The sequence below is a fragment of the uncultured Chitinibacter sp. genome (assembly GCF_945957625.1).
Classification (GTDB): Bacteria; Pseudomonadota; Gammaproteobacteria; order Burkholderiales; family Chitinibacteraceae; genus Chitinibacter; species Chitinibacter tainanensis.
Window position 1 is genome coordinate 114,933 of sequence record NZ_CAMFLP010000008.1, and the last position, 44,328, is coordinate 159,260.

Genomic DNA, 44,328 nt, shown 5'->3' on the forward strand with positions numbered 1-44,328 from the left:
CCGGGCCGCCGACATCAATGCTATTGAGGTCAACGATGATCTGCGCTTTGGCCGCTTCCGGTTTGGCCGGGTCAAAATCTACGGTGGCGGTGTAAGCCTTAAACAGGCCTTCGGTGGGCGTGTTCATCTGGCTAAAGGTAAAGCCTAGGCGGCTTTTGGCCGGCACCAAGGTTTGTGCGGCGTGGGCGCCGAGAGTGGTCATCAGCAGGGTGGCTAACAGGGTAGCGCGTACAAGCATGGGTTTTCTCCAGTGGGGCTGGGGTAGGCCAGCCAATCAAGTTAAATCCGGTCGCTGAGTCTGGCCGAATTGAGTCTAAATCTCGTTTAAAGTTCAGTTTCTGGCCATGGGCCAGCTCACACTGCCTGCACCGTGCAGGTGTGGTGAGGTTTATTTCCGACGCAGGAAGGGCAACATCCGCGCCAAAGTGCCGTCTTTCTCGATCACGTGGTGTTTGATGGCGCCTGCGGCATGCAGACCGATCAACACCAGTAAACCGTTGGCCAGTAATTCGTGGATCTCCCGCAGGGTGTGGCCCAGCTCTTCATTTTTGCCCACCAGATCGGGCAATTGCACTACGCCAAACAACAACACCGGGTAGCCTTTGGCCGAGCTAAGCATCCAGCCTAGTAGCGGAATCGCCGCCATCAACAGATACAGCAGGTGATGCACGCCGATGGCGATCTTGCGTTGCAGCGGGTCGGTGGCTGGATCAATTTCGGGTGCACCGCGCACCAGTTTGACGATCAGACGCACCACAAATAGCGCCAGTACGGTAATACCCACCCATTTATGCCAGGCAATCAGCTGTAATTTCAGCTTGAAGGTATCGGGCGCCAGCGGGGTATTGCCAAATTGCCAGATCAGAATAAATGCGGCCAGAATCAGGGCCGCCACCAGCCAGTGCAGGCCGATTTGCAGGGCGCTGTATTGGGCGGGAGCAGGTTTTTTCATGACAAGTCCTTGTTCAGTTATTCTGAATACGCATTGCATCATAGTGGGCGTGCTAAGTGATTGATAGCGAAATTACTTGTATTGACTATTCAAAAAAATTGAACGTCTTTTGTGCTTCTACAGGATGTACTGTATTTGTCCGCCCAGTGCACAGTGAAAACCAGTAGAATTACGCCCGGATGAAACATCTAGCCTTGGGGAGAAAGATGGAAGATATAGAAAAATTCATCGGCGGTTTCCGCCGCTTCCAGCATAAGTACTTTGGCGAACACCAGACCTTATTTGATGAGCTAAAGCAGGGCCAAAACCCAAAGACACTGCTGATCGGTTGCTCTGATTCGCGGGTCGATCCGGCGCTGTTGATGGATTGTGATCCGGGCGATCTATTTGTGGTGCGCAATGTGGCCAATCTGGTGCCACCGTATGAAGTTGATGGCGCGTTTCACGGGGTATCGTCGGCGATTGAATATGCGGTCGAGCATCTGGAAGTCAGCAAGATTATTATCTTGGGGCATTCGGCCTGCGGCGGGATTCGCGCGCTGATGCAAGAGCCCGAATCGAAAACCGAAGCCAATTTTGTCGGCCGCTGGGTGCAAATCGCCGAGCAGGCGCGCGAACACGTGCGCCGCGAGTTGGCGCATAAAGATGAAGAGCGGCAGATTAGGGCCTGTGAAATGGCGGCGATTATTGTTTCGCTGGATAATCTGATGACGTTCCCGTTTATTGCCAAACGGGTTGAGGCGGGCAAGCTGAGCTTGCTGGGCTGGTACTTCGATATTCAGCAAGGCGCGCTGTTTGATTTCAACCAAGAAACCAATGCCTTTGGCCCGCTGGTAACGTCGTTATCGCCGGCCCTTTAAAGTGGCCTTTTAAAGCAATAGCACACAAAAAAACCTGCCGAGAAGCAGGTTTTTTTGTGCTTATTTTTTACCGAGCCAGCCCTCGATCTTGCCAACGATCTCGGGGTCATCTGGTTCGGTCATCGAGCTAAAAGCGGTCACGGTTTTGCCATCGGGGGCGATCAGGTATTTGTAGAAATTCCATTTCGGCGTAGTGCCCGAGGTTTTGCTGAGCTGCTGATACAGCGGATTGGCGCTTTTGCCCCAGACGCTGGTTTTCTCCATCATCGGAAACTCGACCAGATAGGTGAGTTTGCAAAAATCGCCAATTTCCGCGTTGGTTTCTAGTTCTTGCTTAAAGTCATTGGAGGGAAAACCGATCACCAGCAAACCACGGCCTTTGTATTGGTCGTAGAGCTTTTCCAGCTTGGTGAACTGTTTGGTAAAACCGCATTTACTGGCCGTATTCACGACCAGAATGGGCTTGCCAGCATAGGCACACAAATCAAACGGCTGGCCTTGCAGGGTTTTAAACTGGTGATTGAGCAATGGGCTGCAGGCAGCCCAAGCTGAGCTGGTCATCACACTGAAACTAACAGCAAGCAATAAGCGGCGCATCGGTCGTTCTCCATGGCGGTGGCCTAGAGATTAAACATCTTCCGCAGCTGGCTGGCAACGCCATGTTGTTCATTGCTGCCGATCACGGGCAGGTTCGGATGGGCGGCTTTGAGTTTGGGGCTGGCGTTGGCCATTACAAAGCCCTGGCCGGCGACGGCCAGCATTTCAATATCGTTTTGCCCGTCGCCGAAAGCGCAGCAATGTTCGGCATCAATGCCTAGGCGGGCCAGCACGGCGGTGAGGGCATGGCCTTTGGATACAGTCGGGGCCATGACTTCGAGGCAATCGTGCGCCGAAAAGGTGATATATACCTCATCGCCATAGCGCGCCAGAATGCGGCTTTCGATCTCGGTGAGCGCCTGATGTTCGCCAATGTAGAGAATCTTGGCGATGCCTTCGCCGCTGTGCGCCGCCAGATTGCAGACCTGATAGCCAAAGCCCGAATCTTTGTAATACACCCCAACCAGCTCTTCACACTCGCGCTCAACCAGCCAGCCCTCATCCACATAGGCATTGAGCAAAGAGCCACTGGAAACATCGGGCTGCATCAGTGCGCGCGCCAGCTCAGGCTCGATGTTTTCGGCGTAAATTTCACGATCTTCCGGATCATGCACCCGTGCGCCATTTGAGGTGATCAAATGGGCCGGTACGCCCAGCGCAGCGCGAATGCCGCGCACATCGAGAAAATGGCGGCCAGTAGCAATCGTAATGGCGTAACCCTGTGCAGCCAGCGTTTGCAGGGTCTCGGCGGTAAAGGCATCCACTTTGTGCTCTTTATCGAGCAAAGTGCCATCAAGATCACTCACTATCATCGTCCGCATTGCCAGCTCCGTCGGTGGGGAAATCAAGCCGTTATTTTACGCTAGGCTATGGGGGCTTGGCCTTCGTAATAATGCCAATCGGGTTTTGCTGTATAGACCGGTAAGCTGCCGGCCGCAGAGCCGCTGCGGTTTCACGGTACAATGCCGCGCAACAAGGAGTGGCAAATGCAACGATGTGATGTGGTGGTTTTGGGGGCCGGGGCGGCTGGAATGATGTGTGCGGCAACGGCTGGGCAGCGTGGGCGCAGCGTGGTGCTGATTGATCATAGCCTCAAGCTGGCCGAAAAAATCCGCATCTCGGGTGGTGGGCGCTGTAATTTTACCAATCTCAATATCAGCCCTGAATGCTATCTCTCGAATAACCCGCATTTTGTGAAGTCGGCCCTGAAGCAATTTACCCAGCATGATTTCATTGCGCTGATGTACAAACACGGGCTGAGTTTTCAAGAGAAAACCCTAGGCCAGCTCTTTTGTGATCAGCACTCGCAAGGGGTGATTGATTTACTGAAAGTCGAAGTCGATGCCGGTGGCGCCCAGTGGCGGCAGGGTAGCCGGATTGTGGCTGTGGCAGCGCATCCTGACGGTGGTTTTGTGGTGCATACAGAGCGCGATGACCAGCCGGAAAGCTGGCAGTGTGAATCCCTCGTGGTGGCGACCGGTGGTTTATCGATCCCGCAAATCGGCGCCACCCCGATTGGCTACGAGATTGCCAAGCAATTTGGTCTGCGCATCGTGCCGCAGGCGGCTGCACTGGTGCCGCTGACTTTTCAGGCCGAAGATTTATGGACTGAGCTGGCTGGCGTGGCGATTGAAGACGCGATTGTGGCGTGCGGCCGACAGCAGTTTCGCGAGGCGATTTTGTTTACGCATAAAGGCGTCTCCGGCCCGGCGATTTTGCAAATTTCCAGCTATTGGCAGCCCGGCGAGAGCCTGGTGATCGATCTCTTGCCGAGCGTGCAGTTGGCCGATATTTGGCCGATGGCCAATCGTGAGGCTTTGCTGAGCAAGATCTTGGCAGAATGGCTGCCGAAGCGTTTCTTGCAGGTATGGCTTCAAAGGTATGGTGAAATAAAGCCTCTAAAGCAATACTCACCCAAGGTATTGCAGCAAATAGCTGATGATCTGCACCGCTGGGAAGTCAAACCCTCAGGTACACAAGGCTATAAAAAAGCCGAGGTGACGCGGGGTGGGGTGGATACTGATGAGCTGCAATCCAAAACCATGATGGCGCGCCAAGTGCCGGGCTTATTTTTCATTGGCGAGGTGGTGGATGTAACCGGCTGGCTGGGCGGATACAATTTTCAGTGGGCCTGGTCATCAGGATATGTTGCAGGACTGCACGTTTAGGTCTAAATTAATACTACGGCAACAAAAGAGGAGTTCGTGGTTTTCCGCAAGGACGTTATTGTTGACTGCAGTACTTACAGAGGAGATGAATTTGCAGATCTGTAATCGCAGTTTAGGTAGCTCGCCTCTAGGCAAATCCTGATCATCCGTGATCTCGTTCTACCGGCAACGGCCCGCAGGCTGACATGATTCAAGCCTGAAGCAATGAATGCCGACCGGTAACGAAACGAAACCCGTTTCGTTGTTCTTTATGTGCTCTTTAGCTGGCCCGATTGTTTAGGCAACATCGTGTTGTCAGGCTAGGTGGCTGCAATCCATGTGGGCAATGCGCCCCGCAGCCCGTGCCAAGGGTAGTGAGTTGTAAGATAGGAAGCAGGCAGTACGTAGATAGTAGGTGTCGTACGCAGTTGAAGTTTCCGATCGGGCAGACCACCTTGGCTGGTGGATTGGGATAGGGGTATCCCCTCACCAACCTGCAGAGTACAAAAAAGCGAGGCTTTGGCCTCGCTTTTTTCATATCTACCTCTCTGCTGAGGTGGCTTATTTCAGCCCTAATACATCCTGCATATCATAATGACCGCTGGTTTTGCTGGCCAAAAAACGCGCCGCGCGCAAGCTGCCTTGCGCATAGATGGTGCGGTTGCTGGCTTTGTGAGTGATTTCTACGCGCTCACCGGCGCCGGCAAAGACCACCGTGTGGTCGCCAATCACATCGCCGCCGCGTAAGGTGGCAAAGCCGATGGTGCCATCTTGGCGCTCGCCGGTAATCCCTTCGCGTGACCACACGGCAATGTCTTTCAGGGCTTTATCCCAAGCGCGAGTCACCGCCTCACCCATGGCAATCGCGGTGCCGGATGGGGCGTCAACTTTGTGTTTGTGGTGCATTTCCACGATTTCGACGTCATAGCCCTGGTTCAATACCCCTGCCGCAACTTCGAGGAGCTTGAAGACCAGATTAACCCCCACGCTCATATTGTAAGCCGACACAATCGCGATCTGGCTCGCCGCGGCAGCGATAGCACCACGGCCTGCTTCGTCAAAACCGGTGGTGCCAATAATCATGTTCACGCCGTATTGCTGACAAGCCGCGAGATGCGCCAAGGTGGCTTCCGGGCGGGTGAAATCAATGATTACATCCGCACCTTGCAGGGCGGCCAGGTCGGCGGTAATGGTGATGCCGCTGGTTTGGCCCAGAAAGGCGGTGGCGTCTTGGCCGATGCTTTCGCTGCCCGCGCGATCTAGGGCGGTATGTAATTGGGCATCAGGTGCATTCACGACGGCTTCGATCAGCATGCGGCCCATGCGGCCAGAAGCACCGGCAATGGCGATTTTCATCGTCATTTAGAATCCTTTATCAATCAGAGGTTTGACTTCGACTTGCTTGCTGTCTGGCGCGCCGGGATTCACCTTGCTACGCATCAGCTGCTCATCGCTGACTACGGCGCTGGCTCGCACGCGCGCTTCTTTGCGGGCGGCCGGCTCAGGCAGTACTTCACCTTCCCAACGGGCCACCATATTATTTTCAAAGATGATCGAGAAACGCTTGTTCACTTTCACATCACCGCTTTTTTCATCGCGATAGATGTATTCCCAGCGGTCTTGATGGAAAGGATCGACCAGTAGCGGGGTGCCGAGCAGGAAGCGAACCTGACTTTGCGTCATGCCGACTTTCAGATTTTCCAGCTGATCCATGGTGATCTGATTGCCTTGCGGAATATCCAGCTTGTAGGGCGTGAGAAAATTGACCACGCTGCAGCCGCCTAGGAAGAGGCTGCTCAGGAGGAGTGCAGTAGAAATTCTAGCCTTCATGCGTTTGCGCTTCACTGTATGGATCGGTGCGCGGCACCGCGAAACGCTATATGATAACCCTATTGCGCCAACACCGCACAGTGACACACGGGAAAAAATAACCATGAGCAAAGCCGCAGAATTGAAAGGGATGGGGCTGAAAGCCACCGGTCCGCGCCTGAAAATCCTGAATTTGTTTGAAACCAGTACCGAACGCCATCTGACGGCCGAAGATGTCTATCGCATGCTGATCGCCGAAGAAATCGATGTCGGTCTTGCCACCGTGTATCGTGTGCTGACGCAATTCGAACAAGCCGGCATACTGGTGCGTCATCATTTCGAAACCGGCAAATCGGTGTTTGAATTAAACCACGGCGAACACCATGACCATCTGGTGTGTGTGAAATGCGGCAAGGTTGAAGAATTTTACGATCCGGAAATCGAAGCACGGCAAGATGCAATTGCCGAAAAACATGGCTTCCAGATTCAGGAACACGAGATGTATCTGTACGGCACCTGCGCCGATTGCCAGAGCAAGAGTAAAAAATAAACGATGATTCCGTGGCTGGATCATCGGCTGGAATTTCCGCCCCTGACTCAGGCCTTGTCTGAGCCCAATGGGCTACTGGCTGCCGGTGGCGATTTAAGCCCGAACCGTATACTTGCCGCGTACCAACGCGGCATTTTTCCTTGGTTTATGCCGGGCGAGCCGATCTTGTGGTGGTCGCCAGACCCGCGCATGGTGCTGTATCCGGCCGAGCTGCATGTGCATCGCTCGCTTGATAAAGTGATTCGGAATAAAGCCTATCGGGTTACCTTTGATACGGCCTTTCATGCGGTGATGTCGGCGTGTGCCGAGCCGCGCGCGGGTCAGCCGGGCACGTGGATTTCGGCCGAAATGCTGGCGGCCTACACCGCCTTGCATGAGGCCGGTTTTGCCCACAGCATCGAATGCTGGATCGATGGTGAGCTGGCTGGCGGCCTGTATGGCATGGCCATCGGCAAAATGTTCTATGGTGAATCCATGTTCGCCCGCCGGCCCGATGCTTCAAAAATCGCCTTTGTGCATCTGGTACGCTGGCTGGACGCACAAGGCTACGGCCTGATCGACTGTCAGATGTATACCGACCATTTGGCCCGTTTTGGCGCCCGCGAAATCCCCCGTGCGCAGTTTATGGCCAGTCTGGAGCGCCTGACCGCCCAGTATGTCGATCCCGGACCGTGGTCGTACGATTACCAGGCCAGCGGCGCTGGCCCCGCGTAGGAAGCCACCATGAACGACACCTTTCGCAAGCACACGGTGCAGCTGCAGTTTTACGCTACGGCGCCGTACCCCTGTAGCTATTTACCCAATGAGTTGGCACGCTCGCAGGTGGCGGTGCCCTCCGACCTGATCGATAGCGGTGTGTATAGCCAGCTGGTGGAGCAGGGCTTTCGCCGTAGTGGGCAATTTGTCTATCGCCCCTGGTGTGATACCTGCAGCGCCTGTGTGCCGGTGCGATTACCGGTGGCAGATTTTCAACCTAGCCGCACTCAGCGGCGAGTGGCGCAGCGCAATCAGTTGCTGAAAGTGCGGCTGATTGAGCTTACTTTTCGCGAAGAGCATTTTCAGCTGTACCAGCGCTATCAGCGTCAGCGTCATCCGGGCGGGGGGATGGATCAGGACAACCGCGAGCAGTATGAAAGCTTTCTGCTGCGCAGCAATGTTTCAAGCGTACTGGCCGAGTTTTTGCAGGATGGCGAAGTCTGTATGGTGAGCTTGATCGACCAGCTCGATGATGGGCTGTCCTCGGTGTACACCTTTTTCGAGCCTGATTGGCCGCAGCGCAGCTTAGGGGTGTACAACATTCTGTGGCAGATTGGCCTAGCGAAGCAATTAGGGCTGCCCTATGTGTATCTGGGCTACTGGATCGATGGCTGTCGCAAGATGACTTACAAAACCCAATACCAGCCGATTGAAGGGCGGGTGAATGGGGTATGGCAACGTCTTGAGGGTATTGCCAGCTAGGCCTTGATTTAAAATAGCCTGCTGGCAATACATGGTGGGGTATGGCTTAGGCTTTCAGCTTATTCGCCCACGCCGCTAGCGCGACCAATTGCTGGCGGATATTTTCCTGCACTTTCTCATCCAGCACATTGCCATCAGCATCAAAGCCACCGGCAAAGGCATTGGCAAACACTTCCGGTTTATTCAGCGGATGCAAATCCACAAACACGCACACTTGGCGCAGATGATATTGCATGCGCGAGGTACCCATGCCGCCGCCCGCGCCCATCAAGGCCACGGCTTTGCCGCCCAAAATGGCATTGCCTTCGGCGCGCGAGGCCCAGTCAATGGCGTTTTTCAGCGCTGGCGCGAGTGAATAGTTGTATTCGGGGCCAGCAAAAATATACGCGTCCGCCGCCTGCATTTGCTGCATTAATTGCTGTACAGCGGCTGGCATTGGCGTGAGATCGGCGTTGTAAAACGGAATGGCCGACAGATCCGCGATTTCGATCTCCATGCCGGCTGGCGCATGGGCTTGGGCATAACGCAGCATGCCTTTATTGGCCGATTTTTCACGCAAACTACCGCAGATGGCGAGCACTTTCATGGTGGATATCCTGCTGTGAGGGGAAAAGCTTAGCTTAGCCAATTCGGGTGACAGTACCAAGTCGGCTGCGCCTAGGCTGGCGCTGCGCCGAGCTGCGCGAGTAACCATTCCGGCGCGTCCAGCGGCAGATCGTGTCCAGCAGTGGGGTGGCTGCGCAGTGGGCAGCCCCACGCCTGCGCCAGCACACTGGCGCAGCGTGGATCAACCAGCTGATCGGCCAGCCCCTGAATAATCTGTAGTGGCACCGCTGGCGCCTGGGGGGCCGGGCGAAACCGGGCGGCGGCCCAGAGCTGGCGCAGGGCATTGGCCCGGCTCACCGGCGCTTCGCGCGCCCATGCTTGCCAAGCGGCCAGTACGGCGGGCTCGGCAAGCTGGCTGGTCAGGGCGAGGATGGTGGCTTCGCGCGCTGCCGGGCTTTGCCCCAGCAGGCCAAGCAGACGCGGCCAGTTAGCCAGTCGCAGGCGTTGCCATGGCGGGCTGTGGCCGCGCAAGCTGGGGTTGATCAAGGTGCAATCGATAAAATCCGCCGGCCGCTGTTGAGCCCAGGCGCAGGCCACCATGGCGCCCAGCGAAATCGCCACTACCCGGTATGGCCCGCTAGCCTCTTGCTGGATCAGCGTTTGCTGCAGATACCCTGCCATATCTTCAATGCGCAGCAAGCTGCGCTGCTGGTAATGCTGGCCACAGCCGGGCCAATCGGGGCAGATGATGCGATCGTGTGGGTAGCGCGCTTGCAGGCGCGCCGGCCAATCGCCCCAGTGGCGCGCTTCGCGCATCAGGCCGCGCAATAACACCCAGGTGTGGCTCATGGCCGGTAATCCCAATATTGATAAGCGCGGGCCGCCAGCTCATGGCGCTGCTCACCGCGTGGCAGCCAATACGCATGATCATGCACGGCGCGAATTAAAAACTCGAATAAAACCAGATGCTTGCGCAAAACGCGCTGCTGCCGGTGCGGCACAATCGGGTTGAATAAACCCAGCAGCGATAACAGCTGGCGAGGATTTTTTTTGATCCATAACCAAGAGCCCAGTTCCAGCGTGAGCGGTAAAAACTGGCGCTGCCCGTGGCTGGCGTGTTGCAAATACAGGTAGTCCCAGATGTCGCCATGGGTGGTGTATTGGCGCGCCTGTGGCTCTATAAGATAGGGGTGATAGGGGTAGCTGTGCTGAAATAGCTCGGCCAGCGCATACACCTCGGGCAGCGCTGGCCAGGGCTGGCGGGTGTGGGCGTAGGGAAACCACAGCCGGTCGCGCAGGCCAAAGCCCGAATGGCAATCCAGCGCTAGGCTAAACGGGCTACAGAGTAATTCTCGCTCCACCAGTTGGCACAATGCTTGGTTTTCTGCCGCCAGCGCGGCACCGGCCGGGCCGCGATACCAGGGCAGATGGCGGCTTAGGCGCTGGCCGCCCACCAGCCAGGCCGGGCGTTGCGCGGCATCAAGTGGCGCATTACGCATCAGATCGATTCCGGCGGGATTACACCGCCAGCCGCGCAGCATGCCGCCGGGATTAATCAGCGGCATAAACACCAAGCGCATGCGTTCCAATTTATGCTGCAGGCTGCTATCCCAATGCAGGCGAACCAGAATGCTGCGCAGCAGCGCCAGCACAATCTGGCAGCCAATGCGCTCCAGCCCATGCACGCCGCCAAAAAAGCCCAGCACTGGTGCTTCGGGGGCCGGATTGCCCAGCACCAGCGCATACAAAGGCCAATTTTCCTCGCCCACCGTGGCCAGCGTGTGCACACGGGCGCTGGCGGGCGCTTGGTCGAGCAAGTCTTCCAGAGTTTCCAGTTCGGGTAGGCGGGGCATGGTCGGGGTCGTGGATGCAATCGCTCCACTATAGGCAGCGCTGGCCCTGCTTATGTTACAAGCCGCGCTATAAAGGAAATGACTGATTGAGCTGCCGAGAAGGCTACGGCTCAATCCAGGTTCGCTGACAAACGGAAGGATGGCATGACGGTACATGTTTCGGTATTGCAGGGGGCCAATGGCATGGCGCTGGGGTGTTTGGCGCTGAGCGCACCCGAGCGGATCAACGCCCAGAATCTGGCCATGGTGCGGCAAATGGCGGCGGCACTCAGTGCTTGGCAAGATGCTGCCGACATCGCGGCGATTGTCATCATTGGCGCTGGTGAACGCGGTTTTTGCGCCGGTGGCGATCTCAAAGCCCTGTATCAGGCCATGACCGAGCCAGGCCAGCTGGCGGCAGGCGATGATTTTTTCCGCGAAGAATATCAGCTGTGCCACAGCCTGCGGCATTACCCCAAGCCGGTATTGGCCTGGGGGCATGGCATTATCATGGGCGGCGGCTGGGGCGTGTTTGCTGCGACCAGCCACCGCGTGGTCACACCGGGCACGCGCCTAGCTATGCCGGAAACCGGGATTGGCCTGTTTCCGGATGTCTCGGCCAGCTGGTGGCTACCCCGTCTGGGCGACGGGCCGAGCTTGGGGCGCGTCTTGGGGCTGACAGGCGTACCGATTCAGGCTGCTGATGCGCTGGCTGTAGGCGCGGCACAATATCTGTTGCCGGCGGCAGATCGTCATGCCGTGCTCACGGCGCTGGCAACCCTGCCGTGGCAAGCGGCGGCGGAGGAAAATCATGCGCTACTGAGCGATTTTTTGCAGCGCTGGCCGCAGGCAGAAGGCGCGCAGGCCTTGGATGCCGTCACTAGGGCGGCGCTACATAGCGCAACAGCGGCCGATGAACTTAGTGCCGTGCTGGCCGCCATTGCCACGTGGGTGGCCAGCGATAGCCCCTGGTGCCGGCATGCGGCGCAGCGGCTGGCGCACGCTTCGCCCACCTCGGTATGGCTGAGCTGGACTTTGCAGCAACGCGCCGCGCAGCAAACTTTGGTGCAAACCGTGGCGCTGGAAACTGCGCTCGCGGCGGCGGCGCTGCGCTATGGTGATTTTCAGGCGGGGATTTATAGCACCCTGTATGCCCGGGGCGAGGCCCCGCGCTGGCAGGTGGCCGCGCCTTTTAGCGAGCCGGATGCCACGACTGCGGCGCAGTTTGCCGCATTGTGGGCAGAAAATACTTGCATGGCTTGAAACTTTTTCGCCTTTGCCGCATCTTAGCTGCAACGCGGCAAACCGCGAATAATTTATGGAGAGTTATCATGCACTACAATCCGGCCACTTACGGTAGCACGACCAGTGTTGCCGAGCGCAATCAAGTCTTGCGCAATACCTATTTCCTGTTGGCGCTGTCGATGCTGCCCACCGCCGCGGGCGCGATTTTCGGGATCTCGATCAAATTCGCGATGAGCCCGATGTTTGGCCTTTTGCTGTTTTTGGGTGTGAGCTTCGGCGCGTTCTACGCGATTGAAAAAACCAAACATTCCGCTGCTGGCGTCGGCATTTTGCTGGCCTGGACTGGCTTTATGGGTCTGTGGCTAAGCCAAATCCTGCAAGTGGCGCTGAAATTTAGCAATGGCGCCGAGATGATTGGTCTGGCCGCAGTCGGCACGGGTGCAATCTTCTTCACCTTGGCATCAATTGCGACCGTAACCAAAAAGGATTTCTCTTTCATGGGTAAATTCCTGCTGGTGGGCGCGGTAGTGCTGATGCTGGCGGCGATTGCCAATGTGTTCTTCGCGATCCCAGCCCTGTCGCTGACGATCTCTGCGGTGGCTGTGCTGCTGTTCTCGGCCTTCATCCTGTATGACGTAAGCCGCATTGTGAACGGTGGTGAAACCAACTACATCACCGCCACACTGAGCCTGTATCTGAACATTTACAATGTGTTCGTGAGCTTGCTGAATCTGCTGATGGCCTTCACCGGCAGCAGCCGCGACTAAGCACAGTTAGCCCAAAAAAGCCGCCCGCTGGGCGGCTTTTTTATTGGGTATTGCCATGAAGTCTTTTAATTGATTGGCTTGCAAGGTGATACTAGCTGTAGGTATCTTGCCGATTGGTCTTGATTAGGCAGCCGTCACGGTAGGCCCTGCGGTACTGCTGGTGGCCTGACTGAATCCGTTGAGTCTTGAAACTGCACCCCGGTTGCGCTGGCGATTTTTGTCTTTCTAGAGCAGGGTAAACGTAAAAAAGCCCCCGCAAGCGGGGGCTAGCTGATGTTTAATCGGATGCACTGTCTTGTGCGCTTAGGCCTTGCTCAGTTGCATCACACCATCGCGCGCGCTAACAGCAATCGTGTCTTTCGGGCCAAATTCGCCGGCCAAAATCCGTTTTGCCAGCACGTTTTCCAGCTCGCTCTGAATCGCCCGTTTCAGTGGTCGCGCGCCGTACACCGGGTCAAACCCAGCCTCGGCGATCAAGTCCAGCGCACTGTCGGCAACCTCCAGGCCGATTTCCAGCTGCGCCAGCCGGCCCAGCAGTTTTTGTAGCTGAATCTGCGCAATATGGCGAATATGCGCTTGCTGCAAGCCATGGAACACCACCACCTCGTCAATCCGGTTGACAAATTCGGGCCGGAAATGGGTTTTTACTTCGGCCATGACCGCCAGCTTGATCACCTGATAATCCGAATCGGCCAGGCGCTGAATATGCTCGCTGCCAAGGTTGGAAGTCATCACGACCACGGTGTTTCTAAAGTCGACCGTGCGGCCTTGGCCATCGGTGAGGCGGCCGTCATCCAGTACTTGCAACAGGATATTAAATACATCCGGATGAGCTTTTTCGACTTCATCTAGCAAGATCACACTATACGGTTTGCGGCGCACCAGCTCGGTTAAATAGCCGCCTTCTTCATAGCCCACGTAGCCCGGAGGCGCCCCGATCAGGCGGGCCACCGAGTGTTTTTCCATAAATTCGCTCATATCCACGCGAATCAGGTGCTCTTCCGAATCAAACAAAAATTCGGCCAGCGTTTTGCATAGCTCGGTTTTACCCACCCCGGTCGGGCCAAGGAACAGGAAAGAGCCATACGGCCGGTTCGGGTCACCCAGCCCCGCGCGTGAGCGGCGAATGGCATCGGCCACCAGTCGCACCGCTTCATCTTGGCCAACCACGCGCTGATGCAGGACATCTTCCATTTGCAGCAGTTTTTCGCGTTCACCTTGCAGCATTTTGCTGACCGGAATACCGGTGGCGCGGCTGACCACTTCGGCGATTTCTTCGGCGCCCACCTGGGTGCGCAAGAGCTTATTGCTGCTGCCGTTGGTTTCCGAGGCTTCGGCGGCTTTGAGCTTGGCTTCCAGCTGCGGCAGCTGGCCGTATTGCAATTCGGACACGCGCTGCCATTCGCCGGCGCGTTTCAGGCTGTCCATCTGGTTTTTCAGGCGCTCGATTTCTTCGCGAATGGCCTGACTGCCCAGCACGCTGGCTTTTTCGGCTTTCCAGATTTCTTCCAGATCGGAATACTCCACCTCCAGCTTGCTGATTTCGTCTTCGATCAGTGCCAGGCGTTTTTGGCTGGCTTCGTCTTTTTCGCGTTTCACGGCTTCGCGTTCGATTTTCAGCTGGATAAGCCGGCGATCGAGTTTATCCATCACCTCGGGCTTGCTGTCGATTTCCATTTTGATCTTGGCCGCGGCTTCGTCGATCAGATCAATGGCCTTATCCGGCAGGAAGCGATCGGTGATGTAGCGGTGCGACAACTCCGCCGCAGCGACAATCGCCGGGTCGGTGATATCAACGCCATGATGGATTTCGTATTTTTCCTGCAAGCCACGCAAAATCGCGATCGTGTCTTCTACGCTAGGCTCGCCGACCAACACTTTCTGAAAACGGCGCTCGAGTGCGGCGTCTTTTTCGACGTATTTGCGGTATTCATCGAGAGTCGTGGCGCCGATGCAATGCAGCTCGCCGCGCGCTAGGGCTGGTTTGAGCATATTTCCGGCATCCATCGCGCCCTCGGCTTTACCTGCGCCCACCATGGTGTGTAGCTCATCGATAAAGATGATGTTATTGCCTTCGTCTTTGGCCAATTCATTCAGTACGGCTTTCAGGCGCTCTTCAAATTCACCCCGGTATTTGGCCCCAGCCAGCAGCGCAGCTAGGTCCAGCGCCAATACCCGCTTGTGTTTCAGTGAATCGGGCACTTCGCCATTCACGATCCGCTGTGCCAGCCCTTCGACGATGGCGGTTTTACCCACGCCGGGCTCACCGATCAGTACGGGGTTGTTTTTGCTACGGCGCTGCAATACCTGAATTGCGCGGCGAATTTCATCATCGCGGCCGATAACCGGATCCAGCTTACCGGCGCGGGCGCGCTCGGTGAGATCCAGGCAATATTTGCTTAAGGCTTCGCGCTGTTGTTCGGCGTCGGCGCTGTTGACACTTTCGCCACCCCGCACGGCCTCTACCGCCGCCAGAATGGCTTCCTTGCTGCCACCCTGATCTTTCAGTAGCCGCCCGGTTTCGCTTTTATCGTCCGCCAGTGCCAGTAAAAAGAGATCGCTGGAAATAAACTGATCGCCCCGTTGCAGCGCGGCTTTATCGGTGGCATTGAGTAGCCGGCCTAGCTCTTTGCCCACGGCCAGCTCATCTTGCCCTTGCACTTTGGGTAGCCGTTTCACTGCGGCATCCAGCGCCGTGCGCAAAGGTTGCACATTCACCCCCGCGCGGGCCAGCAAGGCGGCGGCACCCGAGTCGGCGTCATTCAGTAAGGCCAGCAGCAAATGCTGTGGCTCGATAAATGGGTTGTCATTGGCATTGGCCATGCTTTGCGCATCGGCCAGCGCCTGCTGAAATTTGGTTGTGAGTTTGTCGATTCGCATGATTTCACCTGCAGGCCCGAAGGCCCTCCTTGGATTAGGGTTGTTAATCCCTAGATGATTGCCGGTTTTTTGAAAATCAAGAGCCCGTCGAACTGTGCGCTGCTTGCCGCGGCTGGCGTAAGAGGAAAGTTGCTTCTGCAGAACGAAAAAAAGCCAGCCCGTAGGCTGGCTTGCTCGGCGCTAGGCCAATTTATTGCTGAGCTTGTGCAGGCTCAGCCACGAAGATTTCTACACGGCGGTTTTGGGCGCGACCGGCCACGGTGCTGTTATCTGCCACTGGCTCGTAAGAACCACGGCCTTCAATGCGCATGCGGCCACCGGCTACGCCACGTTGCAGCAGATATTCCTGCACGGCGCCGGCCCGGTTGACCGACAGCGGATTATTGATGGCATCGCTACCGGTATTGTCGGTGTGGCCCACAATGCGCACTTGCGTCACGGCATTCTGGTTCAGCGTTTGGCCGAGTTTATCCAGAATCGGGCGCATATTCGGTTTGATCGAGTATTTGCCGGTATCAAACGAGAAATCGCTAGGCACATCCAGCTTCAGCTCGTTATTTGGGGTTTTGCTCACTTCAATACCGGTGTTTTTGGTCGCTTCTTCCATTTCTTTGCGCTGTTTTTCCATGTGCGCAGACCAAGCATAACCACCAATCGCACCAATCGCGGCGCCAATGGCTGCATCGCGGCCAGTGTGGCTGCCTTTAGACGCTTTACTAATCACCGCGCCGGCAGCTGCACCGCCGAGGGCACCAATCATCGCCCCTTGCTGTTCTGGCGTCAGGTTGGCGCAACCACTGAGGGCAACGCTGGCGGCGATTACGGCGGTCAGGATTTTCTGTTTCATCTTGCAGCTCCTTGTCGTTAATGTGCGGAATTTACCCAAAGTTTATGAATTTATCTGTAACTAATTGGCATATCCGGTGTGAACTAGCCGGCTAGGCAGCAAATACGCGGTCGCGCCCCGCAGCTTTGGCCTGATATAGATGTAGATCGGCGCGCTTGAGTAAGCTCGCGCTGTCTTCGCCAGCTTGGCGGCAGGCGGCGCCGATACTACAGCTCATACGGGCCGGGCCATCGCCGAGCTGCGCCCAGGCAAATTGGGCCAACTGCAGCCGGATTCGTTCCGCCACATTGCTGGCTGCGGCGAGTGGTGCACCGGGCAGCAGCACGCAAAACTCTTCGCCCCCATAGCGCGCTACAAATTCACCTTGCCGGCAGGCGCGCACAATGAGCTGGGCCGCCGCTTGCAGCACTTTATCGCCCATCTGGTGCGAAAACTGATCATTCACCGCTTTGAAATGATCCAGATCGATCATCAGCAGGCTGAAATCTTGCTGCTGCAAATCGGCCAGCTCAAATTCGCGCACAATGCGCTGATCGAGCGCGCGGCGGTTAAACACACCGGTAAGGGCGTCGGTTTCGGCTTTCTGGGTTAGCTGGGCGATTAAATCCTGGTGTTTGCGCAGGCGGCTGGTGAGCTCGACGTTTTCTTCTTGTGAGGTAGCGAGTTCCAGTTGCGCTTCGTATTGCCGGAGCTTTTTCAATACCCGCGATGAAGGCGCCATTTTGCCGCTTTCGCGCTGCGCTTGCAGGCTGAGCTGGGTATAAGTTTGCATATGCGTCAGCGCCGCCAGATAGTCACCCCGGTCTTTATGGATTTGGTATTGCAGCTCGTGGCATTGGCGTAAAAACAGGCTCGATTGCAAGGCGCTGGCCAATGCCTCGCTGCGCGCTAAATGCGTGAGCGCGCGGTCGTCATCGCCGGCCTGGTGCCAGACCTTACCGCTTTCCAGCTCGGCCAAGGCCAGCCCCCAGCTGAAATCCGCTTCCGTCGCCAGCTCAATGGCTCGCTCGAAGTGTAATTGCGCGGCCGGATAAAGCTCGCTACCGGCCAGTGTCATGCCAAAGTACAGCTCGATTTCACAGGTGCTGCGCTTGGGGTGACGCGCCCATGGCAGGTATTGGCGGGCGACTTCCAGCGTGGCGGCGGCTTTGGCAAATTCGCACAGCTTGATCAGATCGACCGCCAGACACACATAGGCTTCGCAGCTGGATTGATGGTTGGGCAGGCTGCAGACAATATCCACGGTGGCCAGATGGTGGTTTTTGGCATTGTGAAAGTCATGCAGGCCAAAATAGGTTTTGCCCACGCCCAAGTGGGCCAGCATGATGGCATTGCGATCACGGGTTTTAAGCCCCAGCTCGAAACAGGCCATCCAGGTCTGCATGGCTTTATCAACATTGCCTTGCACCAGATACAGGCTGGCCAAGGCATCTAGCCCGTAATCAAGCGCAAAATACTGTTTCTGCCTGCGGCCATACAGGGTGGCGCGGGTAAGCAGGGGCTCGGCGGCGGCGTATTGCCAGGTATTGGCCAAGGCAATGCCATGCAGCAGCATCAATACTTGCCGCTCGCTGATGCTGCTGGCGGCTTTGCGTCGCGCGGGTAGCTCGGGCAACAGGCTATAGGGCTGGTGGATGGCTTGCTGCAACAGCGCTTTGTATTCAGGCCAAGGTGCCATCTTCGCCTCCGCTGGCTGGCCATTCCCACAGAGTGCTGAGCGGCTCGACGGTATAGTGGGTGGTATCAAACAGTACCGTTTGCAAAGTTAGGCTAAGCGGGTAGGGGCTTAAGGCCTGCTGCAGACTCTCGGGCAGCGCTTGCTGCCAAGCGCCTTCGCCTACCGGGTGCAGCAAAAAGCCAAAGCCTGGTAATCGGTAGATTTTTTGCGTGGCCGCCAGCACTTCGTGCGTGAGTAAATGATGCAGCTTTTGCAGTAATAAATCGGTACGCAAGGGGCCCAGTTGCTCGTTCAGCTGCCCCAGTGCATTAATGCGCAGCAAACAAGCAGGCAAGCGCTGCGCCGGATACACCTGCGCCAGCTGCGCTGGTAAATAGGCCTGCGTGACTGGGTCGAGCGTGGCTTTGGCTTGCAGCGTGGCTTCTAGGCGCTGGATTTTTTGCTCTAGCCCTCGCACCAGCTGGCGTTGTTTGATCTGGGCTAGCTGGTGCTCCAGCGTGCGCAATTGGCGCTGATGTTTTTCCTGATTTTTCAGCACAAACAGCTGCTCATTGCGCAGCGCAAAATGATGGTAAGCCTCTTGGGCGGCGAGCGCTGCAGCATAGTTTTCGGCTTCAACATGAATATCGCGGATATGGCCGCAGATTTTTTGCTGCAGCAAACCCTGATCAAACAGCGACGCGGTAAACACCGCCGTTTCCAGCTGACCGATGGCAGTGTTATAGCGCTGCTGGCTAGCATGCAGCTGGGCAAGCTGGATACGATTCTGCGTTTGCCCCCACAAGAAATTAAATTGCTGATTGATTTGCAGTGAAATATTCAGCTGCTCCAGCGCGGCATTAAAGCGCTGCTGCTGCAAGAGCACCATACCCTGATAGTGATGCAAGCTGGCTTTTTGTGCCGGGTCGACTTCTTGGCGGTGATAGAGTTTGGCCCAGCAATCTTGCAGGATTTTCTCGGCTTCCGCGGTGTAACACTCGCTGCAATACAGCGAAAGCAGGTAATTCGCGGCTTTAAGCTCGATCTCAAATTCTGCACTGCGTAGCGCAAAATCATAGGCATGCTCGTAACAGGTTAGCGCCTGATCATGTTTACCCTGCACCTGAAAATAATTGCCCACGCCCAAATAGGCCTGCGCCACGATGTCCGGGTCTTGCTCGCCGTCGGTCAGTTGCAACACTTGAAGTTGAGTATCGAGCGCCGGCAAAAAGCGATCCAGCGCCAGCTGGATTTGCGCCTGCATGAGCAAAGCGCGCAGATACAAGGTAGCGTGCTGATCCATCCAGCGCAGCGCCTGGCGGATATGCCGCTGCGCCGTGGCAAAATCATTTACCCCCCAGCTTGCCCAGGCGATCAAATAGTGGGTATGTGCGCGCACGCCTTGATCTGCGCGGTGTTCACGCAGATACGTCAGCAGTAGTGGCAGGGTGGTATGACTATGCCCATGCTGAATCTGATCGGTAAACGCTTGTAATTGCGCGTTTACATCCTCGTGCGGCATGCCTGTGAACTCCGGCGCTCGGGGCGCAGTAGGGGTTTTCAGATTAGTCGATTCGTCATCAAACCGCAGTTGGGGGAAGGCGGTAGCGCAGTTTAACGGCACAATGTCGTTGATTTGCCAAGAAAATGTCATTTTTTGTTCTTTTTTGTGTCGTCGAACTGTCACCGCGATGCCGTACAACTATGCCCAATTCACTGTGGAGCGAGTGCGATGCGGATTACTGTCATTGGATCGGGCTATGTGGGGCTGGTTACCGGGGCCTGTTTGGCCGAATACGGTAACGAGGTGGTTTGTTTGGATCTGGATGAGGCCAAGGTTGCCCAGCTGCAGGCGGGCGGGGTGCCGATTTACGAGCCGGGGCTGGATGCGCTGATCAGCCGCAATGTCGCGGCCAACCGTTTGCGCTTTACCAGCGATATCGCCGAATCGGTGGCGCATGGCACCATTCAATTTATCGCCGTTGGCACGCCACCGGATGAAGACGGCTCGGCCGATCTGCAATATGTGTTGGCCGCCGCCAGCAATATCGGCCAGCACATGAATGAATACAAAGTCATCGTGAATAAATCCACCGTGCCGGTGGGCACCGCTGATCTGGTCCGCGAGGCGATTCAGCTGCAGCTGGATTTACGCGGCAAACGCAGCAGTTTTAGCGTGGTATCCAACCCCGAATTTTTGAAAGAGGGCGCCGCGATTGATGACTTTATGCGCCCCGACCGGATCGTCATCGGCACCGATGACGAAACCGCCAAAGACCTGATGCAGTCGATTTACGCGCCGCTGGTGCGCAATCACGACCGGATTTTGGCGATGGATATCCGCTCGGCCGAGCTCACCAAATACGCCGCCAATGCCATGCTGGCCACACGCATTTCCTTTATGAATGAGCTGGCCAATCTGGCTGAAGTGCTAGGCGCCGACATCGAATGGGTGCGTAAAGGCATCGGCTCTGATCCGCGCATTGGCTATCACTTTTTGTATCCGGGCGTGGGCTATGGCGGCTCGTGTTTCCCGAAAGATGTGCAAGCGCTCCAGCGCACCGCCAGCCAGCATGGGCGCACGCTGAATATTCTCGCGGCAGTGGATGAAACCAATGCCCGGCAAAAAACAGTACTGCTGGAGAAAATCCTGGCTCATTTTGGCCCTGATTTGCGCGGCCGGCATTTTGCGCTGTGGGGGCTGGCCTTTAAGCCCGAAACCGATGATTTGCGCGAAGCCCCGAGCATGGTGCTGATCGAAGCCTTGCTGGCGCGTGGCGCTACGCTGTGCGCGCATGATCCGGTTGCCAATGACAAAGCCCGCGAACTTTTAGCCGGTTGCGCCGGCATCCGCTTTAGCGATTTGCCGCTCGATGCGCTGTCACAGGCGGATGCACTGATTATCGTGACCGAGTGGAAAGCCTTTCGCAGCCCTGATTTTCCGGCCATTAAGGCCGCGCTGCGTACGCCGATTATTTTCGATGGCCGCAATCTCTACGAGCCCAAACGCCTGCGTGCCGAGGGGCTGAGCTATTTCCCGATCGGGCGCGAGCAAATTAATCTGGGCACCTTTGCGGCCCCCGTGGTGTTGGCTGAGCCTGCGAGCGCCGATCAGTCGCTGGCGGTGGCCGACTAGGCGCTAAAAACGACCTTTAACGCACTTTTCTTACAAGCGCAGCGCCGGCTTACGCTACACTCCGCAACCTGTATGCGGGTGGAATAAGGGGCAGGCGATGCGTGAGAAAAGCAAGTGCGGGGTGAGTGGGCGATCTGCTAGGGTCGGGCTAACCACGCTGGTGCTGCTCGCCGGTCTGAGCGGCGTGGCGCTCGCTGCGCCCGCCGTGCGTGGCAATAGCGCCAGCGCCCAAGCCATCCCAGCCGCCAGCCCCTTGCCCGCGCTCACGCAGCAAGAAGCGGCTGATCCGTGGCAGGCGGCGTTGCAATATTGTCGCGCCGCCCGGCAGGGCGAGCTGGAGGCGCAATACCGGCTCGGCATGCTGTATGCCTTTGGCCTTGGCGTGCCGGCCGATCGCACTGCGGCAGCCAGCCTGTTTGCCGTGGCGGCGGCGCAGGGGCATCAGCAAGCGCAAGATATGCTCGAAACCGTGGCATTTCGCGGCGAACAATTACCTCCCTGCGTTTTAGCCGATGTCGCACCGGCCAAAGCGCCCGTGGTGCCGGTGCCGGCCAGCCAGGTGGCACTGAGCCAGGCGCAAAAGAAAACCGCCCGCATTATTAGCCAGCTCGCCCGCTGGTACGGGGTCGACCCCGATTTTGCGCTCAGCATTGCCTTGGTGGAATCGCAGCTGCGCCCCGATGCCATTTCACCCAAGCAGGCGATGGGCGTGATGCAGCTCATCCCCGATACCGCTGAACGTTTTCAGGTACAAGATGTGTTTAATGTCAGCCAGAACGTCAAAGGCGGCATACGCTATTTGCGCGTATTGCTTGACCGCTATCAAGGGCGGATTGATCTGGTATCGGCCGCGTATAACGCCGGCGAGGGCACAGTGGATCGCTATCGCGGCGTACCGCCGTATCCGGAAACCCGCCAATATGTGAACAAGATTCAGCGCCTGTATCCGCCAGCGATTCATCGCCCCGATCAATACCGCTACAGCGCCAGCGCCAAGCTCAAACGCTGGCAATAAGCTACACTCGCGCTTTGGTTAGCGGAAGCAAATGCGGTGAAGGATTGGGCGATTTTCTGTCGGGTGGTGGATAACTACGGCGATATTGGCGTGTGCTGGCGGCTGGCGCGGCAGCTGGTGGCTGAATTTGGCCTGAATGTCACGCTCTGGGTCGATGATCTGGCCAGCTTTGCCCGCATCCGCCCCGAAATCGTGCCCCAGCTGGTCACACAAACGCTTGAAGGCGTGCAGGTCTGCCATTGGCCAGCCGAGCTCAGCCCCGCGCAGGCCGGCCCCGCTGCTGCCGTGGTGATCGAAGCTTTTGCCTGCGAGCTGCCAGCCGCCTATCTGGCCGCCATGCGCGCGCGGCCCACGCCGCCGGTGTGGCTGAATCTGGAATACCTTAGCGCCGAAGACTGGGTGGCCGGTTGTCACTGCCTGCCTTCCCCGCAGCAGGGCATGGCGAAATATTTCTTTTTTCCCGGCTTTACCGCCCAAACCGGCGGCTTGCCCAGCGAAGCGCAGCAGCGGAGCGCACAGGCGGCATGGAACGACACCGCCGCGCGCCGCTGGCTGGCGCCGTATGTGGGCGCGCAGGCGCTGCCGGATGATGCGCTGTTGGTGTCGCTGTTTGCCTACGAGCCAGCTGCACTCAATCCTTGGTTAGCCAGCCTAATTACTGCCCCACAGGCTACGGTGTTGTTGGTGCCCGAAGGTAGGGTATCGGCGATAATTGATTATCAGGCTTTGGGTTTAGAGCAACACCTAGATGGGGTATATCGGCAAGGCCAGCTGTGGCTGTGCCCGCTGCCCATGCTTAGCCAAGATGATTACGACCTGCTATTGTGGAGCTGCGATGTCAATTTTGTGCGTGGCGAAGATTCGTTCGTGCGCGCGCAATGGGCCGCCAAGCCGCTGATCTGGCATATCTATCCGCAAGACGAAGGCGCACACCTGGAAAAACTAGCCGCGTTTCTCGCGCTATATCTGGCCCAGCTACCGCCCGCCGCGCGCGCTGCGGTGCAAGGAATGATGGACGGCTGGAATACCGATGGAGATCTGGCCACCGCCTGGGGCGCCTATCGTGCGCATTGCCCGACTTTGGCCGAACATGCACGCCAATGGCAGCAAAGTTTGCGCCAACTGGGTGATCTTGCGACGAATCTGGTCAGATTCGTTGAATCCAAGGTAAAATAGTGGGATTTTTCAATTTTCAACATCGATTTTTTCGCGAAATCGTTCAATCAAACGCAGGTAATCGCAATGGCAATCAAAACCGCACACGAAGTACGCGCTGGTAACGTGATCATGGTCGACGGCCAACCTTGGGTTGTGCAAAAAACCGAATTTTCAAAATCAGGCCGCAATGCTTCGGTGGTGAAAATGAAGTCTAAAGGTCTGTTGTCAGGCCAAGGCTCAGAAGTGGTTTACAAATCAGATGACAAACTGGACGTGGTTGTTCTGGACCGCCTGGCTTGTACTTACAGCTACTTCGCTGACCCAATGTACGTCTTCATGGACGAAGAATTCAACCAGTACGAAGTTGAAGCTGAAAACCTCGGCGACACCCTCGGCCTGATCGTTGACGGCATGGAAGACAAATGTGAAGTGACTTTCTACGAAGGCAAAGCCATCTCTGTAGAGCTGCCAACCGTTGTTGTGCGCGAAGTGGAATACACCGAGCCAGCCGTGCGTGGCGACACTTCAGGCAAAGTAATGAAGCCAGCCAAACTGAAAGGCTCTGATCTGGAACTGCCAGTAGCGGCCTTCATCGAAATCGGCGACAAAATCGAGATCGACACCCGCACTCTGGAATTCAAAAAACGCGCCTAAGCGTTTTTTGCTAAGCCCCAAAAAAGCCACCGCAAGGTGGCTTTTTTTATGGCAATGTATGGGCTATCAACTACCGAATTTGAAAAGGACCACAACATGCGTCTGTTTGGCGGCTTTAGCCTGGGCACCGTGATCGCCGTTGCGCTCTCTTGGAGCACCAATCATTCCATCCTCTGGGCCATCGTGCATGGCTTTTTGAGCTGGCTGTATGTGATTTATTATTTTCTATTTCGCTGATCGGGCGAGGTGGAGGGGGCTGCAGTCGGCCAGAAGCGGAAGTTAGTATTTATAGTTGGAGGAAATTTGAAATCTGCACGGCAAAATAAAGATGAGAAATTTCAAACTCTTGAGGAACTTGAAGGCTATATTTGGCCTGCCGCCCCAGAGGATAGCTCTCCGATAGTTGCCCGATGTCACGCACTAAGGAGGACTCCACTTGCGAACCTCTCGGCTGGTGATTGTAGAACGCTTATCACTCAAGGCATTGGTGAAAGGTTCCTTGTCCCACTCGCACTTAGTTATCTCGAAAAAAATCCTTTACTTGAAGGCGATTACTATCAAGGTGATTTACTCGTGGCGATGATGCGAATTGAGAAAAAATTCTGGCATTCATACCCTCGTGAAATGAAACAGCTTAGCAAAATCGTTCTGCGTGCAACTGCGATGATGTCGGATGATGTGTCGTTCAATTCGGATAGACAACTAAGAAAAGATATTGAGTCATTTCTTGCAGTTAAAACGTTTAGCGCATAATGCTGAACACCTCGTGTGCGTAGCGGGTCGAAACTAGTAATATATGGCAAAGTGCGGCCACTTTAAGTTAACTTCCAATGCTGTAGGAATCAGGTATCTACAATGTCATTTGCCTTTCAATGTGCTACTTGTGGACAAATTCACGAAGGTATGCCAAGTTTTGGGGCGTCTGCACCGTTGAGTTACTACGCGGTTCCAGTAGATGAACGTGAGGCTCGTTGTGATTTAGGAAGCGATGACTGTGTAATTGATGGCGAGTATTTTTTCGTTCGTGGTTGCATTGAAATTCCTGTTCACGGAGAAGCGGGGCCTTTCTCTTGGGGAGTCTGGGTATCCATTAGTCAGATTAGTCATCTTGAATGGCTAAAGCACTATGAGGAACCTCAACGCGCTCATGTTAGACCATTTCTTGGGTGGCTCGATGCATGGTTAAAACCGTACCCTGATACCATGAATCTTAAAACAAAGGTACACCTCCGCGACGATGGAATTCGCCCCTACATTCAGCTAGAACCAACCGAACACCCTTTGGCTATTGAGCAAAGAACTGGTATTTCTGTTGAGCGAGTAGCGGAGATTTATGCGCTGATGGCATGTTGCGAGCATGTTGGTTCAAATTAAACTATCTTAAATTTCGCAAACTTAACGTAAGTCGCCTGACTTCCGCTTTGGGTCGAAAGCTGCCACTGGTTACGGTTGCAGAGATGTATTGATTATATTCAAGCAATGGTTGGTGTGAGTCAGAAATCGCCAGTCGCCTTAGTAAAACGTCTATTTATATTGCATGCTCGGGGTTTGTGTGAGAAAAATTGCCGACCTTATTGATGGAGTAATTAAGCTTGGAATTGCTGATTTTCTGAAGCGGCATGGTTTCAAAAAGTCAGGCCGTACTTGGCATTTAATGCAAGGCGAGAACTGGCTGATTATTAATCTGCAGGCCAGTACCAGTAACGTAGGCTGCCAAGGCAAATTTACAATCAATGTCGGAGTATATGTCCCTGCTATTGCGGCTTTAGATGGTCAAGCATCCTGCGGATGGGAAACCTAAAGAATACGACGCCACCATAAGAAAGCGGCTTGGCAAGCTTTTTTGCGGGCAAGACTATTGGTGGGAGCTTGATTCAACTTCAGATTTGTTTTTTAATTTCCTCGGATGTGGTAGAGAAATTAGGTTCCTTCGGTTTACCTTGGCTTCATGCTCATTCCGATGTGGCTGAAATCTCAGAGGCTTTGAAAGATTCTCCATCTTTAGTTTCTATTTGCGCCGCTTTACTTACGCATGGCAAAGTGGAGGCGGCCAAAAGAATTCAGCAAGCAATAGCTGAGAGACCTGCAACAAAAACGCACTTCCACGCTTGGGCGTTAAAAAACAACATTTCTTTGTAGTGAGTTTCTAAAAGTAGGCGCTACGCTTGCCAGCCTTTAGCGCGAAAGCCCCTCACTGCTTACATGCTGTGGCTAACTCAACCCCGCTTTTCAGCGGGCCTCGCCATCCACCAAGCCCAATTCCAGCGCGATTAAGTGCAAGCGTAAATCAAATTCGTATTGCAGATAATGGGGCTCTATATGCTGGCAGAGCTGGTAAAAGGCTTTGTCGTGAGCTTTGACTTTCAGGTGGGCTAGCTCGTGCACCACGATCATGCGCAAAAATTCGGGTGCAGTGGTGCGAAAGAGTGTGGCGATGCGGATTTCATTTTTGCTTTTGAGCTTATTGCCCTGCACCCGGGCGATCTGGGTGTTGAGCCCCAGCGCGTGCTGCACGGTATTGAGCTTGCCATCGTATTGCACCTTGGCCAGCGGTGGGGCATTGCGCAGATAGTCGTTTTTGAGCGCGCTGGCGTACTCATACAGCGCTTTATCGGTCTGAATCTGGTGGCGGGCTGGGTATTTGCGGGCCAGATGCGGGGCTAACTGTTGTTTTTCGATCAGGCCGACTACTTGTTCCTGCAAGGGGGCGGGGTAGTGGGCGATGTATTTCAGGGCGCTATTCATGCCCGCATTTTACCACAGCCAGCGGCTTGCCTTCCTGCCGTCATGCCAGATACCCACCTGGGTATATCCTGCTAAATCAATCATTTTAATCATTATGGGCTTATACCCTTGGTGCGCTTTGCCACTAATCGGGGCTGCGGCGCTGCGAGCATGCAGGCGCGCTTGAGATTGGCGGCGGCGATACATGATTTTCGCATTAGGGATGTAGTTTATATTGCGGCACTACATTCGTTGATATAAATCAATTCTACTTGCTGATTACGGTTTAGCATGGCTTCACAACACACCTAAACCGAATTAGCTGGTTAATGGAGGCGGTAATGGCGAAGGTTCTGGTCGTAGGCAGTATCAATATGGATTTGGTGGCGCAGGTAGGTCAGTACCCGCGCTTGGGCGAAACGCTGCTGGGCTCGCATTTTGCGACCTATCACGGTGGCAAAGGGGCGAATCAGGCGGTGGCCGCCGCACGGCTGGGGGCGCAAGTTACCATGCTGGGCCGCGTGGGTGATGATGCGTTTGGGCAGCAATTGCTGGCGGGCTTGCAAGCCGAGGGGGTGGATACCCGCTGGGTATTGCCCACCGCCAATAGTGCCAGCGGCATCGCGCTGATTACGCTGGCGGGCAGTGATAACTCCATTATCGTGGTGCCCGGCGCCAATGCCTTGCTCACCCCGGCTGATATCGTGGCCGCAGAGGCTGAGTTTGCTGCGGCCGATGTGATTGTGGCGCAGCTGGAAACGCCGCTGGCCACCATCGAGCAGGTGGCCGCGCTGGCCAGCAAATGGGGCAAACCCTTGCTGCTGAACCCCGCGCCGGCGCAGCCCTTGTCGGCCGAATTGCTGGCGCAGGTGAGCTTGTTAACTCCGAATGAATTTGAGCTGGGCGTGGTGTTTGAACGCCCCGAGGCCGAATGGCAAGCCGTGCTGGCCAGCCAGCCGGGCCGGATTTTGATGACGGCGGGCGCTGCCGGCGCATGGTTTACCACGCCAGAGGGCAAGCTACAGCAGCAAACCAGCTTCCCGGTCGAGGCGGTGGATACCACCGGCGCGGGCGATACCTTTAATGGTGCCTTGGCTGCGTTTTGGGCGCAGGGCTTGCCTGCGGCCGCCCGGTTGGCTTGTGCCGCCGCGGCTTTGTCGGTGACCCGCGCAGGGGCGCAGGGCGGCATGCCCACACTGGCGCAGTTGCAGGCCTTTCTGGCCGTACAAGGAGGCGCAGCATGAAAAAGCATGGACATTTAAATCGCGATATTAGCCGCGTGCTGGCCAGTATGGGGCACACCGATTGCGTGGTGATTGCCGACTGTGGCTTGCCGATTCCGCCGGGGGTGGAATGCATTGATCTGGCGGTGACACTGGGCGCACCGAGCTATTTCGCCACGCTGCACAGCATCTTGGCCGATTTTCAGGTGGAGCGCGCGGTATTGGCCAGCGAGTGCCAGAGCGCTAATCCCGCGGTAGCGGCGCAGGCGGCAAGCATGGCGGCAGAAGGCGTGCAGGTGGACTATGTGCCGCATAGCGAGTTTAAGCGGCTGAGCCAGCAGGCCAAGGCGATTATCCGCACCGGCGAAGCCAGCCCCTACGCCAATATCGTGCTGTATTCGGGCGTGATCTTCTAGGAGGCGGGCCATGTTGATCAAGATGCAAGGCATCAGCAAAGCCTTCGGCCCGGTGAAAGTGCTGGAAGGCGTGGATTTCGCGCTGGAACGCGGCGAGATTCACGCGCTGATGGGCGAAAACGGCGCGGGTAAATCCACGCTGATGAAGATCTTATGCGGGGTGTATCAGGCTGACAGCGGCAGTATTGCTGTCGATGGTAAAGATACCCCCATCCGTAACACCAGCGATGCCGAGCGGCAGGGCATCGCGATTATTCACCAAGAGCTCAATCTGATTCCGCAGCTCTCGGTGATGGAAAACATGTTTCTGGGCCGCGAGCCACGCCGCTTTGGCGTGATTGATAGCCGGCAATTGCGCCGCCAATGTCTGGAATACCTGCAGCTGTTGGGCATCGATAATCTCGACCCGGATGCCGAGGCCGGCAGCCTATCGATTGGCCAGCAGCAAATGGTGGAAATCGCCAAGGCACTGTCGCTCAATGCCCAAGTGCTGATTATGGATGAGCCCACCGCGGCGCTGTCCGAGCGGGAAACCGAGCGGCTGTTTAGCATCATTGCCGATTTGAAAGCGCGCGGCGTGGGCATTGTGTATGTCTCGCACCGGATGGAAGAGATTTTCCGCGTTTGCGACAAAATTTCGGTGCTGCGCGATGGCCAGTTTGTGGGCGAGCGGGTGATTGCCCACACCAGCTTTGACGAGATCGTGCGCCTGATGGTGGGGCGCGAGATCGGTGATCGCTTTCCGGCGCGCAAGGCCGAGCTGGGCGAGATTCGCCTGCAGGTGCGTAATCTGGCCGATGCCAGCATCAGCGGCATCGAGTTTGCGGTGCGGGCGGGCGAAGTGCTGGGCATTGCCGGCCTGATGGGCTCGGGGCGTAGCGAAATTTTGCGCACGATTTTTGGCCTGAACCGGCGCCTGGCCGGCGAGATTGAGCTCGATGGCCAGCCGCTGCAGGCCAGTGCGCCCCATCAGGCCATTGCCGCCGGGATCGGCTTTGTGACCGAAGATCGCAAAGGGCAGGGCTTGGTGCTGGGAATGTCGGTGCGGGAAAACGCCACACTGGCCAATCTGGGCCACTACGCCCGCTGGGGAGTAATCAACTCGGCGCAGCAGCTGGCAGCCGTGCAGCGCGAAATCGAGCGCATGCATATCCGCACCCGCGATGCAGAGCTGGAAGTCAAAGCACTTTCCGGTGGTAACCAGCAAAAGGTGGTGTTTGCCAAATGGCTGGGTATTGCGCCCAAGGTGCTGCTGCTCGATGAGCCCACCCGTGGGGTCGATGTGGGTGGCAAGGCCGAAATCTATCAAATTATCAATGAATTGGCTCAGTCTGGTGTGGCGATCGTGATGGTGTCATCCGAGTTGCCCGAGGTACTGGCGATGAGTGATCGCGTGTTGGTAATGCACCAAGGACGTCAGGCCGGGATCTTTACCCAGCCCGATGCGGAAACGGTGATGACTGCAGCGACAGGAGGTTTGCAATGAACGTACAACAGAAAGCAACACTACAAAAACTCGGGCCATTTCTGGCGCTCCTGGTGCTGGCGGCGGGCCTGGCCATCACCAGCCCCGATTTTCTCACCCTAGGCAATTTGCTGAATGTGTTCCGGCAGGTATCGATCAATGCGCTGATCGCTTTTGGCATGACGCTAGTGATTTTGCTGGGCGGGATTGATCTGTCGGTGGGCTCGATTCTGGCGCTGTCGTCGGTGCTGACCGCGCTGATGATCAGCCACGGTATTGATCCGGTGGCCGCCACTGGGCTGGGCGTGTTGGCTGGTGCCGGCATGGGGATGGTGAATGGCTTGGTGATTAGTAAAGGCAAGGTTGCGCCCTTTATTGCCACGCTGGGCACGATGACCATTTTGCGCGGTTTGGCGCTGGTGTTCTCCGAAGGTCGTCCGATTACCGGGCTGGATAGCGACTTTTTCACCATGTTGGGTGGCGGCTATGTGGCGGGGTTGATCCCGGTGCCAGTGGTGATCATGGTGGTGATGTTTGGCGTGTTCTGGTTTGTGCTTAAACGTACCGTATTTGGCCGCCATGTGTATGCCGTGGGTGGCAATGAAGAAGCCGCCGTTCTTTCGGGCATCAAAACCGGCCAGATCAAGGTGTGGGTGTACACCCTCTCCGGCGCCATGGCCGCCACGGCCGGCATGATTCTGACCTCGCGGCTGAATTCGGCCCAACCGACTGCCGGTACGGGCTATGAGCTGGATGCGATTGCGGCGGTGGTGCTCGGCGGTACCAGCCTGACCGGTGGCCGTGGCTGGATCTTCGGCACGCTGGTCGGCGCTTTGCTGATCGGGATTTTGAATAACGGCTTGAATCTGCTGGGCGTGTCGTCCTTCTACCAGCAGGTGATCAAGGGTGTGGTGATTCTGCTGGCGGTCTTGCTTGACCGAGCTGGCAAGAAGTAGTGCGGTAGTTCAGTAAAAAACCAACTGCCGGCCCGTCGCCGGAGACCGGCAGATTTTCTTCTCTGATTGGAGTCAGCTATGAAACGCGTACTTACCCCTTTACTGCTCGGTTTGTTGGCCACTGCTTTGGTGGCGTGTTCGAAACAGGGCCCCGAAACCCAAGCCGCGAGCGAGCCAGCTGCCGCCAGCAGCCAGCTGAGCGTGGGTTTGGCGATCTCCACCCAAAATAACCCATTCTTTGTTGCACTGCGTGATGGCGCCGATGCCGAAGCCAAAGCGCAGGGCGTGAAACTGATCACCGTGGATGCGCAGGATGATTCGGCCAAACAGATCGCCAATATCGAAGATCTGATCCAGAAAAAAGTGCAGGTGATTTTGATTAACCCTGCCGATTCGGCTGCCGTGGCCGGGGTGGTAAAAGAAGCGCTGAACGCCGGCATTAAGGTGGTGTCGCTCGATCGCAGCGTGAATGGCGCAGAAGTGAATGCCCACATCGCTTCCGACAATGTCGCTGGCGGCAAAATGGCCGCAGAATTTTTGCTGGAAAAAATCGGCGGCAAAGGCAATATCGTTGAGCTGGAAGGAATTCCCGGCTCATCTGCGGCCCGCGAGCGTGGCCAGGGTTTTCACAGCGTGGTGGATGGTAAGCCTGAGCTGAAACTGGCGGCCAAACAGGCGGCAGATTTTGATCGCGCCAAAGGGCTGTCGGTGATGGAGAACATCTTGCAAGGCAATAAAGACATCAAAGGTGTCTTTGCCCACAATGACGAAATGGCTTTAGGTGCGCTGAAAGCGCTGGAAGCAGCCGGCAAAAAAGACGTGATCGTGGTGGGCTTTGATGCCACGGCCGATGCGGTTGCCGCGGTTAAAGCCGGCCAAATGGCGGCCACCGTGCAACAAAAACCTGAGCTGATCGGTAAAATGGGTGTGGATACGGCCGTGAAACTGAGCAAAGGCGAAGCCGTGGACAAATTTATCCCGGTACCGCTGGATCTGGTGAAACAATAATCCGCCGGGCCTGTGCCCTTGATTGTGACCTTGGCCGAGACCCACCCTGTTGGGGCTCGGCCCTTGTGTTTGGAGTTGTGATGACGGCCTATCAGCGCCTCACCATTGCCGATATTGCGGCGCTAGCCGGGGTGTCGAAAACCACGGCCAGCATGATTTTAAATGGCCGCGCCGAGCAATACCGCATCGCGCCAGCTACTGTGGCCCGCGTGCAGCAGGTGGCTGCGGAGCATCATTTTCAGCCCTCGGCTTCGGCGCGACTACTGCGCTCGCGCCGCAGCGGCACGCTGGGCTTGGTGATTCCCGAATTAACCAACTTTGCCCACGCCATGTTGGCGCAAACGCTGGAACCCCTGTGCCGCGATGCCGGTTTTCAGCTTTTTGTGGTGAGCAGCAACGATGACGCCGAGATGGAAGTCAAAGCGGTGGAGCAACTGCTGGCGCGGCAGGTGGATGGCTTGCTGCTGGTGCCTTGCACCAATCAGGCCAAGCTCTATGCCAAGTGGGCCAAGCGTTTGCCGCTGGTGTTGCTGGATCGGCGCGTGATCGATAGCCCGTTGCCATTTGTGGTGAGCGATGCGCAAACCCCGGTTTGCGAGCTGATTAGCCAGACTTTGGCGCAAGGGGTGAACGAGATTGCCTATTTTGGCGGGCAAAAGGATTTGTCGCCCAGTATTGATCGTCTGGCTGGCTTTAATCAGGCCTGGCAAGCGGCGGGCAAATCCGCTGATGCGGCGCTGATTTATCACCGTGATTATCAGCAGCATAGTGGTCTGGAAATGATGCAGGAATGCTATGCCCAGCTGGGGCGGTATCCGCAGGCGATTTTTACCGCCTCGATTTCGCTGCTGGAAGGTGTGCTGGAATTTATGAATCAGCATGATCACTTTCGCACTGCACCGCGGTATTTAATGAGCTTTGATGATCATCGCTTGCTCGATTGCCTACCGCGGCCGATCAATGCGGTGGTGCAAGACAGCGCCGGCCTGGCCGCCCAAGGCCTGGCCCGCATTCAGGCGCTGCTGGCGGGTGAGCCGGTGAGTGCGGCCTGGGTGCCGGCGCACATCAATTGGCGCCAGCCCTATCCGCTACCGGCTTAAGCCTTAGCCGGCAAAGCCACTCAAGACAATCTTGCCTCGGGCCTGCCCGCTTTCCAGCAGGGCATGGGCGCGGCGCAAATTGGCGGCATTGATCAGACCGAAATGCTCGCCCACTGTGGGCTTGAGCTGGCCCGCATCCACCAGCTGCGCCACCTGATTTAGCAGCGCTTGCTGGGCAGCCATATCGGCGGTTTGATACAGCGAGCGGGTAAACATCAGCTCCCAATACAGAGCAATGCTTTTACGTTTCAGCAGACGGATATCCAGTAAGGTGGCCGGGTCATCAATCAGCCCGAAATGCCCTTGCGGTGCCAAGATCTCGACGATTTGCGCGTAGTGCTCGTCGGTATGTGTTAGGCATACCACATGGCTGACCTGCGCAAAGCCTAGTTCAGAGAGCTGTGGCGCCAGAGGCTGGCTGTGATCAATCACATGATGCGCGCCAGCCGCGAGCACCCATTCTTGCGTGCTGACCCGTGAGGCGGTGCCAATTACGGTGAAGTTAGTCAGTTGTCGCGCCAGCTGCACCATGATCGAGCCCACGCCCCCGGCCGCGCCAATAACTAGCAGCTGCCCGGGAGTTGGATCATCCCGGCGCAATTGCAGGCGATCAAACAGCATTTCCCACGCGGTGATGGCGGTGAGGGGCAGCGAGGCGGCGGTGGCAAAATCCAGCGAGTGCGGCATGTGGCCCACTAGCCGCTCATCCACCAGCTGATACTCGGCGTAACTGCCGGCGCGTTGCAAATCGCCGGCATACCAAACCCGATCGCCGGGGCGAAAGCCTACGACGTCGGGGCCTACGGCTTCAACAATCCCGCTGGCATCCCAGCCGAGGGTGACCCATTCGCCCGCGGCTGCGGAGCGATTGGCGCGCACTTTGGTATCGACCGGATTAACGGCAATCGCCTGAACGGCTACCAAAATATCGCGCCCTTGCGGCGAGGGGGTCGGCAGCTCGATATCGAGCAAAGCCGCGGGGTGATCAATGGGGTGTGGGGTTTGGTAAGCAACAGCACGCATGATGAATTCCTTAGTTATTTAATTTAATCTGTAAAGCCATATCGCCTTTAGTCACGTGGGCGCCGGCCTAAGCGGCCGCGCCTGCATAGGCGGGGTAATCGGTGTAGCCACGGGCATCGCCGCCAAATAGCGTGCTGGGGTCAAACTGGGCCAGTGGCCAGCCATTGGTAAAGCGAGCGGGTAAATCGGGGTTGGCGATAAATGGCCGGCCAAAGGCCACCAAATCGGCCCAGCCTGCTTGTAGCAACGATTCGGCCTGCGCGGCGGTATAGCGGCCGGCGCAAATCAGGCGGCCACGAAATTGCTCGCGCAGCTGGCGCCGGAAATGTTCGGGAATACTTGGCGCATCATCCCAATCGGCTTCCGATAAATGCAGATAGGCGACATTCAGCGCATCCAGCGCCGTGGCGGCCGCCAGAATCGTGGGAATAATGTCCGGGCAGGCCATACCGCGGGCGGTGATGTAAGGCGCCAGCCGTACCCCCACGCGCTCGGCGCCAATGGCTGTACTAATGGCTTGGCTCACTTCTAACAAAAGCCGCAAGCGATTGGCCTGACTGCCGCCATAGGCATCGGTGCGCTGATTGGCGGTGGTGCGTAAAAATTGATCCAGTAGATAGCCGTTGGCGGCGTGGATTTCCACGCCGTCAAAGCCGGCGGCCATGGCGTTACGCGCAGCCTGCACATAATCGGCGATCAGGCCGGGGATTTCCTCTAGCGTTAGCGCCCGTGGGGTGGGGCAATCCACCATCCGGCCCTGGCCGTGCTCGTCCGCTAGCCAGATTTGGGCTTGCGGGTTAATCGCCGAGGGCGCTACCGGCAGGCCGCCATTTTGAAAGGCCGCATGTGACATTCGCCCGACGTGCCACAGTTGCAGAAAAATCTTGCCGCCAGCTTGATGCACGGTATCGGTCACCAGGCGCCAGCCTGCAATCTGTTCCGGCGTATAGATCCCGGGGGTATAGCTATAACCCTGACCTTGCGCCGAGATCTGGCTGGCTTCGGTGATCAGCAAGCCGGCGCTAGCGCGCTGCGCGTAATACTCGGCCATCAGGGCGTTCGGCACATCACCAGGTTGGCTGGTGCGGCAGCGGGTCATGGGCGCTAAGACCAGACGGTTGTTGAGCGGCAGTGGCCCGAGGGCGGTGGGGCTAAGCAGGGTAGGGTACATGGCCAATCTCGCGTGGGTTTGTCTGGCCATCATCATCCGTCGGCCATGATTTTCAATCAATCACAAGCTTGTATAATCAATTTCAATATTTATTTGAAAATAAGCCGATGAAATTTCTGCGCGAACTTGAGTTATTACTCTGCACGGCCGCTGTTGGTAGTTTGTCGCAAGCGGCGCGGCAGCTGGATTTATCGTCCGCAGTGGCCAGTGCCATGCTCAAGCGGCTGGAAGCCGAGCTGGGCGTGCCCTTGCTCACACGATCGACCCGCCATTTGCGGCTCACCCCGGCCGGCGAGTTATTTTTGGGGCATGCGCGCCAGGCGGTGGAAGAAATCCGCGCGGGCCAACTGGCCCTGCAGGCCGGCCAGCAACAAATCGCCGGGGTTTTGCAGCTGTCGGTGCCTTCGGATTTAGGCCGCAATGTGCTGCTGCCCTGGCTGGATGAATTTCTGGCGCGGCATCCGGCGGTTGAGCTGCGCCTTGAGCTCACTGACCGGCTTACAAATATTTATCGCAGCCCGGTGGATGTGGCGATACGCTATGGCGAGCCGGCGGATTCGGGCTTGGTGGCGCTGCCGCTGGCCGCGCACAACCGCCGGGTGCTGTGCGCCGCGCCAGCCTATGTGGCCGCCCATGGCGCACCGGCCAGCCCAGCTGAGATCAGCGCGCATGCTTGTTTGAGCTTTCAGCTGGGCGAGCAAACCCACCCGCGCTGGCGGTTTTACCGGGGCACTGAAAGCGCGCAAGTGCAGATCGCCGCGCGCCGCTTTTCGGCCGACGGCGATGTGGTGCGTCGCTGGGCCTTGGCCGGGCATGGTCTAGCCTATAAATCATGGCTGGATGTGGCGGCCGATTTAGCTGCCGGGCGCCTGCTGCCGCTGTTGACTGACTGGCAGGGGGAATTGGCGCCGCTGTATTTAGTCTGCGCCGATCGCCGCCAGCTCAGCCCGCTGGTGCAGGCATTGCGCCAGCATTTGCAAAGCTGCTGTGCTGCATACGCTGGGGTATAGCTTTGTAGATATTAATAATTAATGGCCTGGTGGCAATACCTATGCAGAGTATTTGGTTACGTTTCATAACTGGTGCACTCGGCCTGTGCCTGCTAAGCGCTGCCGCCGTCGCCGCCAATACCGGTAGCGAGCTGGAGTTGCAGCTCGAGCATGCGGGCCAGACTCGCTATTACCGCGTGCATTTACCACCCCAGCTGAAGTCTGGACAGCCTTTACCGCTGGTGGTGGCGCTGCACGGCGGCGGCGGGCATCGCGGCATCATGGCCGACCCGCGCTGGTATGGTCTAAGCCCCAAAGCCGATCAGGCTGGCTTTATCGTGGCGTATCCCAATGGGGTAAGTCGCTGGCCGGGTGGGCAGTTTGCCACCTGGAATGCCGGAAATTGTTGTGGCGCTGCTCGTGATCAGGCGGTGGATGATGTCGGCTTTATCCGCGCCATGGTTGCCGCCATCGCCCAACGCTGGCCGGTGGATCGCCAGCGAGTGTTTGCCACCGGGATGTCCAATGGCGCGATGCTGGCTTATCGGCTGGCTTGCGAAGCGCCCGACGTATTTCGCGCCATCGCCGCCGTTGCTGGCACGGACAACACCCGCAGCTGCCCGCGCGGCCGCGCGGTATCGGTATTGCATATTCATGCGCTGGATGATGAACGGGTGTTGTTCAACGGCGGGGCGGGCCGGCAGGACGGTTTGCGCGAACAAGTCACCGATTTTACCTCGGTGCCCGCCACCCTTACCCGCTGGACTCAGCGTCTAGCCTGTCCAGCGCAAGGGCGAGTGGTGTTGCAACAAGCTGGCGCGCAATGCACTGAATATGCGCCGTGCCAGTCCGGCACCGAAGTGCAATTGTGCACCACGGCCACGGGTGGCCACAGCTGGCCAGGCGGGCAAAGCCCCAGAAAGAGCAAAGCCGATCCCAGTCAGGCCATTTCGGCTACGGATTTATTGTGGGCGTTTTTCCAGCGGCAGAGCGAGCACTGAAAAGCGCAGGCAAGCTAGCAAAAAAAGTATTTTGGGGAGATAGCTAGGCAGATTGCAGTTCAACTACAATACGCTATTGGAAATTCTGGCGCGTCCAGCAGGAATCGAACCTGCGACCTTCAGCTTCGGAAACTGACACTCTATCCAACTGAGCTATGGACGCTTTAGGAAGGCGCAGATAATAACTGCTTTATTGCTGTGCGTCTAGCGCCGCAAAACCTTGCGCACCTTGTGGTGATAGGGATTAGCGGTATAATTGCACAGTCTAGAAGCTGACTTAAGCTCGATTATTAACGATTGATACAAGGGATGACAGCATGAGCGGTTCCAACGCAACTGCGTCTAAGGGCGTTGCTGGTTTGGTAGTGGCGGCTTTGATTGGCCTGCCATTGGTAGTGTATTTGCTGATCAAATTGTTTACATCTGGGATGTCAACCAATCTGAGCAGCTCAACCATGACTGCCGAAGCGGTGTCTGCCCGCCTGCAGCCAGTGGGTGCTGTCAAAGTTGTTGAAGGCGGCGCGCCAGGTTCGCGCAGCGGTAAAGCGGTTTACGAAGCGGTCTGTATTTCCTGTCACGGTGCCGGTTTGGCCGGTGCACCGAAATTTGGCGATGCGGGTGCTTGGAGCGCACGGATTGCGCAAGGGTTTGAAACTTTGGCCAAACACGCCATCGGTGGCTTTAACGCCATGCCAGCCAAAGGTGGTGCGGCTGATCTGACCGACGACGAAGTGAAACGTGCGATTGCCTTCATGGGTAACGCGGCTGGCGCCAAATTTGAAGAGCCTAAAGTCGCAGGTGCTGCGGCGGGTGGTGCGGTTGATCCAAATACCAAAGGTAAAGAAATTTACTCTAGCGTATGTGTGGCCTGTCACCAGTCAGGTGCTGCTGGCGCGCCAAAATTTGGCGATAAAGCGGCTTGGGCGCCACGTCTGAAAGATGGCGTTGATGCGGCTGTCGCTTTGGGTATCAAAGGGATTAACGCTATGCCACCAAAAGGCGGCTACTCTGGCTCGGATGAAGAATTCAAAGCCGCTGCGCTGTACATGATCAACAACTCAAAATAAGCTTTGAGTTGCTGCCATAAAAAACGCCGCTTTTGCGGCGTTTTTTATTATCTGCGCCAAATGGTGGCCAACCTTATTCGCTGGTTTGGGCTTTGCTCAGGTAGCGCGGGCGATCGATATGATTGCCGCGCAGCAAGGCACAGTGATAGCTCAGCAACTGCAAAGCCAGCGCGTACAGAATGGGGGCGGTTTCCGCCGCTGCTTTGGGCAGCTGCAAGCAATAAAAACCCTCGCCTGAGCTGAGTTTGGCATCGCTTAAAATAAAAATCATGCCGTGCCGAGCACGTACTTCCTGCAGGTTGGCGAGCATTTTATCGGACAGATGATCCCAGGGCAGGCAGGCAATCACCGGGACCACGCGGTTAATCAGTGTAACGGGGCCGTGTTTGAGTTCGCCGCCCGGGTAGCCTTCGGCGTGCTGATAGGCTATTTCTTTGAGCTTTTGGGCACCTTCTAGCGCAATTGGCCAGTGCAATTGGCGGCCAGTAATGAATAGATTATCAGTGCGGTGCAGCAGTTGCGCCCATTCTTTAATTTTGGGTTCGAGCTGCAAGGTGTGTTGCGCCAGCGCGCCCAAGCCGCGCAAGGCCTGTTCGGCTTGGCGGACATCGCGCCCCAGTCCGCGCGCCAAGGCGAGCGCCAAGCTATAGAGCACCACCAGCTGGCTGCTAAAGGTTTTGGTCGAGGTTGCGCCTGCTTCGGGGCCGGCAAATTGTGGCAAACCTTGGCTAGCCAGCCGCATCAGCCGGCTAAACGGATTATTGCTGATCGCAATCGTATGCTGATGCCCGCTTTGAATCGCCAGCTGCAGAGCCGCCAAGGTATCGGCGGTTTCCCCAGATTGCGATAAGGCCACCACCAGGGTGTCGGGCTCAAAAGGGCTGAGCTTGCTACGGTATTCGCTGGCTAGCTCAGAGCGGGCAGGCAGGCCGGCGATGGCCTCAAACCACTGGCTCGCCAGCATGGCGGCATGGTGGCTGGAGCCACTGGCTAGCAGCAATACTCGCCGATAAGCATGGCCGCGCGCGAGTTGATTCAGTAGCTGGCTTAGTTGCTGGGTGTGGGCATGGTGCGCCAGTTCGGCCAACAGCAGTGGCTGTTGCTGCATATCGGCCTGCATATGGTGTAAATATTGCCCCACCGCATGCGCCGCCTGTGGCGCTCGTTTGCAGGCCTGCCCATCGGCTTGCCAGATCGCAAGCGTGAGCGGCGTGAGTTCGGCGCATTCGCCGGCCATCAGTAATTGCATTGTCGCCGCCAGCTCGCGCAGTGGTGTGGGCTCGCTGGCCAGCAACTGCCCTTCGGGATGCTGGGCCAGATAAAGCTCAGGGCCCAAAGTGATGGCTATTAAGGTATCAGGCTGATCTTTGCTGGCTACCAGCAAGGCCAAATGACCTTCCAGCTCGGTTGCGACTTGCTGCACGGCCAGGCGCAGGTCACGCAAGGTGCGCAAATGCCAGTCGATCAGCGCGGCCAGCAGCCATTCGGTTGGCGCATTGCTGGTGTCGTAACCCAGCGCTTCGAGCTTATCCAAAATGGCCAGCCGGTTATCCAGCTGGCCCAATAAGACAATCAGCAGCCGATCGCGAAAGAGGGTGGGGGGACGGTCTTGCGGGAAAATACTCAAGAGCCCCATTGCGACGGTGCTATCGGCATCCGTGGTGCCCAGCCCGCTGTGTTGTTGCACCCGCTCGGCATTAAGTGCCCCCCAGCCCAGGGTATATTCCGGTGTCGGGATTTTGTGCAGGCGTTTGAGCAGGGGTTGCGCGGCATGGTGGGCGACGGCGCCAAAGATGAACTTGATCATGGCCAGCAAGCAGAAATGGTGTGTTTTCATCCTAGCTGCTGGCCCGCCGCTCTGCCAGCGGTCGGCAGCAATGCCGCAATCCAGCGCTGCATTTAGCCCAGAACAAGCCCAAAGCGGTTGGCTGAGGTAGAATAACGCGCTTGCAATTTTCTGCCGGGCCCTTGGATGAGCAAACTCCAGCGCCGGGCAGCCCACCGATCGAGAGACTGAATGGCAAAAGCGGCGAAAACCCAGTTACCCGAACATTACGAAGCCGGCGTGGCCGAGCTGGATCAGCTGATTAGCCAGCTGGAAAGCGGCCAGCTGCCGCTGGAACAAAGCCTGGCGGCCTATCAGCGCGGCATCGAATTGCTGCGCTTTTGCGAAGGCAAGCTGGCCGCGGCCGAGCAGCAAATCAAGGTGCTGGAAGCGGGGGAACTCAAACCGCTGGATGAGCAAGGAGCATAAGCATGGCCGCAAGCGATTTCAAAACTTGGATGGGCGATGTACAGGCGCAGATGGAAAGCGCGCTAAGCATCTTTTTACCGGCCAGCACCCAATTGCCTGAGCGCCTGCATGATGCAATGCGCTATAGCGTACTCGATGGCGGCAAACGGGTGCGCCCGCTGCTGACTTTTGCGGCCGGCCATTTGGTGAATGCCCCTGCCGAGCGTTTGCAGGCGGCGGCCGCCGCGGTCGAAATGATTCATGCCTATTCGCTGGTGCACGATGATATGCCGGCGATGGATAACGATGTGCTGCGGCGTGGCAAACCCACCGTGCACGTGGCCTTTGGTGAAGCCACCGCCTTGCTGGCCGGTGATGCGCTGCAAGCGGCGGCTTTTGATGTGCTGAGTGAGCGGCAGCTGGCTGATTCGCCGGCCGACCAGCTGAAAATGGTGCACCTGCTGGCTCGCGCGGCTGGTAGCTTGGGCATGTGCGGCGGGCAGGGCATTGATCTGTATAGTGTGGGCCAAGCGCTGACGCTGCCCGAGCTGGAACGGATGCATATTTTGAAAACCGGCGCGCTGATTCGCGCGGCGGTGTTGCTGGGCTCGTATTGCGGCCAGCCGCTGAGCGAAGCCGAGCGCCATGGCCTTGATCATTTTGCTAAATGCATTGGTCTGGCTTTCCAGGTGGTAGACGATATCCTCGATTGCGAGGCAGATTCGGCGACCTTGGGCAAAACGGCCGGCAAAGATGCCGCCAATAACAAACCCACCTACGTGGCCCTGCTGGGCATGAAGGGGGCGAAAGACAAAGCCGCGGAGCTGAAACAGGCCGCGTTCGATGCATTGCTGCCGTTTGGCGAGCGTGCGCAATACTTGCATGCCCTGGCTGGGTATATTGTTGACCGCAAATATTAATCAAGCCTGGAAGTAAATACCCCTTGGGGCTGAATAAAATGACTTACCCAATTCTCGATCAAATTGATAGCCCGGCTGATGTGCGCGCCCTTGCGCGCGAGCAATTACCGCAGCTGGCGCAAGATGTGCGGCAGTTTCTGCTCGATTCGGTCAGCCGCACCGGCGGGCACTTTGCCTCCAATCTCGGCGCGGTCGAGCTGACTGTGGCGCTACATTATGTGTTTGATACGCCGCATGACCGCTTGGTGTGGGATGTGGGGCATCAAAGCTATCCGCATAAAATCCTCACTGGCCGCAAAAACCGCATGCACACCATGCGGCAAAAGGGCGGTTTGGCGGGCTTTCCCAAACGCGATGAATCGGAATACGACACCTTTGGCGTTGGCCATTCTTCCACCTCGATTGGCGCGGCGCTGGGCATGGCCGAAGCCGCTTTGCTCAAGGGCGAAAAGCGCAAAGCCATTGCCGTGATTGGCGATGGCGCCATGACGGCCGGACAGGCAATTGAGGCACTGTTTAACGCGGGCCACCGTGATTTGACCGATCTGTTGGTGATCTTGAACGACAACGAAATGTCGATCTCACCGAATGTGGGCGCGTTTAATAATTATCTGGCCAAGCTGCTATCCGGCAAGTTCTACAACGGCATTCGCCAGGCTTCGGGCAAAGTGCTTGAAGCGATGCCACCGCTTAAAGAGCTGGCCAAACGCGGCGAAGAAAGCGTAAAAGGCTTTTTAACCCCGGGCACGCTGTTTGAAGAAATCGGCTTTAACTATATCGGCCCGATCGATGGCCACGATATGGAAACGCTGGTGGCGACGCTGTCGAATATTCGCCAGCTCAAAGGTCCGCAATTTCTGCATGTGGTGACCAAAAAAGGCAATGGCTACAAGCTCGCCGTGGCCGACCCGGTGAAATACCACGCGGTCACGCCATTTACCCCGGCCGATGGCATGGCCGGTAGCAAAGGCGGTGGCAAACCGACCTTTACCCAGATTTTTGGCGACTGGCTGTGTGATATGGCCGCGCAAGATGACAAGCTGGTGGGCATTACCCCGGCCATGCGCGAAGGCTCGGGGCTGGTGCGCTTTCATCAGGAATACCCAAGCCGCTACTTTGATGTGGGCATCGCCGAGCAGCATGCGGTGACGTTTGCGGGTGGCCTCGCCTGTGAAGGGCTCAAGCCCGTGGTCGCGATTTACTCGACCTTCCTGCAGCGCGCCTACGATCAGCTGGTGCATGATGTGGCGCTGCAAAATCTGGATGTGACCTTTGCGATTGATCGCGCGGGCCTGGTTGGCGCCGATGGCCCAACCCACGCCGGTAGTTTTGATTTGTCTTACCTGCGCTGTATTCCGAACGTGGCGATTTTGGCGCCGGGCGATGAAAACGAATGCCGGCAAATGCTCTACACCGCGTATCAACACCCCGGCCCGGCCTGTGTGCGCTATCCGCGTGGCAGCGGCATGGGGGTCGCCGTCGAGTCTGAAATGCGCGCCTTGCCGTGGGGTAAAGGTGAAGTGCGCCGGCAAGCTGGGCCGAGTGCTGCGCGGAAAATCGCGATTCTGGCCTTCGGCACCGTGCTGGAAGCCGCCTTGCAAGCCGGCGAGCAGCTGGATGCCACGGTAGTAAATATGCGCTTTATCAAGCCGCTGGATACTGAGCTGATCAGCACACTCCTGGCCAGCCACGATCTGCTGGTGACGGTGGAAGACAACGCGATTATGGGCGGTGCCGGTAGCGCGGTGCTGGAAGCCATGATGGCGGCCGGCCAGTGCAAACCGGTGTTGCAGCTCGGTTTGCCCGATAGCTATGTGGAGCATGGCGAGCAAAAACAAATGCTGGCCGAATGTGGGCTGGATGCCGATGGTATCGCCACCGCCATTCGCGCGCGTCTCGCTGTCTAAGCGATCGACTGCCGCAGTTGCATCGCATGCAAAAAGCCAGACCTGAGTCTGGCTTTTTCTTTATGTGGCGGGGTATTCCTCTACGGGTTAATAACTGCAAGGTGTATGGGTGTATACCCTCTTAGAGCTTCCAGGCAATGCCAGTACGGAAAGCTGGTTTGCCTTGCAGGGCATGGCCAACGCCGACATTGATTTGCGCGCCGGCCTGATTCACATGCACCACGCTAATCCCCACCGCGCTTTGCCCATCATAATGGCCAAAACCCACGCTGATGCTGGTTTCGCCCGGCGCTACGCTCATCTGTGGCGTGCTGGCCATGCTGGCGGCAATGCCGCGGGCGGCCATTTTGCGCACATAGTCGGTGTAATTGACCGATTCTTGAAATTTCTGGTCGACGTATTGCGGGCTGACCGAATCAAAATTCAGCTCGGCCAGCGCTTCGTCCACATAGCCTTTGGTGGCGGCGTCGCTCGCTTCGAGCGGGCGGGCAACCTGGGTGATCCGGCGTTCCTGCCCGCTGCTGCCGACCGAGACGGTATTGTCGGCCGTGGTGCGCGAGCCGGCCCCCAGTGCGACGGCATTGCGGTGGGTGGCTTGGGCATTGCTACCGATGGCAATGCTATCGGTGGCGCCAGCCAGGCTGCGCTCCCCCAGGGCCAGGCTGCGGCTTTGGCTAGCTTGGCTGTCGCTACCCAGCGCCATACTACGCTCGCCACTGGCGCTACTTTGTGCCCCCAGCGCTACGCTGCGCACGCCGCTGGCCTGACTTTCACTCCCGAGCGCCACACTGCGCTCTGCCGTGGCTTGGCTGGCATAACCATAAGCCGCCGCCTGTTGCTGGCTAGCGCGGCTCTGGCTGCCGCTGGCGAGGGCGGCGCTGCCAATGGCTTGGCTATCACGGCCCAGCGCTAAGCTGGCCTCGCCATCGGTCTGACTCCGTTGCCCCAGCGCTAGGCTGCCATTGGCGTTGGCACTACTGCCCGCGCCCAGTGCCACGGCGCCTTCGCCGGCGGC

At 57.1% G+C, this 44,328-nt stretch carries 46 protein-coding genes and 1 tRNA gene (1 of these 47 cut by a window edge); 28 read left to right on the forward strand and 19 right to left on the reverse strand.

What is annotated here, in order from left to right; translation table 11 throughout:
• Positions 1–238 carry the 5' portion of a YceI family protein gene (locus QV747_RS10780; RefSeq protein ID WP_273430763.1) on the reverse strand. The gene continues 323 nt to the left of window position 1, outside the view, so the window shows 238 of its 561 coding nt (coding positions 1–238); the start codon lies at positions 236–238; its stop codon lies beyond the left edge, outside the window.
• 150 nt (positions 239–388) lie between these two features.
• Positions 389–952, reverse strand: coding sequence for a cytochrome b (locus tag QV747_RS10785; protein ID WP_273430761.1), 564 nt, complete (start codon positions 950–952; stop codon positions 389–391).
• Positions 953–1,158: 206 nt separating this feature from the next.
• Between QV747_RS10785 and QV747_RS10790 the strand changes: the two genes are divergently transcribed.
• Complete coding sequence (locus QV747_RS10790; RefSeq protein WP_028448530.1) at positions 1,159–1,812, forward strand: carbonic anhydrase; 654 nt, start codon at positions 1,159–1,161, stop codon at positions 1,810–1,812.
• 60 nt (positions 1,813–1,872) lie between these two features.
• On the opposite strand, the gene QV747_RS10795 is transcribed toward QV747_RS10790, so the two are convergent.
• Entirely contained in the window at positions 1,873–2,409 is a 537-nt protein-coding gene (locus QV747_RS10795; protein ID WP_028448531.1) for a glutathione peroxidase, read from the reverse strand.
• A gap of 23 nt (positions 2,410–2,432) precedes the next feature.
• Positions 2,433–3,230 carry a Cof-type HAD-IIB family hydrolase gene (locus QV747_RS10800; protein WP_273430758.1) on the reverse strand — a complete coding sequence of 266 codons (798 nt, stop codon included), beginning with the start codon at positions 3,228–3,230 and terminating at the stop codon, positions 2,433–2,435.
• A 165-nt stretch (positions 3,231–3,395) separates the two neighbouring features.
• On the opposite strand from QV747_RS10800, the gene QV747_RS10805 reads away from it, so the two are divergent.
• On the forward strand, positions 3,396–4,577 hold the full coding sequence (locus tag QV747_RS10805; protein ID WP_273430756.1) for an NAD(P)/FAD-dependent oxidoreductase: 1,182 nt from the start codon (positions 3,396–3,398) through the stop codon (positions 4,575–4,577).
• A gap of 540 nt (positions 4,578–5,117) precedes the next feature.
• On the opposite strand, the gene dapB is transcribed toward QV747_RS10805, so the two are convergent.
• Both dapB and QV747_RS10815 read right to left on the reverse strand, forming a co-directional pair.
• Positions 5,118–5,918, reverse strand: coding sequence for a 4-hydroxy-tetrahydrodipicolinate reductase (gene dapB, locus QV747_RS10810; protein WP_273430754.1), 801 nt, complete (start codon positions 5,916–5,918; stop codon positions 5,118–5,120).
• Positions 5,919–6,326, reverse strand: a complete 408-nt coding sequence (locus tag QV747_RS10815; protein WP_273430752.1) for an outer membrane protein assembly factor BamE — start codon at positions 6,324–6,326, stop codon at positions 5,919–5,921.
• Positions 6,327–6,489: 163 nt separating this feature from the next.
• Here QV747_RS10815 and fur point away from each other — a divergent pair, with 163 nt between their 5' ends.
• From fur to QV747_RS10830, 3 genes are read left to right on the forward strand one after another with little or no spacing between them, the layout of a single operon-like run.
• Positions 6,490–6,915: a ferric iron uptake transcriptional regulator gene (gene fur, locus QV747_RS10820; RefSeq protein ID WP_028448535.1), complete on the forward strand. Its 426-nt coding sequence runs from the start codon at positions 6,490–6,492 to the stop codon at positions 6,913–6,915.
• Between the two features lie 3 nt (positions 6,916–6,918).
• On the forward strand, positions 6,919–7,629 hold the full coding sequence (gene aat / locus QV747_RS10825; protein ID WP_273430750.1) for a leucyl/phenylalanyl-tRNA--protein transferase: 711 nt from the start codon (positions 6,919–6,921) through the stop codon (positions 7,627–7,629).
• Positions 7,630–7,638: 9 nt separating this feature from the next.
• The gene (locus QV747_RS10830) at positions 7,639–8,373 is read left to right on the forward strand and encodes an arginyltransferase (protein ID WP_273430748.1); all 735 of its coding nucleotides are present in this window, start codon (positions 7,639–7,641) and stop codon (positions 8,371–8,373) included.
• Positions 8,374–8,419: 46 nt separating this feature from the next.
• On the opposite strand, the gene QV747_RS10835 is transcribed toward QV747_RS10830, so the two are convergent.
• The 3 genes from QV747_RS10835 to QV747_RS10845 form a co-directional block, all read right to left on the reverse strand.
• Positions 8,420–8,959, reverse strand: coding sequence for an NADPH-dependent FMN reductase (locus QV747_RS10835; protein WP_273430746.1), 540 nt, complete (start codon positions 8,957–8,959; stop codon positions 8,420–8,422).
• 71 nt (positions 8,960–9,030) lie between these two features.
• Positions 9,031–9,768: an alpha/beta fold hydrolase gene (locus QV747_RS10840; RefSeq protein ID WP_288791508.1), complete on the reverse strand. Its 738-nt coding sequence runs from the start codon at positions 9,766–9,768 to the stop codon at positions 9,031–9,033.
• Positions 9,765–10,772: a M14 family zinc carboxypeptidase gene (locus tag QV747_RS10845; protein ID WP_047394518.1), complete on the reverse strand. Its 1,008-nt coding sequence runs from the start codon at positions 10,770–10,772 to the stop codon at positions 9,765–9,767. The genes QV747_RS10840 and QV747_RS10845 overlap by 4 nt, the downstream gene beginning before the upstream one ends.
• Before the next feature lie 144 nt (positions 10,773–10,916).
• Between QV747_RS10845 and QV747_RS10850 the strand changes: the two genes are divergently transcribed.
• Positions 10,917–12,014 (forward strand): enoyl-CoA hydratase/isomerase family protein, encoded by a 1,098-nt coding sequence (locus QV747_RS10850; RefSeq protein ID WP_273430742.1) that lies wholly within the window; start codon positions 10,917–10,919, stop codon positions 12,012–12,014.
• Between the two features lie 68 nt (positions 12,015–12,082).
• Positions 12,083–12,763 (forward strand): Bax inhibitor-1/YccA family protein, encoded by a 681-nt coding sequence (locus tag QV747_RS10855; protein WP_047394515.1) that lies wholly within the window; start codon positions 12,083–12,085, stop codon positions 12,761–12,763.
• A 303-nt stretch (positions 12,764–13,066) separates the two neighbouring features.
• On the opposite strand, the gene clpB is transcribed toward QV747_RS10855, so the two are convergent.
• The 4 genes from clpB to QV747_RS10875 form a co-directional block, all read right to left on the reverse strand.
• Complete coding sequence (gene clpB, locus QV747_RS10860; protein ID WP_273430740.1) at positions 13,067–15,643, reverse strand: ATP-dependent chaperone ClpB; 2,577 nt, start codon at positions 15,641–15,643, stop codon at positions 13,067–13,069.
• 190 nt (positions 15,644–15,833) lie between these two features.
• Positions 15,834–16,490 carry an OmpA family protein gene (locus QV747_RS10865; protein ID WP_273430738.1) on the reverse strand — a complete coding sequence of 219 codons (657 nt, stop codon included), beginning with the start codon at positions 16,488–16,490 and terminating at the stop codon, positions 15,834–15,836.
• Positions 16,491–16,581: 91 nt separating this feature from the next.
• Positions 16,582–18,168: a diguanylate cyclase gene (locus QV747_RS10870; protein WP_273430736.1), complete on the reverse strand. Its 1,587-nt coding sequence runs from the start codon at positions 18,166–18,168 to the stop codon at positions 16,582–16,584.
• Positions 18,152–19,669: a hypothetical protein gene (locus tag QV747_RS10875; protein WP_273430734.1), complete on the reverse strand. Its 1,518-nt coding sequence runs from the start codon at positions 19,667–19,669 to the stop codon at positions 18,152–18,154. Before QV747_RS10875 ends, QV747_RS10870 begins: the two co-directional genes overlap by 17 nt.
• Before the next feature lie 210 nt (positions 19,670–19,879).
• Here QV747_RS10875 and QV747_RS10880 point away from each other — a divergent pair, with 210 nt between their 5' ends.
• The 9 genes from QV747_RS10880 (at position 19,880) to QV747_RS10920 (ending at position 26,249) form a co-directional block, all read left to right on the forward strand.
• Positions 19,880–21,283: a UDP-glucose/GDP-mannose dehydrogenase family protein gene (locus QV747_RS10880; RefSeq protein WP_273430732.1), complete on the forward strand. Its 1,404-nt coding sequence runs from the start codon at positions 19,880–19,882 to the stop codon at positions 21,281–21,283.
• A 97-nt stretch (positions 21,284–21,380) separates the two neighbouring features.
• Positions 21,381–22,298, forward strand: a complete 918-nt coding sequence (locus QV747_RS10885; protein ID WP_273430731.1) for a lytic transglycosylase domain-containing protein — start codon at positions 21,381–21,383, stop codon at positions 22,296–22,298.
• Between the two features lie 36 nt (positions 22,299–22,334).
• On the forward strand, positions 22,335–23,474 hold the full coding sequence (earP, locus tag QV747_RS10890; protein WP_273430729.1) for an elongation factor P maturation arginine rhamnosyltransferase EarP: 1,140 nt from the start codon (positions 22,335–22,337) through the stop codon (positions 23,472–23,474).
• Between the two features lie 72 nt (positions 23,475–23,546).
• Complete coding sequence (locus tag QV747_RS10895; RefSeq protein WP_028448548.1) at positions 23,547–24,110, forward strand: elongation factor P; 564 nt, start codon at positions 23,547–23,549, stop codon at positions 24,108–24,110.
• A 96-nt stretch (positions 24,111–24,206) separates the two neighbouring features.
• On the forward strand, positions 24,207–24,347 hold the full coding sequence (locus tag QV747_RS10900) for a hypothetical protein (RefSeq protein ID WP_273430727.1): 141 nt from the start codon (positions 24,207–24,209) through the stop codon (positions 24,345–24,347).
• 66 nt (positions 24,348–24,413) lie between these two features.
• Positions 24,414–24,863 carry a contact-dependent growth inhibition system immunity protein gene (locus tag QV747_RS10905; RefSeq protein ID WP_273430725.1) on the forward strand — a complete coding sequence of 150 codons (450 nt, stop codon included), beginning with the start codon at positions 24,414–24,416 and terminating at the stop codon, positions 24,861–24,863.
• Between the two features lie 102 nt (positions 24,864–24,965).
• The gene (locus tag QV747_RS10910) at positions 24,966–25,484 is read left to right on the forward strand and encodes a DUF2199 domain-containing protein (RefSeq protein WP_273430724.1); all 519 of its coding nucleotides are present in this window, start codon (positions 24,966–24,968) and stop codon (positions 25,482–25,484) included.
• Positions 25,485–25,662: 178 nt separating this feature from the next.
• Positions 25,663–25,911, forward strand: coding sequence for a DUF4304 domain-containing protein (locus tag QV747_RS10915; RefSeq protein WP_273430722.1), 249 nt, complete (start codon positions 25,663–25,665; stop codon positions 25,909–25,911).
• A 29-nt stretch (positions 25,912–25,940) separates the two neighbouring features.
• A complete protein-coding gene (locus QV747_RS10920) occupies positions 25,941–26,249 on the forward strand; it encodes a hypothetical protein (protein ID WP_273430720.1) in 309 nt (102 codons plus the stop codon).
• A 90-nt stretch (positions 26,250–26,339) separates the two neighbouring features.
• Here QV747_RS10920 and QV747_RS10925 read toward each other — a convergent pair whose 3' ends face one another.
• Positions 26,340–26,855 carry a YgjP-like metallopeptidase domain-containing protein gene (locus QV747_RS10925; protein ID WP_273430718.1) on the reverse strand — a complete coding sequence of 172 codons (516 nt, stop codon included), beginning with the start codon at positions 26,853–26,855 and terminating at the stop codon, positions 26,340–26,342.
• A gap of 320 nt (positions 26,856–27,175) precedes the next feature.
• Here QV747_RS10925 and rbsK point away from each other — a divergent pair, with 320 nt between their 5' ends.
• The 6 genes from rbsK to QV747_RS10955 all read left to right on the forward strand — a co-directional run bounded on the left by rbsK (position 27,176) and on the right by QV747_RS10955 (position 33,002).
• A complete protein-coding gene (rbsK, locus tag QV747_RS10930) occupies positions 27,176–28,078 on the forward strand; it encodes a ribokinase (protein WP_273430715.1) in 903 nt (300 codons plus the stop codon).
• On the forward strand, positions 28,075–28,473 hold the full coding sequence (rbsD, locus tag QV747_RS10935) for a D-ribose pyranase (RefSeq protein WP_273430713.1): 399 nt from the start codon (positions 28,075–28,077) through the stop codon (positions 28,471–28,473). Before rbsK ends, rbsD begins: the two co-directional genes overlap by 4 nt.
• 10 nt (positions 28,474–28,483) lie before the next feature.
• Positions 28,484–29,959, forward strand: a complete 1,476-nt coding sequence (locus QV747_RS10940) for a sugar ABC transporter ATP-binding protein (RefSeq protein ID WP_047394492.1) — start codon at positions 28,484–28,486, stop codon at positions 29,957–29,959.
• On the forward strand, positions 29,956–30,894 hold the full coding sequence (locus tag QV747_RS10945) for an ABC transporter permease (RefSeq protein WP_273430711.1): 939 nt from the start codon (positions 29,956–29,958) through the stop codon (positions 30,892–30,894). Before QV747_RS10940 ends, QV747_RS10945 begins: the two co-directional genes overlap by 4 nt.
• A gap of 78 nt (positions 30,895–30,972) precedes the next feature.
• Entirely contained in the window at positions 30,973–31,902 is a 930-nt protein-coding gene (gene rbsB / locus QV747_RS10950) for a ribose ABC transporter substrate-binding protein RbsB (protein WP_047394489.1), read from the forward strand.
• Positions 31,903–31,982: 80 nt separating this feature from the next.
• Positions 31,983–33,002: a LacI family DNA-binding transcriptional regulator gene (locus QV747_RS10955; protein ID WP_273430708.1), complete on the forward strand. Its 1,020-nt coding sequence runs from the start codon at positions 31,983–31,985 to the stop codon at positions 33,000–33,002.
• A 3-nt stretch (positions 33,003–33,005) separates the two neighbouring features.
• Here the strand turns inward: QV747_RS10955 and QV747_RS10960 are convergent, their stop codons facing one another.
• The gene (locus tag QV747_RS10960) at positions 33,006–34,025 is read right to left on the reverse strand and encodes a zinc-binding alcohol dehydrogenase family protein (RefSeq protein WP_273430706.1); all 1,020 of its coding nucleotides are present in this window, start codon (positions 34,023–34,025) and stop codon (positions 33,006–33,008) included.
• Positions 34,026–34,092: 67 nt separating this feature from the next.
• A complete protein-coding gene (locus QV747_RS10965; RefSeq protein WP_273430705.1) occupies positions 34,093–35,196 on the reverse strand; it encodes an alkene reductase in 1,104 nt (367 codons plus the stop codon).
• Between the two features lie 107 nt (positions 35,197–35,303).
• Between QV747_RS10965 and QV747_RS10970 the strand changes: the two genes are divergently transcribed.
• Together QV747_RS10970 and QV747_RS10975 are read left to right on the forward strand one after the other, a co-directional pair.
• Positions 35,304–36,206, forward strand: coding sequence for a LysR family transcriptional regulator (locus QV747_RS10970; protein WP_273430703.1), 903 nt, complete (start codon positions 35,304–35,306; stop codon positions 36,204–36,206).
• A gap of 41 nt (positions 36,207–36,247) precedes the next feature.
• Complete coding sequence (locus QV747_RS10975) at positions 36,248–37,186, forward strand: PHB depolymerase family esterase (protein ID WP_273430701.1); 939 nt, start codon at positions 36,248–36,250, stop codon at positions 37,184–37,186.
• 86 nt (positions 37,187–37,272) lie between these two features.
• Here QV747_RS10975 and QV747_RS10980 read toward each other — a convergent pair.
• Positions 37,273–37,349: transfer RNA gene (locus QV747_RS10980), tRNA-Arg, on the reverse strand.
• A gap of 154 nt (positions 37,350–37,503) precedes the next feature.
• Between QV747_RS10980 and QV747_RS10985 the strand changes: the two genes are divergently transcribed.
• Entirely contained in the window at positions 37,504–38,253 is a 750-nt protein-coding gene (locus tag QV747_RS10985) for a cytochrome c5 family protein (protein WP_028448561.1), read from the forward strand.
• A gap of 73 nt (positions 38,254–38,326) precedes the next feature.
• Here QV747_RS10985 and QV747_RS10990 read toward each other — a convergent pair whose 3' ends face one another.
• Positions 38,327–40,090 carry an SIS domain-containing protein gene (locus QV747_RS10990; RefSeq protein WP_273430698.1) on the reverse strand — a complete coding sequence of 588 codons (1,764 nt, stop codon included), beginning with the start codon at positions 40,088–40,090 and terminating at the stop codon, positions 38,327–38,329.
• A 180-nt stretch (positions 40,091–40,270) separates the two neighbouring features.
• Here QV747_RS10990 and QV747_RS10995 point away from each other — a divergent pair, with 180 nt between their 5' ends.
• Genes QV747_RS10995 through dxs form a run of 3 tightly spaced genes read left to right on the forward strand, consistent with a single transcriptional unit; the run spans position 40,271 to position 43,313 of the window.
• Positions 40,271–40,507 (forward strand): exodeoxyribonuclease VII small subunit, encoded by a 237-nt coding sequence (locus QV747_RS10995; RefSeq protein WP_028448562.1) that lies wholly within the window; start codon positions 40,271–40,273, stop codon positions 40,505–40,507.
• Between the two features lie 2 nt (positions 40,508–40,509).
• Entirely contained in the window at positions 40,510–41,406 is an 897-nt protein-coding gene (locus tag QV747_RS11000; RefSeq protein WP_273430695.1) for a polyprenyl synthetase family protein, read from the forward strand.
• Between the two features lie 38 nt (positions 41,407–41,444).
• The gene (gene dxs / locus QV747_RS11005) at positions 41,445–43,313 is read left to right on the forward strand and encodes a 1-deoxy-D-xylulose-5-phosphate synthase (RefSeq protein WP_273430693.1); all 1,869 of its coding nucleotides are present in this window, start codon (positions 41,445–41,447) and stop codon (positions 43,311–43,313) included.
• Between the two features lie 121 nt (positions 43,314–43,434).
• Here the strand turns inward: dxs and QV747_RS11010 are convergent.
• A partial coding sequence (locus QV747_RS11010) for a YadA-like family protein (RefSeq protein ID WP_288791509.1) occupies positions 43,435–44,328 on the reverse strand: 894 nt, incomplete at its 5' end.

What these genes read in the sequence shown, in the direction of transcription:
- QV747_RS10785 (WP_273430761.1), bottom strand. Translation starts at nt 952, where the DNA reads ATGAAAAAACCTGCTCCCGCCCAATACAGCGCCCTGCAAATCGGCCTG.
- QV747_RS10790 (WP_028448530.1), top strand. Translation starts at nt 1,159, where the DNA reads ATGGAAGATATAGAAAAATTCATCGGCGGTTTCCGCCGCTTCCAGCAT.
- QV747_RS10795 (WP_028448531.1), bottom strand. Translation starts at nt 2,409, where the DNA reads ATGCGCCGCTTATTGCTTGCTGTTAGTTTCAGTGTGATGACCAGCTCA.
- QV747_RS10800 (WP_273430758.1), bottom strand. Translation starts at nt 3,230, where the DNA reads ATGCGGACGATGATAGTGAGTGATCTTGATGGCACTTTGCTCGATAAA.
- QV747_RS10805 (WP_273430756.1), top strand. Translation starts at nt 3,396, where the DNA reads ATGCAACGATGTGATGTGGTGGTTTTGGGGGCCGGGGCGGCTGGAATG.
- dapB (WP_273430754.1), bottom strand. Translation starts at nt 5,918, where the DNA reads ATGACGATGAAAATCGCCATTGCCGGTGCTTCTGGCCGCATGGGCCGC.
- fur (WP_028448535.1), top strand. Translation starts at nt 6,490, where the DNA reads ATGAGCAAAGCCGCAGAATTGAAAGGGATGGGGCTGAAAGCCACCGGT.
- aat (WP_273430750.1), top strand. Translation starts at nt 6,919, where the DNA reads ATGATTCCGTGGCTGGATCATCGGCTGGAATTTCCGCCCCTGACTCAG.
- QV747_RS10830 (WP_273430748.1), top strand. Translation starts at nt 7,639, where the DNA reads ATGAACGACACCTTTCGCAAGCACACGGTGCAGCTGCAGTTTTACGCT.
- QV747_RS10835 (WP_273430746.1), bottom strand. Translation starts at nt 8,959, where the DNA reads ATGAAAGTGCTCGCCATCTGCGGTAGTTTGCGTGAAAAATCGGCCAAT.
- QV747_RS10840 (WP_288791508.1), bottom strand. Translation starts at nt 9,768, where the DNA reads ATGAGCCACACCTGGGTGTTATTGCGCGGCCTGATGCGCGAAGCGCGC.
- QV747_RS10845 (WP_047394518.1), bottom strand. Translation starts at nt 10,772, where the DNA reads ATGCCCCGCCTACCCGAACTGGAAACTCTGGAAGACTTGCTCGACCAA.
- QV747_RS10850 (WP_273430742.1), top strand. Translation starts at nt 10,917, where the DNA reads ATGACGGTACATGTTTCGGTATTGCAGGGGGCCAATGGCATGGCGCTG.
- QV747_RS10855 (WP_047394515.1), top strand. Translation starts at nt 12,083, where the DNA reads ATGCACTACAATCCGGCCACTTACGGTAGCACGACCAGTGTTGCCGAG.
- clpB (WP_273430740.1), bottom strand. Translation starts at nt 15,643, where the DNA reads ATGCGAATCGACAAACTCACAACCAAATTTCAGCAGGCGCTGGCCGAT.
- QV747_RS10865 (WP_273430738.1), bottom strand. Translation starts at nt 16,490, where the DNA reads ATGAAACAGAAAATCCTGACCGCCGTAATCGCCGCCAGCGTTGCCCTC.
- QV747_RS10870 (WP_273430736.1), bottom strand. Translation starts at nt 18,168, where the DNA reads ATGGCACCTTGGCCTGAATACAAAGCGCTGTTGCAGCAAGCCATCCAC.
- QV747_RS10875 (WP_273430734.1), bottom strand. Translation starts at nt 19,669, where the DNA reads ATGCCGCACGAGGATGTAAACGCGCAATTACAAGCGTTTACCGATCAG.
- QV747_RS10880 (WP_273430732.1), top strand. Translation starts at nt 19,880, where the DNA reads ATGCGGATTACTGTCATTGGATCGGGCTATGTGGGGCTGGTTACCGGG.
- QV747_RS10885 (WP_273430731.1), top strand. Translation starts at nt 21,381, where the DNA reads ATGCGTGAGAAAAGCAAGTGCGGGGTGAGTGGGCGATCTGCTAGGGTC.
- QV747_RS10900 (WP_273430727.1), top strand. Translation starts at nt 24,207, where the DNA reads ATGCGTCTGTTTGGCGGCTTTAGCCTGGGCACCGTGATCGCCGTTGCG.
- QV747_RS10910 (WP_273430724.1), top strand. Translation starts at nt 24,966, where the DNA reads ATGTCATTTGCCTTTCAATGTGCTACTTGTGGACAAATTCACGAAGGT.
- QV747_RS10925 (WP_273430718.1), bottom strand. Translation starts at nt 26,855, where the DNA reads ATGAATAGCGCCCTGAAATACATCGCCCACTACCCCGCCCCCTTGCAG.
- rbsK (WP_273430715.1), top strand. Translation starts at nt 27,176, where the DNA reads ATGGCGAAGGTTCTGGTCGTAGGCAGTATCAATATGGATTTGGTGGCG.
- rbsD (WP_273430713.1), top strand. Translation starts at nt 28,075, where the DNA reads ATGAAAAAGCATGGACATTTAAATCGCGATATTAGCCGCGTGCTGGCC.
- QV747_RS10940 (WP_047394492.1), top strand. Translation starts at nt 28,484, where the DNA reads ATGTTGATCAAGATGCAAGGCATCAGCAAAGCCTTCGGCCCGGTGAAA.
- QV747_RS10945 (WP_273430711.1), top strand. Translation starts at nt 29,956, where the DNA reads ATGAACGTACAACAGAAAGCAACACTACAAAAACTCGGGCCATTTCTG.
- rbsB (WP_047394489.1), top strand. Translation starts at nt 30,973, where the DNA reads ATGAAACGCGTACTTACCCCTTTACTGCTCGGTTTGTTGGCCACTGCT.
- QV747_RS10955 (WP_273430708.1), top strand. Translation starts at nt 31,983, where the DNA reads ATGACGGCCTATCAGCGCCTCACCATTGCCGATATTGCGGCGCTAGCC.
- QV747_RS10960 (WP_273430706.1), bottom strand. Translation starts at nt 34,025, where the DNA reads ATGCGTGCTGTTGCTTACCAAACCCCACACCCCATTGATCACCCCGCG.
- QV747_RS10965 (WP_273430705.1), bottom strand. Translation starts at nt 35,196, where the DNA reads ATGTACCCTACCCTGCTTAGCCCCACCGCCCTCGGGCCACTGCCGCTC.
- QV747_RS10970 (WP_273430703.1), top strand. Translation starts at nt 35,304, where the DNA reads ATGAAATTTCTGCGCGAACTTGAGTTATTACTCTGCACGGCCGCTGTT.
- QV747_RS10975 (WP_273430701.1), top strand. Translation starts at nt 36,248, where the DNA reads ATGCAGAGTATTTGGTTACGTTTCATAACTGGTGCACTCGGCCTGTGC.
- QV747_RS10985 (WP_028448561.1), top strand. Translation starts at nt 37,504, where the DNA reads ATGAGCGGTTCCAACGCAACTGCGTCTAAGGGCGTTGCTGGTTTGGTA.
- QV747_RS10990 (WP_273430698.1), bottom strand. Translation starts at nt 40,090, where the DNA reads ATGAAAACACACCATTTCTGCTTGCTGGCCATGATCAAGTTCATCTTT.
- QV747_RS10995 (WP_028448562.1), top strand. Translation starts at nt 40,271, where the DNA reads ATGGCAAAAGCGGCGAAAACCCAGTTACCCGAACATTACGAAGCCGGC.
- QV747_RS11000 (WP_273430695.1), top strand. Translation starts at nt 40,510, where the DNA reads ATGGCCGCAAGCGATTTCAAAACTTGGATGGGCGATGTACAGGCGCAG.
- dxs (WP_273430693.1), top strand. Translation starts at nt 41,445, where the DNA reads ATGACTTACCCAATTCTCGATCAAATTGATAGCCCGGCTGATGTGCGC.